Genomic DNA, 57,671 nt, shown 5'->3' on the forward strand with positions numbered 1-57,671 from the left:
CGACGACCTCGACGGGTTCACCGTCCGCTTCGCCGCCCTCGCCGACGGCCTCGCCCTCCAGCGGCTGCGCCAGACGCCGCCGCTCAGCACCCAGGACGCCCGCCGGCATCTGAACCGGCTGGTGGAGACCGAACTCGCCGTCCGCCCGGACCGCGACTGACGTGCACGGGCACGCGCCCGGTCCCGGTCCCGGTCCCGGTTGAGGAGGCGTCCGGCACGGCAGCCGGGTCGTGCTCCGGGCCGCCCGGCGAGGCGCCGGTGCGGGACCGGGCGGACGGCGTCCGGGCACGGCCGGCCGGTCCGGAGGGCGCCGTTCAGGGCGAGCCCGTCGAAGACGACGGCCGGGTGCTCCGCGGCCACCCGGCCGTCCGCCCCGAGGCGGCAGCGGTCGGCCGGCGAGGTCCCCGGGGCCCGTAGTGAAGCTCGACGGCCATCGGGGCCCCTGATCCGTTACGCGCGGCGACCGCCCCTCCACCGGCGAGGGGGATCGTCCACGGAGACCGCTGTCCCGGCCGCACCCGTGACTCCCCTGGAACCGCCGGCCCTTTTTTTGGCATGTGTGGGCTGAAAGGCTGGAGAGCCTCGGCCGGTCACTCTGCGCATCCCTGCCGAGCGCGCCCCGTGAGCCGGCGACTCGGCGAGTGTCCGGTACGCCCGGGAGGTGCGACGCTGGGACGACAGGCATCCGCCGAGGGGACCCGGGAGGGCCCGATGGGACGTGATGTGCCGGCCCGGGTGTTCACGCGGGAGGACCGGCGCCGGTACCGCGAGAAGATGCACACCTGTCTCGACGTGCTGGCGCAGATGCTGCGCGGATCGGGCTTCGAGAGCGAGCGCCCGCAGGTCGGCATGGAGATCGAGCTCAACCTGGTGGACGACGACGGGCTGCCGGCGATGCGGAACACCGAGGTGCTGCGGGCGATCGCCGACCCCGCCTGGTCGAGCGAGCTGGGCCGCTTCAACCTGGAGATCGACATTCCGCCCCGGGAGCTGACCTCCGGCGGCCCCGGCGCCTGGGAGCAGACGATCCGCGACGCGCTCAACCACGCCGAGGACCGCGCCGCGACGGTCGGCGCCCACCTGATCATGATCGGGATCCTGCCGACGCTGGCGGAGCCGCACGTGGGCGAGGCGTCCCTGTCCGGTGATCCGCGCTACCGGCTGCTGAACGAGCAGATCTTCGCGGCACGCGGCGAGGACCTGCGGATCGGCCTTGAGGGCGTGGAGCGCCTTTCGATGTACGCCGACGCGATCACCCCCGAGGCCGCCTGCACCAGCACCCAGTTCCATCTGCAGGTGGACCCCAAGGACTTCGCCGACTACTGGAACGCGGCCCAGGCGATCGCGGGCGTGCAGATCGCCCTCGCCGCCAACTCGCCGTTCCTCTTCGGCAGGGAACTGTGGCGCGAGACCCGCATCCCCTTGTTCGAGCAGGCCACCGACACCCGCCCCGAGGAGATCAAGGCCCAGGGGGTACGGCCGCGGGTGTGGTTCGGAGAGCGGTGGATCACCAGCGTCTTCGACCTGTTCGAGGAGAACGTGCGCTACTTCCCGGCGCTCCTGCCCCTGTGCGACGACGAGGACCCGCGGCAGGTCCTCGACGCCGGCGGAGTGCCGCAGCTCGGGGAACTCACGCTGCACAACGGCACGATCTACCGCTGGAACCGCCCCGTCTACGCCGTCACCGACAGCGGGCCGCACCTGCGCATCGAGAACCGCGTCCTGCCCGCCGGCCCCACCGTGGCCGACACCATCGCCAACGGGGCCCTCTACTACGGCCTGACGCGCGCCCTCGTGGACGAGGACCGTCCGGTGTGGTCGCGGATGTCCTTCGCGGTCGCCGAGGAGAACCTGCACGCGGCGGCCCGTGACGGCATCGACGCCCGTCTGTACTGGCCGGGGGTGGGCGAGGTACCGGTCACGGAACTGGTGCTGAGACGCCTGCTGCCGCTGGCGCACCGGGGCCTGGAGCTGGCCGGCCTGGACACCTCCTGGCGCGAGCCCATGCTGGGCATCATCGAGCAGCGGTGCGTGAACGCCCGCAACGGAGCCCTGTGGCAGGCGGAGACGGTCCACCACCTGGAGCGGACCGGCACCTCCGACCGCCGGGAGGCGCTGCGGCGGATGACCACCACGTACATGGACTACATGCACCTGAACGCGGCGGCCCACACGTGGCCCGTGGAGTGAGCGCCGCAACGCGCTGAGAGGGCGGCCCGGGGTTCCGCGCGCCCGCCCGCGCCTCGATCGCGGCCCCCTGTTCCGGTGGCAGGGCCCCACCGTCGACCCGGCCCCGGGGAACGGTCACCGCCGTGTCAGGATGCCGGGTGACCGCTCTGTTCCCGGAGGCTTCCTGACGTGAGTGAGACCGAGGTGGCCCTCGCGCCGCACCCCCTGCTGCTGGCCGACGGCGCCCCCGCCGCCGACGCGTGGTCGCTGGACCCGGCGCTGACACATCTGAACCACGGCTCGTTCGGTGCCGTTCCGCTGGTGGCGCAGGAGCGGCAGGCGCGGCTGCGCGCCGAGATGGAGCGCGCGCCGGTGGTGTGGTTCCCGGAGCTGCCCGGGCGGCTCGCCGCCACCCGCGTCGAACTCGCCGGGTTCCTGCGCGTAGACGCCGGTGACCTCGCCCTGGTGCCCAACGCCAGCGCCGGCGCCAGCGTGGTCTACAACGCCCTCGCCCGCCGCCGCGGCGGGGAGATCGTCGTCACCGACCACGGCTACGGGGCCGTCACCATGGGAGCCGACAGACTCGCACGCCGCTGGGGCGGCCGGGTGCGCACGGCGCGGATACCGCTCGGCGCGGACGAGGACGAGGCGTACGAGGCCGTGACCGCCGAGATCGGCGAGGCCACCGACCTCGTCGTGGTCGACCAGATCACGTCGGCGACCGCACGTCGGCTGCCGGTCGAGCGGATCGGCGCGGCGGCACGCCGGCAGGGCATACCGGTGCTCGTGGACGGCGCCCACGCACCGGGTCTGCTCGGCACACCGCTCGCCGACGCGACGTACGACTTCTGGACCGGAAACCTCCACAAATGGGGCTGTGCCCCGCGCGGCACCGCGGCCCTGGTCGCCCGCGGGCCCCTGCGCGACCTGCTCCACCCGCTGATCGACTCGTGGGGCGCCCAGGACCCGTACCCCGACCGCTTCGACCAGCAGGGCACGCTCGACGCCACCTCCTACCTCGCCGCGCCCACGTCCCTCGACTTCGTCGAGCGCACCTGGGGCTGGTCCGCCGCCCGCCGGTACATGGACCGGCTGGCGGACTACGCCGCCCACGTCATCGGCGCCGCTTTCACCCGGCTCACCGGCGCGGACAGCCGGGCCGACGTCGGGATGCCCGTCCCCGGCATGCGCCTGGTGCGGCTGCCGGACGGCCTCGGGCGCAGCCGGATCGAGGCCGACGCGCTGCGTGATCGAGTGGCCCGTGAACTCGCCGTCGAGGCGGCCTTCACCAGTTTCGGCGGTATCGGCTACCTGCGCGTGTCCGCCCACGTCTACAACACCCCGGCCGACTACGAGCACTTCGCCGAGAAGTACGTCCCCGTACTCGGTAACTGGGCCCGGGAGCAGCACTGTTGAGTGATCAGGTCAAGCGTTCCGGCCCCTTGACTCGGTAGGCGCACAACCGGATCCTCGTCCCAGGTATTGCGCGGGTCATGACAACCCCAAGGGTTGGCCAACCGCGCCTTCGCGCCGACCGAGGGACATGGGCCGTGACGCAGACTCGACGCTCGTACCGCAGACGCAGGAACGTCACTGTTCTGTCGTTGCTGCTCCTGGTACTGACCGTGGTCCTCGGGCCCACCCCGAGTTCGGCGGCCGGCAACGACTGGTGGACCCCGACCGCACGACCCGCCCCGGACGTCCAGATCGACGTCACCGGCGAGCCGTTCACCGGCACCACCGCCACGGGCGAGGTGCGCGGCTTCGTCGACGCGCACAACCACCTGTTCGGCAACGAGGCCTTCGGCGGCCGGCTGATCTGCGGCAAGGTCTTCTCCGAGGCCGGTGTCGCCGACGCCCTGAAGGACTGCCCCGAGCACTACCCCGACGGCTCGCTCGCGCTCTTCGACTACATCACCCACGGCGGCGACGGCAAGCACGACCCGGCCGGCTGGCCGACGTTCGAGGACTGGCCCGCGTACGACTCGATGACCCATCAGGCCGACTACTACGCCTGGGTGGAGCGGGCCTGGCGTGGCGGACAGCGGGTGCTCGTCAACGACCTGGTCACCAACGGCATGATCTGTTCGATCTACCCGTTCAAGGACCGTGGCTGCGACGAGATGACGTCGATCCGGCTGCAGGCGAAGATGACATACGACCTTCAGGCGTACATCGACAGGATGTACGGCGGCACCGGTAAGGGCTGGTTCCGGATCGTCACCGACAGCGCGCAGGCGCGTGCGGTCATCGAGCAGGGCAAGCTGGCCGTCGTCCTGGGTGTCGAGACCTCCGAGCCCTTCGGCTGCAAGCAGATCCTCGACGTCCCGCAGTGCGGCAAGGCGGACATCGACAAGGGGCTGGACGAGCTGTACGCGCTCGGCGTCCGCTCCATGTTCCTGTGCCACAAGTTCGACAACGCGCTGTGCGGCGTCCGCTTCGACTCGGGCGGCCTCGGAACGGCCATCAACGTCGGGCAGTTCCTGTCGACCGGTACCTTCTGGGGGACCGAGAAGTGCACCGGCCCGCAGCACGACAACCCCATCGGGAGCGCGTCGGCGGCGGCGGAGTCGGACCTGCCGGCGGGCGTGGACGTCCCCGCGTACGACGCGGACGCCCAGTGCAACAAACGCGGTCTCACCGAACTCGGCGAGTACGCGGTGCGCGGCATGATGAAACGCAAGATGATGCTGGAGATCGACCACATGGGCGTCAAGGCCGTCGGCCAGGCGCTGGACATCCTCGAATCGGAGTCCTACCCGGGCGTGATCTCCTCGCACAGCTGGATGGACCTGGACTGGACCGAGCGCGTCTACTCCCTCGGCGGCTTCGTCGCCCAGTACATGCACGGCTCCGAGGGGTTCGTCGCGGAGGCGGCGCGGACCAAGGCGCTGCGCGACGAGTACGGCGTGGGCTACGGCTACGGCACGGACTTCAACGGCATCGGCGACCACCCCGCCCCGCGCGGCGCGGACGCCGCCGACAAGGTGACGTACCCCTTCAGAAGCGTCGACGGGGGCTCGGTCATCGACCGGCAGACCTCCGGTGAGCGCACCTTCGACATCAACACCGACGGCGCCGCCCACGCGGGCATGATCCCCGACTGGATCGAGGACATCCGGCAGGTCGGCGGCGAGGACGTGGTGGACGACCTGTTCCGGGGCGCCGAGTCCTACCTCGGCACCTGGCGGGCCACGGAACAGCACCAGGCCTCGGTGAACCTCGCCGAGGGGCATCCGGCGAGCGCCAGTTCGTCCGAGTGGAACCCGTTCACCAGCTACCAGCCGGACCGTGCCGCCGACGGCGACGACTCCACGCGCTGGGCCGCCGACTGGAGCGACGACCAGTGGTGGCAGGTCGACCTGGGCTCCACCCACCTGGTCTCCCAGGTGACGCTGGACTGGGAGCGCGCCTACGGCAGGTCGTACCGCGTCGAGCTCTCCACCGACGGCACGAACTGGGCGACCGCCTGGTCCACGACCTCGGGCGACGGCGGCCTGGACACGGCCCGGTTCACCGGGACCCCGGCCCGCTACGTCCGTGTCCACGGCCTCGCGCGCGGCACCGAGTGGGGATACTCGCTGTACGAGGTCGGGGTCCACAGCGCCTGAGGCGAGGGCTGCCGGGCGGCACGCATGCCGCCGGTGCTCCGGCACCGGCGGCTGACGGAAGCGGCCGCCAGGACGGCACCCCGGGGCCGCACGGCCGTGCCATGGCACGACTTGACGTGTACTCGGCGAAGTGGGTCTATGGGAGCGCTCCCATATCACCCGTCCGATGCCTGAGTTTCTTGGCGCTCACTCCCTGGAGCCGCAGTGAGAAGAACAAGAAGCACGACCCGAGAGCACCCCTTACCCCGCCTGCTGGCCGCCCTGGCGTCCCTGCTGGCGCTGGTCCTCACAGGCGCCGCGTTCCCCGTCGCCGCCCGTGCCCAGTCACCCGGGGTGCAGGCCACCGGTCTGCACATCAGTGCCGGCCGGCTGGTCGAGGGCAACGGCAGCGACTTCGTCATGCGGGGCGTCAATGCCGCGCACACCTGGTACCCGGGCCGCACCGGGCAGTCCCTCGCCGACATCAAGGCGCTGGGCGCCAACACCGTCCGCGTGGTGCTCGCCGACGGCCACCGCTGGGCGGCGAACAGCGCCTCCGACGTGGCGAACGTCGTCGCACAGTGCAAGGCGAACCGGCTCATCTGCGTCCTGGAGGTGCATGACACCACCGGCTACGGCGAGGACAGCGCCGCCGGCACGCTCGACGAGGCCGCCGACTACTGGATCGGCCTGAAGGACGTGCTCGCCGGCCAGGAGGACTACGTCGTCCTCAACATCGGCAACGAGCCCTGGGGCAACACCGCCCCCGACGGCTGGACCGCCCCGACCATCGCGGCCGTCCAGAAGCTCCGCAACGCCGGACTCGCACACACCCTCATGGTCGACGCGCCCAACTGGGGCCAGGACTGGCAGGGCGTCATGCGCGCCAACGCCCGGTCCGTCTACGCCGCCGACCCCACCGGCAACCTGATCTTCTCCATCCACATGTACAGCGTCTTCGACACCGCGCAGGAGATCACCGACTATCTCAACGCCTTCGTCGACGCCGGACTGCCCCTCCTGATCGGTGAGTTCGGCGGGCCGGCCGACCAGTACGGCGACCCCGACGAGGACACCATGATGGCCGCGGCCCAGCAGCTGAAGCTCGGGTACCTGGCCTGGTCCTGGAGCGGCAACACCGACCCGATCCTCGACCTCGCCCTCAACTTCGACCGGAACCAGCTCAGTTCGTGGGGCCAACGGGTCTTCAACGGAGTCAACGGCATCGCCCAGACGGCAAAGGAGGCGACCGTCTTCGGGGGCGGCAGCCCGGACACCCAGGCCCCGACGGCCCCCGGTACCCCGGGCGCCTCCGCGGTCACGGCCACCTCCGCCACCCTCACCTGGACCGCAGCCACCGACAACGTGGGCGTCACCGGCTACGACGTCGTCCGCGTCAGCGGCGCCACCGAGACCACGGTGGCCGCCTCCACCACCAGCACCGTCACCGTGACGGGCCTGACCGCCGAGACCGCGTACACCTTCGCCGTCTACGCCCGTGACGCCGCCGGCAACCGCTCGGCCCGCTCGGCCACGGTGAACGTCACCACCGCCAAGGCCGCCGACCTGTCCTGCTCGGTCGGTTACCGCGTCGTGGGGGAGTGGCCCGGCGGATTCCAGGGCGAGTTGACCATCGGCAACGGCGGCACCACCGCGATCAACGGCTGGCGGCTCGGTTTCGCCTTCGCCGACGGCCAGACCGTCACCACCATGTGGGGCGGCACGCCCCAGCAGACCGGTGGCGCGGTGACCGTCACGCCCGCCTCCTACACCACCACCATCCCCGTCGGCGGCTCGGTGACCGTCGGGTTCCTGGCGAACAAGGGCGCCACCAACACCGCCCCGACCGCCTTCACCCTCAACGGCTCCGGGTGCGCGGCGAGGTGAACACGCCGGCCGGCGAGGTGGTGGGACGCACACCTCGCCGGCCGGCCCTCCTGCCGCGAGGTCCGACGGCCGGGTGACGGTCGGCTACGCCGGGGTGACACGCCACTGGTCGCACCACGACCGCACCGCGGCCCTGGCCACGGTGAACGGAACCGTGGCCGCCCGCCGGGACCGACCCGGCGGGCGGCCCCCCGGGTGCGTCGCCAGGAATGCAAGATCACGCAGGAGCCCATACCGTCGAAAGCAACGACCAGCAGGCCCCCACAGGCCGCCGGGCGGTCGACGGAGGCCCGTTCGATGCGGGAAGAGCCCCTGCGAGACTGCCAGGCCACTCAGGGAGACACGCATGAGTCGCGCCAAGCGCAGGACCCGCAGCACCTCCCGCAAACGGGCCACACCCGGGCTCGACGGCACGGCCCCCACCACGAGGAACACCCGGTCCGGCGACGAGCAGCGGCCCGCGGTACACGGCGAGGACGCCGACGAAGGGCCTGTCCCCGCGGTCGCGGCCCACCGGGACGGGCGAGTGCCGCCGGCGGAGCACGCCGGCGCCCCCGGTCGTGGCGGGGCCGCGGCGACAACCGCCGCTCAGGATCCGCCGGCGCCGGGCCGCCCCGCCGCGGACAGGCCCGCGCCACAGCCCGACCCGGCACTCCGCTCCCGCCCCGACATGTCATTGCCCGACACGTCGTTGCCCGCTGCGGCAGGCCCCCCGCCCCCGCCGACCGCGTGCGACACGCCCCCGAGCCGCCACTCCGGACGGGGACCTTCGCCTCGGCCGCGGACGATGCGCATGCGCATATCGGAGGCAGAACCCTGGTCCGTGACGGTGATGAGCTTCCTGCTCCTCGGTGGTCTGGGCGTCCTCACCGTCGTCACCTCGGTTGCCGCCTGGGGCCTGGCCGCGATCCTCGCGCCGGACGCCCTGCCCCGGCTGAGCACGTTCCTGACCATCGCGTTCACCGTCATCACCCTCGAAGTCGTCCTGGGCTCGTGTCTGGCAGCCCTGACCACCTTCCTGTACAACCTGACCGCCCCGTACAACGGTGGCCTCGAAATCTCCCTCACCGACGACCTCGGCCCCACCGAGGCGGGCGCCAACGCCCAGTCGGCCATGGACCGCGCCGGCATCCGCGCCCGCCGCTACCTGCGCACCCACACCCCGGCCTGGGTCACCGGCGCGATGCGGCACCTCTCGGCCAGGTACGGCTCCCTGCGGGGCAGGAAGGCGACGGCGCCGAGCGAGCATGCGGCCCCCGTCCGGCCGGACGCCGGCCAAGGGGATTGACGCACACGGTGTGTTCAGGTGCGCGGCGGGTCCGTGAGCATCTGTGCTCAGGACCGTCCGCTTCGGAGACGGGGCCCCGGCCCCGGGTTAGGAGCCGCCCAGCGACACCACGGTGGCGTCCGCGGTTCCCTGGGGTGTCTCGAAGCTGACGGTGTCGCCGACCCGGTGTCCCAGCAGCGCGCGCCCGAGCGGGCTGTCCTGCGTCACCAGGTTCTCGTCCGCCGCGGAGGCGATCTCGCCGATCTCGACGCTCTGTACCGCGCCGTCCGTGAACCGCACGGTGACGTTGCTGCCGACGCCGACCACTCCCGCGGGGGCCGGTCCGGCGACCGCCGCCTGGTGCAGCCGCAGCGTGATGTCCTCGATGCGGGCGTCCAGGCGCCGGAGGTCGTCGGCCCGCTGCAACTCGTCGGCCTCGTCCGCGTGGTCGCCCGGGGAATCGTCGCCGCGCAGCGTCACGGCGACGTCCTGCCGCTCGGTGTGGAGATCGGCAAGCTGCTGCTCCAGCGCGCGACGACCCTCGGCGCTGATCGGTTCGGGCCCACCCATGTCCGCTCCTTCGGTGCCGGATCCTTCGGTGACGGAACGACCGAAGTCGGAGTGCGGATTACGTGCTGTACCAATATTACCGATATGTCCGTCTCCGTGGCGCCGTGGCGCCGTGGCACCGTCGAGCCGCCGGCCCCCGGTGCCCGGGTCAGCGGAGGAAGCCCTCGTAGTTCCGCTGCTGGAGCTGGCTCTCGATCTGCTTCACGGTCTCCAGGCCGACACCCACGATGATCAGGATGCTGGTGCCGCCGAACGGGAAGTTCTGGCTCGCCCCGAACCCGACCAGGGCGATGGTGGGGACGAGAGCGATCACCCCCAGATACAGCGAACCCGGCCAGGTGATCCGGTTGAGCACGTACGACAGATACGTCGCGGTCGGCCGCCCGGCCCGGATGCCCGGGATGAAGCCGCCGTACTGCTTCATGTTGTCCGCGACATCCTCCGGGTTGAAGGAGATGGAGACGTAGAAGAACGCGAAGAACACGATGAGCAGGAAGTACAGGACGATGTAGACCGGGTGGTCGCCCTTGGTCAGGTTCTGGGTGATCCACCGCTTCCAGACGGAGTCCCCGCCCGAGAACTGTGCGACCAGGGCCGGGATGGACAGCAGCGAGGAGGCGAAGATGACCGGGATCACACCGGCCTGGTTCACCTTGAGCGGGATGTACGTGGACGTGCCGCCGTAGGACCGGCGGCCGATCATGCGCTTGGCGTACTGCACCGGGATCCGCCGCTGGGCCTGCTCGACGAAGACGACCAGGCCGACCATGGCGAGGCCGACGACGATGACGGCGCCGAACTCGATCCAGCCGCCTGCCAGAGTGCCCTGCTTCTTGATGGCCCACAGCGCGGACGGGAAGGAGGCGGCGATCGAGATGAACATCAGGATCGACATCCCGTTGCCGATGCCGCGGTCGGTGATCAGCTCTCCGAGCCACATGACGAGGGCGGTGCCGGAGGTCATGCAGATCACCATCGTGGCGGTGGTGAAGACCGACTGGTCCGGAATGATGGCGGAGGCGACCGAGCAGCCGGAGAAGAGCGCGCCGCTGCGGGCGGTGGCGACCAGGCCGGTGCCCTGCAGGACGGCGAGGGCCACCGTCAGGTAACGGGTGTACTGGGTGATCTTCGTCGTGCCCGCCTGGCCCTCCTTCTTCATGGCTTCCAGACGCGGGATGACCACGGTCAGCAGCTGAAGGATGATGCTGGCCGTGATGTACGGCAGGATGCCCAGCGCGAAGATCGTGATCTGCAGCAGCGCGCCCCCGCTGAAGAGGTTGACCAGTCCGAACAGCCCCTGGTTGCCGGACGCCTCACTCACACACCTCTGGACGGCTCGGTAGTTGACGCCGGGGATCGGGACATGGGTCCCGACCCGGTAGAGCACGATCATTGCCAGTGTGAAGAGCAGCTTCTTACGCAGGTCAGGCGTCTTGAAGGCATTGATGAACGCGATGAGCACGGTGCCTCCTGCACCCCTTCGCGCATGGGCCGTCGGGGTCGGCGAACGGTTCGGGCCACACATGAATGACTCCCCACGCGTCGCCCGACACCTGTTCAACGGAATTTGCAACTTATGGGCTCACACCACACCTCCCGTACTCGGGTGCTCACCTCTCGAAGGAGGCGTAGGCAGCCTCCTGCCGCCACTGGACGGCGGCCTTCGGGCTGCCGGCGACGAGCCGGCGGCACTCCGCGCCCGGGGTACGGCCGCTGCCGGGCAGCCGGCCGGTGCAGGCGGCCGCGGGGTGGTAGCCGTCCCGGGTGGGGTTGCCCTGCCACAGGCTCCGGCCGGGGAGGAACGCGTACTCGAGGGAGGCGCGGGCCAGGTCCTTCAGCTCGGGGTAGGTCAGGCCGTAGGTCTGGGCGGCGTACTGGTACTCGTGGGTGACGTCGATGTGGGAGACCCCGGGGTCGTCGGTCGCCAGGACGACCGGTACGCCGTAGGAACGGTAGGTGTTGAAGGGGTGTTCGGCGCCGCGCACCCCGAGGATCTGGGCGTTGCTGGTGAACGGCACCTCGACGGCGATCCGGCGGGCGGCCATCGTACGGGCCGTCTGCTGCCAGTCGTCCTCGTGGACCAGGTCGACGCCGTGGCCGACCCGCTCCGTGCCGGCCACGTTCACGGCCTCCTCGATGTGGAACCTCAGGGCCTCGGGCTTGACCAGCCCGGGCCACAACTCGCCCGCGTGCAGGGTGACATGGGCCTTGGGGTAGACGGTGCGCAGGTAGTTGAGCATGCGCATCTGCAGGCTGTAGTTCGCCAGCGAGCTGTCCCAGTCCTCGGGCTGGACGAGGTTGACGGCGACGAACCGGGAGTCGCGCTCGGCGAGCCGCATACCGAGGGCCAACTCCGTGAAGACGCGCTCCGGCGAACTGCCGCGGCCGACCTGGGAGATCCAGCGCACGGTCAGCGCACAGCCGGGGCGGGGACGGCTGGTCCCGCAGCGGGCGGCCGTACGGAACTCGGCGTCACCTTCGTCGGCCTCGTTGCGTGCGTCGGCCACGACCTTGTCGAGCCTGCCGCCGGCCACGAGCTTGGCGTGCAGCGCGGCCAGGTCGGGGTCCCAGCCGACCTCGGCGGCCAGCTGCCTGGCGCCGTCGGAGGCCGGGATGATCATGGTTTCCAGGTAGAACTGGGTCTGCGCCACGTCCGTGTCGGCGACCTGGGCGAGCATCTTTCCACGATGGCGCCAGGACACCTCACCGAACTTGTTGAACGTGTCGAAGAAATGGTCGTGACCGTTCTGGTCCGGCGGGAAGTCCTGCATCGACCAGGCACGCACGATCGCGTCGTGGAAGTCGCGGTCGGTGCGGGCATCGGCGGCCGGGCGGGTGCCGGGGCCGCAGGGAGGTACGACGGCGGTCAGCGTGGCCGTGTCGATACACAGCCCGTCCTCGGCGGCGAGCTCGATCAGGTACTCGGTCCTGACCGCCCCGGCCAGGTGGTTGTGCAGGTCGCCACCCTTGGGCAGGTGCCGGACGAAGCCGTACAGCAGCCTCGGGTCGTTGCGGATCGACTCCAGGTACGCGGCCGTGCGCGCCTCCGCGGCCGTCATCGGCCGGGGCACGCCTGGGACCGCCCCGGTGTGCGCGGCCGCGGGCGGCGCCGCCGACAGGGACGCGAGGCAGAGCAGGGACAGGGCGCCGAGTCCGGCGGAGAGCACCGTGCGGTGATAGGGGTGCACGGCGCGGGGGCCGTCAGGGGTCGTCACGCCAGGATGATCATCGCATCGTCCCGGCCGGTCCCGGCTGCCGCGCGGTGAGCTCGACGGAGTCACCCGCGCGGGCGCAGCCACGACCGGACCGCCCGCACGGGCCGACCACGCCGTACGGGTGCGCACAGGCCGCTCAGTCCGCCGCCGGCTTCGGCCGGCTGACGCCCGCGTGCTCCGCCAGCGCCCGCTGCCGGGCGTAGTCGACGGCCGCCGCCAGCGTCTGGATGTCGTAGGCACCGTGGTGACGCCTGCCGTTGATGAAGAAGCTGGGCGTACCGGAGACGCTGCTGAGGTCCGCGGAGTCCACGTCCTCCGCCACCCGGGGGGCGCCACGGTGCCGCTCCAGGTCCTGCCGGAACCGCTCCATGTCCAGCCCGAGTTCTTGTGCGTAGCGCACCAGGTCCCGAACGTGGAGAGCGTCCTGCCGCTCCAGCAGGAGGTCGTGCATCTCCCAGAACCGCCCCTGGCGAGCGGCGGCTTCCGATGCTTCCGCCGCCAGTTGCGCGTTCGGGTGCACGTCGGTCAGCGGAAGGTGCCTCCACACGTAGCGGACGTCTGCGTCGCTGCCCAGCAACTCCCGCACCACCGGCTCGGCCTGGCCGCAGTACGGGCACTCGAAGTCGCCGTACTCCACCAGTGTGACCGCTGCCCGTTCGGGTCCGCGGATACGGTCATGGCGCGCGTCGACGGCCACCGCGAGGTCGGTCAGCGGATCGGCGTTGCCCAGCAGTGCCCGGGCCCGGCGGGCGGGCGGCAGCAGGTTCATCACCCCGGTGACCGCCCAGCTCACCGCGAAGGCACCGACCAGGGTGGCGAGGATGCCGATGCGCGCCTGGTCCAGTTCCTCGCCCTCGAAGGCCAGTGAGGCGATCAGCAGGGAGACCGTGAAGGCCGCCCCGGCGATCGCTCCGCCGGCGGTGACCGAGCCCCAGCCGACGCCGGGCCGCAGCCTTCCGCCCGACAGCAGCCGTGCGGCTGCCATGGACCCGACGAGCCCGATCATCTTGCCCACCACACAGCCGCACACGATGCCCAGCGTGATCGGCGAGGTGAACGCCTCGGCGAGTTTCCCGCCGCTCAGTTCGATACCGGCGTTGGCCAGCGCGAACAGCGGCACGATGCCGAAGCTCACCCACGGCAGGAACTTCTGTTCCAGCCGCTCGTTGGGGGAGATCGCCGCGGTCAGACCCAGTACGGCCGAGCGCTGCAACTCGGGTGTGGGCTGTTCCCGGAACAGGCGGAAGAGACGACTGGCCTGCTCCAGATCCTCACGCGGCGCCGGATACGCGACGACCAGCGCGCCGACGGCGAGTCCGGTGACGACCGGGTCCACCCCGGCCTCGTGCAGTGCCACCCAGACGACCACCGACAGGACGGCGCAGTACCGCCCCTTGCGGACCCGTGCCAGCCGCAGCAACGTGATGACCAGCAGCGTGCCCACGGCCACCAGCAGCGCGGGCAGGTGGATGTCGTCGCTGTAGAAGACCGCGATCACCAGGAGCGCGACCAGGTCGTCGACGACCGAGATGGACAGGATGAACGCCCGCAGGGAAGCCGGCAGACGCGACCCGAGTACGGCCAGGATGCCCAGCGCGAAGGCGGTGTCCGTCGACATCGCCGTACCCCAGCCGTGCACCGAGTCCCGGCCCGCGTTGAACGCCAGGTAGATCAGCGCCGGAACGATCATGCTGCCCAGGCCGGCCACCGCACTCAGCAGCACCCAGCGCCGGTCGCGCAGTTCCCCCATGTCGAACTCATGCCGGGCCTCAAGGCCGACGACGAAGAAGAACAGGCTCATCAGCCCGGCGTTGATCCACTCGTGCAGGGTCAGCGACAGACGCTTCGTGTCGAAGCCGATCGTGAAGTGCGCCTGCCACACGGCCGCGTACGAGTGCATGTCGATGTTGGCCCACAACAGCGCGGCGGCCACCGCGCCGAGGAGCAGGACGGCACTGCCGGTCTCGGTCTGCACGAAGGAACGCCAGCGCGTCCTGCTCTGCGTGGCCAGTCCTTGGGACGCCTCGGTGGACTCATAGCCGCTCACGTGCCGATTATCACCGCCGGCCAGGTGATGGGCGGCCGGGACTCGACACCGGTGACAGCGACCTGGGGCTCCTTGCTGACGGCGCGACATGTAAGGCGCCTGGAACCGGCCTGAGAGTCCTGGTCCGAGAGGTGTGTGCGTTGTCACGCCCATCAAGGGTGGTCTGAGTTGTTTGCATCACAGCGGAAATGTCCATTTGGTGACCATGCTCGAAGCGGCGCGATCGGCTCCCGAACTGGAGTCTGCCGTCGATGTCTTGAGCGTGCGGTTTCTGAAGTGACCCATGGCACAGTGCCCGCGACAACCCTCCCTAATCCTTCCGGAAGGACACGTTATGTCCGCTTTCCTTTGTCCTCCTGCCGTGATCCACGGCGAGCACGCTGTGGAAACCAGCCAGATCGTGGCGGAGGTGCGCGACCGGCATCCGCACGCTGCGTGGACACCGCGGATCGACGGCATCGCGGCCAGCACGGGCATCGAGACCCGCGGCTGGATGCTGCCGCTGGAGGCCGCCGTCGCGCCCGGCAAGGGGGGCGGCCTGGGGGCTGTCGGAAGTGCGCCGGCCCAAGAGGCTCTGGCGCGCGAAGGGTTCATTCAGGAGGACGTGGATCGCGTGATCGCCGCACTTGAGGCGATACCCGCGCCGCAGACCGTCCAGGAGCGCACCGCGCCGGCCTGGGAGGCGGTGCAGTCCTACGGGGAGCATGCGGCGCGCGGAGCCCTGCAGATCGCCGGGCTGGACGCAGCGGACATCGATTGCCTGATCACCAGTCACTCCACCACCCCCGCGCTGCCGGGGCTGGACGTCGCCCTGGCCAACAGGCTTTCGCTCCGCGACGACGTGATGCTGCTGCCGGCCACGCAGTGGGCCTGCATCGCGGGAACCCGCTCCCTGGCGCTGGCGGCGGATCTCGTGGCCGCGGATCCCGACCGGGTGGTCCTGGTCGTGATCTCGGAGGCGCTGAGCACCACCTACCAGCCCGCGGACGACACTCTCGAGTCCCTGATCGTCCGGCTGCTGTTCGCGGACACCGCGGTCGCCGCCGTGGTCACGGGCCGTCCGAGGAGCGAATCGGTGCTACGGCTGGACGCCGCCTGGCACCACACCCTGCCGGGCACCCAGGACCTGCACCGCCTGGACACGCGGGCGGACGGCACCCACTTCGTGATGGACCGGCGCGGGCCGCGCGCCGTGCAGGAGACGGTCACCGCGATGTGGGAGTGGCTGCGTGTCCGCTACCAGGACGCCCCCGACTCCTGGCACCCGGACGTGCTGCTGGCGCACCCCGGGGGGACCCGGGTGCTGGAGTACATGGAGCAGACGATGCCCGACACGTGGCCGTCCGGGCTGCTGGACTACAGCCGGGACAGCTACACCAGCGGCAACCGCGGAGGCGCCGCCGTCTTCGACATCATGCGCCGGGCCTACGACGCCGGGCAGAAGTCGGGCAGCCGCGCCGTCCTGTACGCGGCGGCACCGGGACTCACCGCCACCGCCCTGGAAGGGGAGTGGCTGTAGCGGGAAGGCGGGAAGGAGGGGGTGGCGGTGGTGCGAGTCCGCGCCGCCCGTGCGGCGCTCGGCCGTCCCCGCGTCACCTCGCGACCTCCGCCCAGACCACCTTGCCGGTGCCGGTCCACCGCACGCCCCACCGGGTGGTGAGCCTGTGCACGACGTACAGTCCGCGACCCCCGTCGTCGTAGAGGCCGCCCCGCCTCAGACGCGGCCTGCCGTTGCCGGTGTCGCCCACCTCGCACAGCAGGCTCGGGCCGGCCCTGATCAGCCGTACCGTGACGGGGCCGGTGGCGAAGCGCACCGCGTTGGTGACCAGCTCGCTTGCCAGGAGCAGTACGTTGTCCCGGGTGTCGTCCCGGGTGTGCCACCGCCGCATCAGCGCGGAGAGCAGTACGCGGGCACGGGCGGGCGCGTCGTCGCGGGCGGGCAGCCGCCAGGTCGCGGTGTCCCCCTTGCGGTAGCCGATCATCCGCGCCAGCAACAGGGTCACGTCGTCGCGCTGGTGCGTGGGTGCCAGTGCGGAGACCACGTGCCGTGCGGCCTGCTGGAGGGCGTCCCAGGGGTGCACCGCGGACACGACGTCCGCCAGCCTGCCGATGCCGTCGTCGATCGCCACGGTCGGATCCTCCACCAGGCCGTCCGTGTAGAGGGCGAGCAGAGAACCAGGGGGGACGTCGAACGTGTGTACGTCGAACGGCTCTCGCAGTGCGAACTCGGCCCCCAGACCCGGATGCGGACGGATCGCGAGCGGGCCCGCGCGCCCGTCCGGGGACACGAGGACCGGGGGGAGATGGCCGGCGCTGGACAGTGCCATGCTGTGGCTGACCGGGTCGTAGAGGGCGATGCAGCAGGTCGAACCGAGGGCGCTGTAGCCGGCCGCCAGCCCGGACTCCGTGTCGTCCAGCAGCGTCACGGTCTCGTCCAGATGCTCCAGTACCTCGTCGGGCGCGAGCCCCGCGGACAGCAGCGCGCGGGCCTCCATGCTCAGCTGGCCCATGGTCGCCGCGGCCCCCAGGCCATGCCCGACGACGTCACCCACCACCAGCGCGGTACGACCGTCCGGCAGCGGAAAGCTGTTCACCCAGTCACCGCCGACCCCCGCGCTGTCGGGCGTGGCGGGCTGGTAGACACTGGCGATCTCGATGGTGTGGCCGCCCGTGCGGGGCAGCAGCCGGCGCTGCAACGCCAGCACCTGCTTGTGCTCGCGCTGGTGCTGACGGGCCAGGTCGACGTGGTGGACGGTCCTGGCGACCAGTTCCTGCAGGTCGAACAGTTCGCTGTCGCGGAAAGGGCTGTCGGCCCGCCGCCAGATCTCCGCGAGGCCCAGCACGACGGGCGGCACGCCGTCCAGGACCAGAGGTATGCACGCCACCCCCGCCGACCGGTCGCCGGGCACCAGGGCACGTATCAGGCGCGGACTGCCGAGGACCCGCTCGACCGCCTTCCGGTCGGGTATGACGATGGCCTGCGGGGCGTCGTCCCGCCGCACCGCCTGCGCCAGCAGGCGACTCGCGTCGCCTGGGAGATCGTCGCCCGGAGTGACATAGCCCTCGGGCCACGCCCGGTTCGGCACCAGGGCCGCCCGCCGCAGCCGGATGCGTCCCTGCGTCTGAGCGGTGACTCCCTCGCCCGTCCACACGGCGAAGTCGAGGTCGACGGCGGCCACGTCTCCCCAGGCCAGCAGGGACTCCGCCAGTGACTGCGCGGTCTCGCCGATGTCCAGCGAGGTGCCGATCGCGGTCTCGGCGGCGTACAGGTGCAGCCTCTTGGCCATGGCGATGACGGAGACGGTCAGGCCCTCCTGAGGCACCGCGGCGGGCAGGATGCTCAGCGACACCACCAGCTCCGACCCGTCGAGGCGCCGCAGGCGCTGGATCCGCGCGACATGGGCCTCCCCGGTCTCCAGAACCTGCCGCAACCGACGTGTGACCGTCGGCACGTCACCGGGGGGCAGGAGATCGACGAAAGGACTTCCGGGCACGGCGTCCAGACCGGCGAACACCGGGGCGTCCAGATTGGAGCGGATCACCCTCAGGTCCCTGTCCAGGTTGATCACGCCGAGTATCTGATCCTGACGGCCGGCCGCCGGACCGTCGGGCGCGCGTAGACGCGTGCCGTGCCCGGCGGCCGGTTCCGCTTCTCCACGGGGGACGTAACGTCCCAGGGCGCTGCTGACCATGTCGAACGGCGAAGACGACGAGGAGGATGGTGTGGAGTCCATGTGGCTCACTCAGCAATCGCCGACGCAGCGCCGGAGCCGTGCTCGGACCCGGCGAGGGGGTCCCGAGATCCCTGACCGCACACTTCATTGAATATCACCGGGGCCCGCTTCGCCCACACCGGCGGATCACCCGGCGAACGCGGACAGTGAACGAACAGCGGCCCGGCCCGGGCACGCACCGGAGCCGACGGCCGGCCGTGTTCAGCCGGTCAGCAGCGGCAGGCCCAGGCGGTCGGCGAGTTCGGGTACGTCGATGCCGAAGGTCTGCCGCACCCGGACCCCGTCCGAGGTGATGTCGAAGACGGCCAGATCCGTGTAGACGCGGTCCACGCAGGCCAGGCCGGTGAGCGGGTAGCCGCACTCGGAGACCAGCTTGGGTGCTCCGTCCCGGGTGAAGAGGTTCATCATCACGAAGACCTTCTTCGCCCCGATGGCCAGGTCCATGGCTCCGCCGACCGCGGGAATGGCGTCGGGTGCGCCGGTGTGCCAGTTGGCCAGGTCGCCACGTGCGGAGACCTGGAAGGCGCCGAGGACGCAGATGTCCAGATGACCGCCGCGCATCATCGCGAAGGAGTCCGCGTGGTGGAAGTAGGCGGCGCCCGGCAGTTCGGTGACGGGAACCTTGCCCGCGTTGGTCAGGTCCGGATCGATCTGGTCCTCCGAGGCGGCGGGGCCCATGTTGAGCATGCCGTTCTCGGTGTGCAGAACGACGCCGGAACCGGGGGAGAGGTGGTCGGCCACGAGGGTCGGCTGGCCGATGCCGAGGTTGACGAAGGCTCCCTGCGGGATGTCACGGGCGATGAGGGCGGCGATGTCGTGCTTGCCCAGCGGGCCCTGACCGCCGGTCGTCGGGGAAGTCCGGGTCATGAGTGATCAGCCACCTGTACTATCCGGTCGACGAAGATACTGGGCGTCACGACGGTCTCGGGATCGATCTCGCCGGTCTCGACGACCTCGCGGACCTGGGCGACCACGGTGGTGGCCGCGGTGGCCATGACGGGACCGAAGTTCCGCGCGGTCTTGCGGTAGACGAGGTTGCCCATCCGGTCGGCACGATGAGCGCCGATCAGCGCGAGGTCTCCGCCGATGGGGTACTCCAGCACATGGAGTCGGCCGTTGATCTCGCGTACCTCCTTGCCCTCCGCGAGCAGCGTGCCGACACCGGTGGGGCAGAAGAAGGCGCCGATACCGGCTCCGGCCGCCCTCAGCCGTTCCGCCAGAGTGCCTTGGGGGACCACTTCGAGTTCGATCCGGCCCGCCCGGTAGAGGTCGTCGAACACCCAGGAGTCCGCCTGGCGGGGGAAGGAACAGATCACCTTGCGGACCCGTCCCGCGGCCAGCAGTGCGGCAAGACCGGTGTCGCCGTTCCCGGCATTGTTGGAGACGACCGTGAGGTCCGTGGCCCCCTGCCGTATCAGAGCGTCGATCAGTGCCACCGGCATGCCCGCCATGCCGAAGCCTCCGACGAGCACCGTCGAGCCGTCCCGGACGCCGGCGACCGCCTCGTCCGCATGAGCACACAGCCGCGTGGTCACCTGCTGCCCCCGGCGACGTTCTCCAGGACCACGGCGAGGGCCTGGCCGACACCGATGCAGATCGCCGCGACGCCCCACCGCTTGCCGGACTCCTGCAGACGGCGGCAGAGGGTGCCGAGCAGGCGGCCGCCGGACGCACCGAGGGGGTGGCCGAGCGCGATGGCCCCGCCCTTGGTGTTGACGATTTCCGGGTCGACATCCCAGGCGTCCACGCACGCCAGCGCCTGGACGGCGAACGCCTCGTTCAGTTCGACGGCGTCGACGTCGGCCCAGGAGATGCCCGCGCGCTTGAGCGCCCTGTTCACGGCCTCGACGGGGGCGTAGCCGAACATCTGCGGATCCACCGCGGCGCGGCCGCGGCCCGCGACGCGGGCGAGGGGATCCACGCCGATGCGGTCGGCGGCCGCGGCCGAACCGAGCAGCACCGCGGAGGCGCCGTCGTTCAGCGGCGAGGCGTTTCCGGCCGTGATGAGGCCGTCGGCGCGGTAGGCGGGCTTGAGCGTGGCGAGCTTCTCCATGGTGGACCCGGGGCGGATGCCCTCGTCGCGTTCCAGAACGGTGCGCTCGCCGTCCGAGACGGGGACGACCAGGTCGTCGTAGAAGCCCGCGTTCCAGGCGTCGTCGGCGAGACGGTGGGAGCGGAGGGCGAACGCGTCCTGGCGCTCGCGGGAGATGGCGAAGCGGTCCACGAGCTGTTCGTTCGCCTCGCCCAGGGAGACCGTCCACTCCTTGGGCATGCGCTCGTTGACCAGGCGCCAGCCGAGGGTGGTGGACACGGCGGTGACGTCCCCCGCGGGGAAGCCGCGCCCGGGCTTGGGCAGGACCCACGGGGCACGGGTCATCGACTCGACTCCGCCGGTGAGGACGATGTCCGCGTCGCCGCTCTCGATGTCGCGCGAGGCGATGAGGGCGGCGTCGAGGGACGATCCGCACAGGCGGTTGACGGTGGTCGCGGGCACCGAGGTGGGCAGCCCCGCCAGCAGGACGGCCATCCTGCCGACGTTGCGGTTGTCCTCGCCGGCGCCGTTGGCGTTGCCCCAGACGACGTCGTCGATGCGGCCGGGATCCAGTGCGGGGGTCTTGGCGAGGACCCCGCCGATGACCTGTGCCGCGAGGTCGTCGGGCCGGACCTCGGAGAGGGCGCCCCTGAAGCGGCCGAAGGGGGTTCGCACCGCCGAGTAGAGATAGCTGTCGGTCATACCCGTCACGGTAGGAGCGCGGACTGCAGCGCGTCCAAGACCCAATCTGCATGGATTAATAAGCCGATCTTATAGAATCGGGGTATGGAGCTGCGACAGATCCGGTACTTCCTGGCGCTGGCCGAGGAGTGCCACTTCGGACGGGCGGCCACCCGGCTGCACGTGGCTCAACCGGCCCTCTCCCAGCAGATCAAACAGCTGGAGAAGGAGCTCAGGACCACACTGTTCACCCGCTCGACCCGGCACGTCGCCCTGACCGAGGCCGGACACCACCTCCTGGAGCACGCCCGCACCCTGGTCGCGGAGGAGGAGCGCGCCCGCCGGCACATGACAGAGCTGGCCGACGGCCACGCCGGACGGGTCTCGACCGGCTTCATCGGCACCGCCACCTACGACCTTCTGCCGCAGGTCGCACGCACCGTACGGGCCCGGCTGCCCAGGATCACCATGGACCTGCGCGGTGAACTCCTCACCCCCGACCTGGTCGACGGACTGCTCGCCGGCACCTATGACCTGGCGGTCCTGCGCGGCCCCGCCGACCACGAGGACATCCGCACCACGCCCCTGCGCTCCGAATCCCTGGTGGCCGTGCTCCCCTCGCACCACCCCCTCGCGGCCCGGCGGCACATCTCGCTCAAGGCTCTGGCCGACGAGCCGTTCGTCGTCCACTCCTCGCGGTCCTCCATGTACGGCCGGGTCCTGGCCGCATGCCGGCGCGCCGGATTCCAGCCCACCTCACTGATGGAGGTCGGAGAGACGGCCACCCTGGTCGTCTTCGTGGCCGCCGGACACGGCGTCGCCCTCGTGCCCTCACCGGTACAGAGCCTCCGCCTCGCCAGCGTCGCCTACGTGCCCCTCACCCGGACGGAATCCGTCGATCTGGTCCTCGCGAGCCATGCCCGGCGTGCCACCCCCGCCACCGATCAGGTCGCCGCTGTGATCAAAGAGTGCGTGGAAGGCCTTGAACACAGGGAAGGCCCGCCCTCTACGCTGGAGGGATGACGAGCGGCACAACCGGTGCTCCGGTGCGCTTCAGTACGACCGGCCTTCCCGAGGCGGAACGCATCGCCCTGTGGGAAGAGCACAACGCCGAGGCCCTGATCGGGCTGCGCTGCCGTTCCCTGCACGACACGGCCCTCGATGCGACGGAGATCAACCTCCAGCTGCCCAGAGCACATCTCGCCCGGGTCCTCGGCAGCCCCCACGTCGTCGAACGACCCGACGCCGAGATCCGCCGCGTGCCCTCGGACGCCGTGGCCTGCTTCCTGACCCTGGCCGGTGACGCCTTCTTCTACTACGACGACGGCGTACGGCTGCTGCATCCGGGACAGCTGCTGGTCTGCGACGCCGACCAGCCCTTCATCCGGGGCTTCTCGCACGGCCTGGAGGAACTCGCGGTCAAGATCCCCCACACGGTGTGGCGCGACCTCGGCGGGCCGCCCTCCCTGCCGCAGCCGCTGGTCATCGACGCCGGCGCCGTCCACACCCGGACGCTCGCCACCCTCGTCGCCCGGGCACTGCCTCCGGAGTCCTCCGGCGCCGCGAGCGTGGACGAGGACGCGGTGCTGGACCTGCTCGTGTCCGCCGCGAGCGGCCGCGCCCCCTCCCTCTCCACCGTCCACCTGACCGTCGCGAAGACCTACATCGACGACCACCTGGCCGACCTGGGGCTCTCGGCGGCCCGCATCGCCCGCGGCATCGGGATCAGCGAGCGCCATCTGTCCCGGGTGTTCGCCGCGGGCGGCACGAGCGTCCCGCGGTACCTGCTGCACCGCCGCCTCGAGCGAGCCCGCACACTGCTGAACACCGGGGGAGAGGCGACCGTCGCCGAGGTGGCCGCGCGCTGCGGGTTCGCGTCGGCCGCCCACTTCTCCCACCGGTTCAGGGAACGCTACGGCCTGCGCGCCACCGACGTCCTGCGCGAGGCGCGCGCACGCTCGTAGCGGGGGTGCGGGATTAGGTGCCGTCGGGTGCCAGCACGATGTCGAAGCCGACCCGGGACCAGGACCGCTCGCCGAGGTCGCGGCCGTCCGGCGTGGGCGTACCCGCCGGCTGCGTCACGAAGTCCTTGACGAGCGACTCCTTCACCCCGAACACGGAGTCCCGGTCCAGCAGTTCGTCACCGCGGACGAAGATGTGCGTGACCAGCGTGCGCAACGCGGGGGCACTCACCATGAAGTGCAGGTGGGAGGCGCGCATGGGCGAACGCCCGGTCGCCGCCAGCAGCGCTCCCACCGGACCGTCGTGCGGAATCGGATACGGCGTCGGCGTGAGCCCCCAGAACCGGTAGCGGCCGTCGGCGTCGCTGAACAGGTGCGCCCGCGCCGCCAGCCGGTCGTCCCCGTACTGCGTGTCGTAGAAGCCGTCCTCGTCCGCCTCCCACACCTCGATCCGCGCCCCGGCCACGGGGTTTCCGGCGGAGTCGGTGACGGTGCCCTCCACCCAGCAGGGTTCTCCGGCGGCCCCGAAGGCGAGATCGCCGCCCTGGGCGATCTCGGGGCTGTTGTCGACGAAGAACGGGCCGAAGACGGTGGCCTCGGTGGCGTCGCCGTACGCCTCGTTGTTGACGGCGACCGTCTGCATGGAGGCTCCGAGCACGTCCGACAGCAGGATGAACTCCTGGCGGCGCTCGTCGGTGATGTGACCGGCGCGGGTGAGGAACTCGATCCCCTTGCTCCACTCGCCCTCGGTGAGCCGGACCTCTCGGACGAACGCGTGCAGGTGGTGGACCAGTGACCGCATGATCTCGCGCAGCCGTGGGTCGGCGCAGTCGTCGAAGGACGCCAGCACCTGGCGGGTGATCTGCTCCTCACGCTCCTGCTGCTCGGCCGGGAGGGGGGTGCGGGGGGTGGGGGTGTCGTTCATCGGGCTTCCCAGGCGTTCCGGACCAGATCGGTGATCGCGTCGAGTGTGACGGGCCGCGGGTTGCCCGCGGGTGCGGCGGCCACGACGGCCTCGGCCACCGCCGCCACACCGTCCCGGGGCATACCGAGGTCGCGCAGCGAGCGCGGCGCACCGAGCCGGTCACCGAGGCCGACGAGCCCCTCGACAGCGGACGGGGAACCGAAGGCCGCGGCCAGGCGCCGTTCGGCGTCAGGGGCGAAGGGCGCGTTGAAGGCGAGGACATGGGGGAGGACCACCGCGTGGGTCTGGGCGTGCGGAAGGTTGAACATGCCGCCCAGCACATGGCAGATCTTGTGGTGTAGTCCGGACCCGGCGGAGGCGAACGCCACGGCGGCCAAGTAGGCGCCGTACAACGCCTGTTCCCGGCCGTCCAGCGCCTGCGGGTCCTTCACGACCAGTGGCAGCCCCGCCCGCAGAGCCCGCACGCCCTCGGCGGCGAGCGCCTGGTCGATCGGATCGGTCCGCGGTGCCCACATGGAGTCCACGCAGTGGGCGAGCGCGTTGAGACCCGAAGCGACACTCATCTTGACCGGAAGGGAGAGCGTCAGCGAGGCGTCGTAGACGACGGCACGCGGCAGGACCTTCGCATCCGTACCGGTGGTCTTCACGGAGTCCTCGGTCAGCCCCCAGACGGCGGTGGCCTCCGAGCCGGCGTACGTGGTCGGGACGGCGACGATCGGCAGCCCGGTGGTCAGCGCGACCGCCTTGGCCAGGCCCGTGGTGGAGCCGCCGCCGATACTGATCAGGGCGTCGACCTCCCGTTCGGCGGCCGCCGCACGAGCTCGCAGGGCGACCTCGACGGGCACGTGCATGACGACGTCGTCGTGCCGGTGGACGACGGGCAGGCCGGCGGTGACGCGATCGGCGAGCTCCCGCTCGGCCGCTCCCGCGATGACCATCACCCGCCGGGAGCCGAGCGCGGCGACCTCCGCGGCCAGGCTCTCCTCGGCGGCGCCGGAGGCGAACCGCACCCGCTGCGGCAGCGTGTCGTGGACGAACCGCACGGTCTAGTCCCTTCCCAGGATGGCGAGCAGAGCAGCACGCAGCTGATCTTCAGGGTTGTCGGGCAGCTCCATGGCCCGCCACGCGATGTGCTTGTCGGGCCGCACCAGCAGTACGCCGCTCTCATCGACCTCGCGCAGCTTCGCCCAGTCGTAGTAGAGGTCGGTCACCTCCCGGCCCGGGCCGATGACGACCGTCTTGAGCGGGACGCCCAACTCCTCGCCGACCTTTTCGGCCGCCTGCTCCCACGCCTCGCCCGCGATGCCGGTCAGCAGCGTCCAACGGTCGTAGGGCGCGAGGTCCATCAGCGCGTGACGGTGTGCACTGTCGCCGACCCAGACGTGCGGCAGGTGCGCGCCGGGGACGGTCGACATCTCGTAGTACAGATCGGCATCGCGTGCGGGCGTGGGCAGTTCGCTGCCGTCGGAGACGACGGCCGTCGAGGTGTAGTGCTGGCCGAGCTCCACACCGTGCGCGTTGAACTCGTAGTTCTTCAGCTCCATCGCGCGCACCAGCGCGGCCCTCTTGGCGGCCCCTGCGGGGGTGTTGGCCTTGCGTTCCTCGATGGCGGCCGTCATCGCGGCCTCGTCCGGTGCTCCGAGAACGCCCAGTGCCTCGAAGATGTCGATGAACTCGCGGCTGGACTTGTTGGCGCGCTTGACGATGCGCTCGGCGACGGGGGCCCGCTCTGCCGTGTACGTCTCCAACAGGCTCGGTCCCGCATGCCCCTTGAGCACGGCCGCGATCTTCCACGCGAGGTTGTAGGCGTCCTGGACGGAGGTGTTGGAGCCCAGACCGTTGCTCGGCGGGTGCCGGTGCACGGCGTCGCCCGCACAGAACACGCGGCCCTGGTGCAGTCGTGTCGCGTACATCTCGTTGTTGCCCCACAGGCTGGTGCCGGTGATCTCCACCTCCAGGTCGGGTGCTCCGAGGAGGTTGCGGACGATCTGCACGGCAGCGGCCTCGTCGACGACCGGGGGTTCCCCGGCGATGTCGTAGCCCCACACGATCAGCCACTCGTTCCACGGGCGCACCATGCGCACGAGCCCGGCGCCGATGCCGCCGACGTTCGAGCCGGGCTGGACGACCCAGTAGAGGACGGACGGCCGGTGGGCGACGTAGCGGCTGATGTCGGCCTTGAACGTGATGTTCATCGAGCCGGCGATGTCCATCGCGCCCTCGTAGGGCAGACCGATGTCCGCGGCGACCTTGGAGCGGGCGCCGTCCGCGCCGATCAGGTACTTCGCGCGGATGCTGTACTCGTACCCGGTGAGCCGGTCCAGCACCCGCACGGTGACTCCGTCGGCGTCCTGGGTGTGGGACAGGTACTCGCTGGAGAACCGGGTTTGCGCGCCGCGCTGCGTCGCGTTGCGGACCAGGATCGGCTCGAGATACGTCTGCGGGATGTCCACGGTGAGGCAGGGGGAGGCCAGCCGGTAGTCCGCCTCGCGGTCCGGCCGGGTGCCCCACGTGTGGATACGGCCGATCTCCTCACCGGTGATGCTGGTGCAGAACACCGTGTCGCCGACGAGGGAGTGGTCCGTGGCGTCGGCCTGCACCTGCGCTTCGATGCCCAGATCGCGGAAGACCTCCATCGCGCGCTGGTTGGTGATGTGCGCGCGGGGGGTGTTCGCCGTCCACCGGTACTTCGTGATCATGATGGTGTCGACGCCCAGCGTCGCCAGCAGCAGCGCCGCGGAGGCGCCCGCAGGGCCGGAACCGACGACCACGACGTCGGTCGTGACGGCCGAGTCGGCCGGCAGCTCGGTCTCGGACATCCCGTCGTTGAACATGGGCATCGTGCTGACCTTTCATCGATCCGGCGGCGTTGCCGGCTGCGCCAGTGTGAGACGGACTCGGACGGGACGGAACAGGGCGGCTGCGAGGTCGGCGGATACACCAAGAGATGGCGGATCCACGAAAGACCGCTCACACCGCGGGGTCCGAACGCGCGGCTGTCGCGGAGCATGCCGCGCGAGGCCGGGTGTCTCCCGGCCGGCGCAAACCCGGCCGGGCAGGTCGCAGGCCTCACGCTGCTGGTTTACGCGTCGGCCCTCTACGCGCGTACCCCTGCACAACTCCTCTGTGCCGCCAGGTAATTGACGTGGCGGTCGGGGGCTGCTTCACTGAGGCGGTGGCTGAGCCACTGGACCAATAAGTCGCTGAACCAGTGGGCCACTAGACCAGTGAGCCGCTGAACCACTGACCGAAGCCTGGGAGATCCTCCGTGGCCGTCGAAAGCATTCCGCGCCGAACCGTGGTCGACCTGCTTGAAGCACGGCTGCGTGACGACATCCTGAGCGGCACGCACGAACCCGGATCCCTGCTGCCCCCCGAGCGGGAGCTGGCCGCCGGGTACGGGGTCACCCGAACGACGTTGAAGCACGCGCTGACCCGGTTGGAGCAGGCGGGGCTGCTGAGCACCCGGCACGGCATCGGCACGCGCATCCTGGACTACCTGCGGGTCGGCGGTGCCGACCTGCTTCCGATGCTGGCCGCACAGGATCCCACGTGGCTGCGGGAGGTCTTCGAGGTGCGGCGGCAGATCGGCACCGTGATCGCCGGCCGCGCGGCCGACCGGCGCACGGAACGACAGGCCCGGCGGCTGGAACACCTGCTGCGTCAAGTCGCCGACGGCCCGGACGCCGACGCCGTCCAGCTCGCCGACGTGGAAGTGCATCGCGAGCTGGCGCGGGCCACGGGGAACCGGGTCTATCTGCTTCTCACGAACACGCTGTTCAACGCCTATCTTCCGGTGCGGGCCTCGCTGCGGGCGCCGTTCGAGGACGCGGCGCGGGCGACGGACCGGCTGGCGCCGGTGGTGCGGGCCGTGGTCGACCGGGACGGTGAGGAGGCGCGGCGCGCGGCGGAGGCGTATCTGGCCGGCACCGAGAAGATCATGCTTGGCGCGTTGGGCAGTCCTCGCGGGCGGCCGTCCGCCGACAGCCCCCGGTAGCCGCGCTTCCCGGCCGCGACTGCGGGCCCACCGCCTCCCGTCGCGGCGAGGCGTGTGCGACGAACCGGGCCGGCCTCGGCGTGGCCCCGATCATTCATGCGCGGCACCCGTTCATCCCACGCACCTGTTCATGTCATGTCCCGGACAAGTTCGAGCGGGTCCGGGCCCATCACCCCCATGACGGCCGCCCGTTCACCGTGGGCGCGGCGGCGACCGACAACACAAGGAGCATGGTGAGCAGATCAAGCAAGAGACGTGGCGTCCTCATCGGCGTGATGCTGTCCGCGGTCATCGGCGGCACCGTCCAGCCGGCGATCGCCGCGCCGGTACGGGACGCGGGGGACCAGGCCACACCGTTCCGGAAGTCTCCGGTGCGGTCGACCGAGCAGGAGATCGCGCGGGCGCTGTCCGCCTCGCTCCGCGACCCGCAGTGGCGTGCGCAGGTCCGTGCGGCCGCGCTCGGCACCGAGGACGTGGATCTCCAGGCGCTGGCAGGCAGGACCGCTGCTCCGGAGGGCAGGAACCTGCTCGCTTCCGTCGTTGCCGCGGACCGTCGCATCGCGGGCGTGAAGGGCCTGCCCGCGTCGACCGGGTCGCTGCTGCGCGTTCGGCTGGGCGCGCCGTCCATGCGGTCGCACCTGAACGCCGAAGCCACCCCCTGGATCGCCGTCGCCGCGGCCGACGACGACGCCAAGACCATCACGGCGTACGACAGTCAGGGCCACGCCCACGCCGTCGGCACCGCGCATGTCCCCGACCGCCCGCTGTACGTCCTGGACATCGACGTCACCAAGGCCCACCGGGCCGGCCTGAAGGTGCTGCAGAACGCCTTCGCCGACAAGGGGCTGACCTCCCTCCCGTCGAAGGCGGCGAACAGCGCCGACGCCGCGAGCGCGGCGGGCTGGTGGGCGACCAAGGTCACGGCCGTCGAGGTGAACGACGACCAGGAGCCCTGGTTCAAGGGCGCCGCCGAGATGTTCTCGCTGGTGACCGGCTTCGGCCAGGACGGCACGGCGCGTGTCGACTCGGTGGACATGCCCTACCTGGACTACGACGCCACCGTCTACTACCCGAACCAGATCCTGGTCAACTGGTCGAACTACAAGTACAACCTGGCCGACGTCGTCATGATGGAGGACGACGACGGCACCAACTACCGTGCGCTGGCCGAGGCGATCACCACGGCGCTGCTCACCGTGACCGACCAGGGCACCTACATCCCGTTGGTGAACGCGGTCCTGAGCGCGATCCCCGACAGCTGGTTCACCGACGACCCCGACTACGTGGAGTCCTGGTACACCCTCGCCCAGAACTCCTCGGGCCGGCTGAACGGCGCTTCCGGCAACGGCTGGATGACCGTCGAGCCCTACTTCGTCGAGGAGTTCTAGACCTGGCACGCCGGCGCGGACCGGCCACCACACGGCGACGAACGCGCCGGTCCGCGCGAGGGCACGGCCGTCCAGGCGCACGCCTGGACGGCGTAGGCGACCTCACGGGGTGTCTTCCTCCCGGCCGGTGTTCTGGTCGCGGGCCAGGGCGTGGGTGACCGCGGTGGTGCTCTCGTACAGGATGCGGTACTGGGTGAACCGGCGGTCGTAGGCACCCGCGGTGGCGGGGTCGGGCCGGACCGTCGATTCCGCCGGATTCCAGGCCGCGATGTCCGGTCGGCCGATCAGCCCGGCGGCGAGGAAGGCCGCACCGTAGCTGGCACCGATGGTCGTGCGGGCGACGATCTGTTCGAGACCGGTGACGTCGCTGACGATCTGAGGCCACAGGCCGCCCCGGGTGCCGCCGCCGACCGCGACGACCCGCCGGATGTCGGCGCCGGCCGCGAGCATCGTCTCGACGTTGTGCCGGACAGCGTAGGCGGTGGCCTCCAGCGCCGCCCGCATCAGGTCGCCCCGGGTGTGCCCCAGCGTCAGGCCCGCGATCACGCCCCGGGCGTCGGGGTCCATGAGGGGTGTGCGTTCCCCGGCGAAGTACGGCAGCATCACCAGGCCGTTCGCACCCGGGGGCGAGGCGGCCGCCTCGTCGAACAGCACACCGAGGCCGACGTCGCCGAAGAGGTGCCCGAGCCAGTCGGTGACGGCTCCGGAGGTGGCCATACCGCCGGCCAGGCAACGGGTGCCGGGCAGGGCTCCGACCGTGGACCACATCGACGGGCTGGTCACGAGCCGGTCGACGGTGTTCACCAGGAACATCGTGGTGCCGTACATCAGCATCAGGTCGCCGACGCCGTGGCCGCCGACGCTGACGGCCTCGCTCCAGGCGTCGATCGTCCCCACGATCACCGGCGTCCCGGCCGGGATACCCGCGACGGGCGTGCTCACCCGGCCGGCCTCCTCGCCCGGCCAGCGCAGCGGGGGGAGTTCGATGCCGGGAGCGATGTGCTCGGCCCACTCCGGGATCCAGCGCTGCTCGTGGATGTCGAACAGCGGGGTGCACTGGCTGGCGGAATGCAGGTCCAGCACGTAGGCGCCGGTCAGCCGGTGGGCGAGCCACGAGGCGGGCATGAGGAGGCGGCGGGCGCGTGCCCACACCTCGGGCTCCCGCTCGCGGATCCAGGCGAGTTTCGGCCCGACGGCCTGCGACGACAGCGCCGAACCGCACCTGCGGAAGACGGTGTCCGACCCCAACTCCCGGTTCAGCCGGGTGATCTGTTCCTCGGCGCGGGTGTCCACCCCGTACAGCACCGCCGGACGCAGCGGCTCTCCCGCGTCGTCGACCAGGAGGGTGCACGGGCCCATGCCGCTGACTCCGACGGCGCGGACGACGACGTCGTCGCGATCGAGCAACTCGGCCGCGAGCGAGACGAACTCGTCCCACCACACATGCGCGTCCATCTCGACGTGCCCCGGCCGGGGACGGTCGACCACGTGACCGCGTACGGCCTCGCCCAGGACCCGGCCGGCGGTGTCGACCACCACGCCCTTGGTGCTGGAGGTCCCGACATCCACTCCGAAGACGACGTCGATCATGTACTGCCTCCCTTGGCGCCGGGTGCGCCACCGTAGTTGTCGCCCGGTCCGGCGGGCGGTCGCGGGTCAGCCGGACGGCTGCCGGAGATGTCGTCACATCCGTACCCGCTGACCTTGCGGCAGTCGTTGACATGCCCCTGCCTTGTGGCTAGCTTCCCCAGGAGTTCCCGCTGTGCTCCCCGGGCGCCCGCACCCCAGGGTCCCATCGAAGCGTTCGTATCTCAGGCACCTCGTCTCCACGGTTCGACAACGTTGTCAACCTGAAGTGATCAAGACATCTCGGTGCGTCGTTCATTCACCCGGGGTCGCGTTCCCGTCGCGAAGACAACGTTGTCCGACCTCCACTCCCGAGTAGAGGAGCAAACCCCGTGATCACACGACTGTCGAGACCTCCCGGAACCATGGCGATCGGTCTCCTCGCCGCCGCGGCGCTTGCCGCGGCCGGGCTGTGCACGCCCGCGTGGTCGGCCGGGAAGGCCGCGCTCGTCACCTCGCCGGCGACTCTGGTCAATCCGTTCATCGGAACGTCGAACCAGGCCGACGACTTCCCGGGTGCCGACGTCCCGTTCGGCATGGTGCAGTGGAGCCCCGACACTCCCTCGCGTCCCGACGGCGGGGGCTACGAGTACAACGACACGTCGATCACGGGTTTCAGCCTGACCCACATCGCCGGGCCCGGTTGCGGCGCGGCGGGTGACATACCGGTGCTGCCGACGACAGGCGCCGTGAACACCGGTGCGACGGACGCGTTCTCCCACGCCAACGAGTCGGCGTCCGCAGGATCGTACAAGGTCGCGCTCAACAACCAGGTGACCACCGAGCTGACCACCACGACACGCAGCGGTATGGCGCGCTTCACCTTCCCCTCGACCAGCCAGGCCAACCTGATCCTCAAGTTGACGGACAGTCAGAACGGTGCCACCTCCACGCAGTTCACCAAGGTGTCGAGCACCGAGGTGAGCGGGCAGGTGACCAGCGGCCACTTCTGCGGTGCGGGAAACACGTACACCGTGTACTTCGACATGGTCTTCGACCGGCCTTTCGCCTCGCAGGGCAGCTCGCTCGCCAAGGCGTCGACCGCCACCTCCAGCGCGCCGGCCAAGGCGTCGAAGAACGCCGCCGAGAAGCCCAACGAGCCGGTACTGCACGGCAAGAACCCCAGAACCGTGGACTCGAAGGCCCCGAAGACCACCAAGGGCAGCGCTGCCCCCGACGCCGCCGCATCGAACGGCTACGTCACCTTCGACACCACGTCCAACCCGGTGGTGCAGGCCAAGGTCGGCATCTCCTATGTGTCGGTCGCCAACGCGGTCGCCAACCGGACCGCGGAGAACACCGGTTGGGACTTCGACGCGACCCGCACCGCGGCGCAGAACGCGTGGAACAGCACGCTCGGCAAGGTGCAGATCGCCGGCGGGACGGCCGCGCAGCAGCAGAGCTTCTACACCGCGCTCTACCACTCGCTGCTGCACCCGAACGTGATCAGTGACGCCAACGGCCAGTACTACGGCTTCGACGGGAAGACGCACACCGTCGACGCCGGGCACGGCGCGGTGTACGCGAACTACTCCGGCTGGGACATCTACCGCTCGCAGGCCCAGCTCGAAGCCCTGGTCGCTCCCCAGGTCGCCTCGGACACCGCGCAGTCGATGGTCGACGACTACACGCAGACCGGGATCTTCCCCAAGTGGTCGGAGAACAACGGCGAGTCGTACGTCATGGTCGGCGACCCGGCGGACGCCATCATCGCCGACTACTACGCCTTCGGCGCCCGGAACTTCGACACCACGACGGCCCTGGCCGACATGGTCAAGCAGGCCGGCACCACCAACAACGACCGGCCCGGCCTGGGGTACTTGAACTCGCCGGGATACATGCCGCACGACGGCAGCTACGGCTGCTGCAACTTCTACGGCCCGGTGGCCACCACCCTGGAGTACGACACGGCCGATTTCGCGATCTCCGCGATGGCCGGAGCGCTCGGCGACACCGCGAACCAGAAGACGTACGCCAACCGCGCGCAGGACTGGCGCAACGTGCTCAACCCCGCCTCCGGTTTCGTGGAACCCCGGAACGCCAACGGGTCATGGACCGGCGGGTTCGACCCCACCAGCGGCACCGACATGGTCGAGGCCGACTCGTGGATCTACACCGGAATGGTTCCCTTCAACATCGGCGGCCTGGCGCGTGCCAAGGGCGGCAACACGGCGATGAACCACTACCTGGACACCGTGCTGCGCAGCTACACCGGCGCCAACGGCTACGCGTGGGTCGGCAACGAGCCGAGCATCGAGCTCCCGTGGGAGTACGACTACACGGGGCAGCCCTACAAGACGCAGGGCACGGTCCGGGCGATCCAGGACCAGATCTGGTCGAACACCCCGGGCGGCCTGGCCGACGGCAACGACGATCTCGGCGCGATGAGTGCCTGGTACGTGTGGTCGGCGCTCGGCATGTTCCCCGAGACGCCCGGAACCGCCGATCTCGCCCTGGGATCACCGCTGTTCACACAAGCCGTGGTCACCCTTCCCTCGGGCAGGACGCTGACGGTCAACGGCAACGGCGCAGCCGACAACGCCCCCTACGTCCAGTCCGCGGCGTGGAACGGCACGGCGTGGAACAACGCCTACGCTCCGACCGCGGCGATCACGGCCGGTGGCACGCTGGACTTCACGCTGGGGACCACCGCCAACACGTCGTGGGCGACCGCGGCCACCGCGGCTCCGCCCTCGTACGCGGGGGACACCACCGCGCCCACCTCGCCGCGGATCGGTCCGCTCACCTCGTCGGTCGCCTCGAACCTGTGTGTGGACGACGCGTCCTCCGGCACCTCCGACGGCACTCACGTCCAGATCTGGGGCTGCGACAACACGTACGCCCAGGACTGGATCATCGCCGGCGACGGAACGATCCGGGCCCTCGGCAAGTGTCTGGACGCCGATCACAGCGGGACCACCAACGGCACGCTGATCCAGCTGTGGACCTGCAACGGCAGCGGCGCCCAGCAGTGGACCGCCGGCACGAACGGGTCGCTGGTCAACCCCGAGTCCAAGCTGTGCCTGGACGACCCCAACTCCTCGACGACGAACGGCACCCAGCTTCAGCTGTACACCTGCAACGGCACGGCGGCCCAGAACTGGAAACTGCCGAGCTGAGGTGTGGCGCGTTCCCGTGGGTCCAAGGCGATCGGCCGGGACACATGGGAACGCGTTCGGCAAGCACGAAGGACTGCGCCGGTCAGGCCCTCCCCACCGCGAACGGCGTACGTTGGGAGAAAATCCGACGCCGGGGCTCCTGGGGCGAGACGCCGCCGAACTGGACATCCCAGGAGCCGCCTCGCCAGGTGAGGAAGACCGCGCACAGGGGTGGTACGGCGAGATGCCAGAAAGCCCTTGCCGGGACGGCCAGGGCATCGATGAGCACGGCCCGGATGACGGCTGCTTCAGTGATGGCCACCGCCTGGCCCGTGTGCGGCGCCATGCTGCTCAGCCAGTCCGCCGACCGGCGGCAGAGCTGTCGTACGGACTCGCCGTCGTGCGGCGTGGCATCCGGATCCGTGAGCCAGGCGGTGAACCCGTCGGGGTCGGTCGCGGCGACCTCGCCGACAGTGCGACCGCACCACCTGCCCACATTGAGATCGCGCAGCATGGGTTCGGACGATGCCACGAGACCGATGGCGTCAGCCGTCTCCGAGCAACGGATCGAAGGCGCCCGGACGGCCGGCTCGCGGGGAGAGAGCACTGCTCTCGCGGCGCCTGCCATATGCATGCTGTCCTCGCTCAGATGGGCGTCGCCGAGGAGCGGGTCCAGAGTGGGGTCACCGCCGGGCGCGCACAGAAGTGTCAGGTGGATCGACATGGGACCTACCTCTTTCCTGGCCGGGCGTGGCTTCGGACGGTGCGGAGGCTGCCGGTACGCCGTGCCTCACGTGCTCCACGGTCGGTCCAGGCCCCCCTGCGGCACCATCCGCCAGGTGTCCGAAACCACCCCGCCGACCGGCCGGCCTGCCCCTGCGGCCCGACCTGGCCGGAACCGGGCACCGGTCACCGGTTGCGCTTCGCCCGGCGATGGTGTTCACCGGTCGGGCTCAAGGGGCAGCTCCAGCCGGAGCTCGTAGCCACCCTGGTCCGTAGGGCCGGACGTGACGGTTCCGCCGAGGAGCTCCGCCCGCTGGGCCAGACCCGCCAGGCCGTGATGGGCGCTGGGCAGGGCGAGCGGGCTTCGGGTGGGGGCGGTGTTGGTGACCGTGGCGCACAGGACACCCTCCCTGAGCCCGATGCGGACGGTCACGGCGGCGCCGGGGGCGTGTTTGCGGACGTTGGTCAGCGCCTCCTGGACGGTCCGGTAGACGGCCCGCTGCACCGTGGGCGGCAGCTCCTCGGGCACGTCGGTCTCCAGCTTCGCCTCGATGCCGCCGGCCTCCAGCAGGTGCTCCAGGTCGGCGAGCGAAGGCTGCGGGGTGAGCTCCGTGGGCCTGCTGCCGGAGGCCCGCAGCACGCCGACCATGTGCCGCAGCTCTTCCAGGGTCTGCACGCTCAGGCGGCGGATCGTGGCCGCGGCCTGTCTCGTCTCGGCATCCCGGCCGCCCACCTGGAGCGCTCCGGCCTGTACGGCGATGAGACTGACCTGGTGGGAGACCACGTCGTGCATCTCCCGCGCAAGCTGGGCACGCTCCTTCGCCAGCACGCTCTGAGCGGTCAGCAGCCGTTCCTGCCTGCGGGCCTCGGAGATGTCGGCGAGCCGCAGCGAGAGCTCGCGTCGGGCCTGGACGAGCTGGCCCAGGAAGACGGGAGCGGCAGCGGTGGCCAGCGTGTAGCTGAGGTGGAACAGGCTGTTCGTCTGGGACAGCTCGGTGGCGTCGAGGGACGACCACGGCCAGGGCAGGAAGTCGATGATCGCGTAGAGCAGCGCGCAGCCGCCCAACAGGAAACGGTGGCGATTCAGGGAGGACAACGTGTACAGCGCGACCGTGGGGGCGACCACCGCGTCGGTGACCAGGCCGGTGGGGAGCGTGAGGACGAAGGTCGTCAGAGGCAGCCGGTGACGCAGCACCAGGGCGAGGGCGCCGAGCAACGCGCAGGCAGTGGTGGCCCGGTCCTCGATGTCGACGTGAACCCATGCGTCAGCCAGCGCCATCCCGACGAGACAGATGTCCATGAGCGCGGTCCGCGGCTGGCGGGGGCTCATCGGGCGCCCTCGTCCTGTGCGTGGGTGAGCAGGCCCGCACGCTCGGCGATCAGAGCCGCCTGGACACGGCTGCTGACCCGCAGTTTGCCGAGCACGCCGGTGACATGGCCCTTGATGGTGCCGGTGCTCAGATGCAGCCGTTCGCCGATCTCGTTGTTGGCGAGTCCTTCGGCCATCAGGACCAGCACGGCCCGCTCACGCTCGGTGAGGCGAGCGGTCAGACGGACGGCGGTGGGTTCACGGACGCTGTTGTCGAGGTAGCCGCCCACCACCAGCCGGGTGACCTTGGACGACAGCACGGTCCCTTCCTCGGCCAGGGTACGCACCAGGTAGGGAAGCTGCTCGGGATCGGTGTCCTTGAGCAGGAATCCGGCGGCGCCCGAACGCAGGGCGGTCGCCACGTACTCGTCGGTGTCGAACGTGGTGAGCATGGCGACGACCGGGGCCTTCGGCATACGGCGGAGTTCGGCCAGGATCGTCAGCCCGTCCACGTCCGGCATCCGGATGTCGAGCAGGACCACGTCGGGGCACAGCTCCCGCACGGCCTGCACGGCCTGGCCTCCGGGTACCGCCGCGACGACTTCGATGTCGTCCGCCGCTTCGAGGATGTGCGTGAAACCCGTACGGATCAACGCTTCGTCGTCGACCACCAGCACCCGGATCATGTGCGCTCCGCTCGTCGCATGCCCGGGTCGATGCCTACCCCCGCGGGAGCAGGCCTCCGGGCGACCGGCACGCAGAACCCGCCGGTTGGCGGCGCGACCTCAGCCGGTCGGCGGGCGGTGCCCGCGACAAGGTCTACCCGGGTGCCGTCTGGGCCGTGGGCGACCGCTCCGGAAACATGACCCTCGGCACCCCGGGGGTCATGGATCCCGACCGGCCCGACGAACCGATGCGGCACGACACCGTCTTCGACGTCGAAGGACGCACGGAGATCCTCGCGGTGTGGACGTCCATCGGATCCCTCGTCGAAGTCGGCAAGCTGCACCTCGACGAGCAACGTGGGTGAGTTCTGGTCCGAGGTGCGCGGCCATCCGCTGGGCCGCGACGGCATCCTCCACGACACCGTGCACCGTCCGCCGGGGGAGGCCGTGGAGTACACCGACCGCGCCGCCCTCGTCCTCGGCTACCTCGCCGAAGAGCTCTCCGGCCGGCGCCTCGACGTCCTCGCGGCCACCGAGGTGTGGCAGCCCCTCGGCATGACACGCACCTGCTACGGCCCTCTGCCCGACGAAGCGACCGCCCGGTGCGCGCCGACCGAACTCGACGACATCACCGGGGCTCGCCTGCGGGGCACCGCCCACGGACTGCCGGCGCGGCTGCTCGGCGGAGTCTGCGGCACCTCGGACTGTTCAGGCGCCCGGCCCCGGGAACGGTCCCCGGGACCGACGACATCTGGGAGCCCTACGGCTCCGGCGCGGCAGGCGCATGGCTGTCCCCCGATCAGGGCCGCTGGGCCATCCTGCTGACCAACACGCGTTACAGCACCAGGGACTACGGATCCCTCATCCAGGTCCGCAACACGTTCCGCTCGCTCGCCTTCGCCTGACCGTGCGCCGACGAGGCCGCCGGAGCTGAGGCCGCACAGGCCGCCGGCCGATGTACGGCCTCAGTTCATCTTTCCGGTCCGGGCGTCGTGCCACAGGTCGACGCCGCCGTCGACCGCGTACGTGTCGATTTCGGCCAGCTCCTCCGCCGTGAACTCCAGGTTCTCCAGCGCGGCGACGTTCTGCTCGAGCTGTTCGGTACGCGACGCGCCGATGACCAGCGAGGTGACCCGCTTGTCACGCAGTGCCCAGGCGAGCGCCATCTGCGCGAGGGTCTGCCCACGGCGCTGGGCGACGGCGTTGAGGGCGCGGAGCCTGTTCACCATGTCGTCCGACAGCCAGTCCGTGTCGAACGACGTGCCGGCCGCGGCCCGCGAGTCCTCCGGGATGCCGTCAAGGTAGCGTCCGGTGAGCAGGCCCTGCGCCAGCGCCGTGAACCCGATGACGCCGAAGCCCTCTTCCTGCGCCGCGTCGAGCAGCCCGTCCGTCTCGATCCAGCGGTTCACCATGCTGTACGACGGCTGGTGGATGAGCAGGGGCGTCCCCAGTTCCCGCAGGATCGCGGCGGCCTGCCGGGTGCGCTCGGCGTCGTAGGAGGAAATCCCGACATACAGGGCCTTGCCCTGGCGGACGGCGGTGTCCAGCGCGCCCATCGTCTCCTCCAGGGGCGTGCTCGCGTCGAGACGGTGGGAGTAGAAGATGTCGACGTAGTCGAGGCCAGTGCGCCGCAGGGACTGGTCGAGGGAGGCCAGCAGGTACTTGCGGGAGCCACCGCCCTGCCCGTAGGGGCCGGGCCACATGTCCCAGCCGGCCTTCGTGGAGACGACCAGCTCGTCCCGGTAGGGCGCGAGGTCCTGCTTCAGCAGCCGCCCGAAGTTGAGTTCCGCGGAGCCGTAGGGCGGCCCGTAGTTGTTGGCCAGGTCGTGGTGGGTGATTCCCAGGTCGAAGGCGCGGAGCGCGATGTCCCGCTGGCTCTCGAACGACCGGTCGTCGCCGAAGTTGTGCCAGTAGCCCAGGGACAGGACGGGCAGGTCGAGGCCCGAGCGCCCGGTGCGCCGGTAGCGCATCGTGCCGTTGTACCGCTCGGGGTCCGCGACGTGGTTCATGGGGGTCTCCGCAGGTGACAGTGGGTTTCATGCCGTTCGGGGGCGAACGTGCCTACTGTGCCCTGGCTCGATTCCCGAGTCCAACAGCTCACGCACATCGGATTTATCTTTGTCACTTCTCAAAGCGAGCTGCGTGGCTCGGTGGATGGTCCCTCAGCCGTGGGAGCTGGTCAGGGTTCGATGACGAGGTTCTCGATGAGGCCGTCGCTGAGGGTGAAGCGGTAGTGCAGGTCCACCATGCCGCCCGGGAAGTCGCCTTCGAGGTGGTGGGTGGCGACGTAGTGGTCGGTGCCGACCTTCTGCACGCCGGTGAGTTCGGTCGTGTACGTGTACTCGCCGGCGGCACGGGTCAGCCAGGTCTCGATCGCGGGGGAGCCTCGGTGGGTCTTGCCGTCGTCGGTCACGCTGGCGCCTGGATGGAAGGCGCTGCGCGCGGTGGCCGTGTCGCGGACGCGGTGGGCATCGAGGTAACGGGTGATCACTTCGGGGAGGGCGTCGGGGTCGATGTTCTGGGGCCGGTCGGTGTGCATGGTGGTTTCCTGGGGGAGGGGTCACACGGTGGGGATGGTGCCGCCGTCGATGACGTGCTCGGCGCCGACGATGGCGGAGGCGCGGTCGGAGGCGAGGAAGGCGACGAGTTCGGCGACTTCCTCGGGGAGGTTGGGGCGGCCCAGGGGGATACCTCCGAGGGAGTTCATGAGTTGTTTCAGGGCCGCCTCCTGGGTGGTGCCCGCGTTCTCGGCGATACGGGCGACCAGGTGGTCGGCGGCGGTGGTCCGGACGAAGCCGGGGGCGACCGTGTTGACGCGGACACCGTGCGGGGCGACCTCGTTGGCCAGCCCCTTGCTGTAGGTGGTCAGGGCGGCCTTGGCGGCCGCGTAGGCGAGGGTGCCGTTCCACAGCGGCATGCGGCGCTGGATCGAGGAGACGTGGATGATGACGCCACGCCCGGACTCGATCATGCGGGGCAGCAGGCCGCGATCCAGGCGGACGGCGGCCAGGAGGTTCACGTTCAGCTCCCTGGTCCAGTCGTCCTCGTCGAGCGCCGCGTATCCGCCCGAGGGCGCGTCCGAGCCGCCCAGGTTGTTGATCAGGATGTCGATGCCGCCGAGGCGGCGGAGGGCTTCCTCGACCACGGTGGCGGCCCCCTCGGGGGCGGCCAGGTCTGCGGCGATCATCTCCGGGGCCGCGATGTCGTCCGGTCGGCTGCGCGCGGTCACCAGCACGGTGGCGCCGGCCTGGGCCAGGCGTCGTGCGACGGCTGCGCCGACTCCTTTCGTGCCGCCGGTGACCAGGGCGCGTCGGCCCTGCAGCGATTCGCTGACTGCTGGGGTGGGGGTGGCCATGATGGGTCCCGTTCCCGGGCGTGGGCAGGCAGGAGCCTCACGCCCGTCGTTACTGCTAAAATAGAAGCTAGTAACTTCGACTTTAGCAGTAACTCTCTGGGGATGGTCAACCTTGACAAGCCGCATCAGGGCAGAAGACCTCGAATGCCCGCTGTCCACGACCGCGCAGCACGTCGGCGAATGGTGGACGCTCCTGCTCCTCCACGACGCCTTCGACGGGTACACCCGCTTCGACCAGTTCCAGGAGAACCTCGGCATCTCCACCAGCATGCTCACCGCACGTCTGAAGAGGCTCGTCGCCGACGGCCTGCTGGAACGCCGCCCGTACCAGACCAACCCGGTCCGCCACGAGTACGTCCTGACCGACCTGGGCCGCTCCCTGCGCCCGGTGATCATCACACTCGCCGCATGGGGAAACTCCCGCCTCGCCCCCGAGCAGCGCAGCATGGTCCTGGTCGATGCCGACAGCGGCGAAGAAGTCGAACCCGTGGTCGTCGATGCCAAGACCGGCCGCCGCCTCGACGACAGCCAGACCTACGTGTTCACGGCCGGCCCCGCCGCCGGCCACGCCATGCGGGCCCGCTACACGCCCGGCACGCCGGACGGTGCAGTCACTGCCTGAAGACCGTCGCCGACAGGCGCAGGCCGTGCCCTCGCGGTCGGGCCGTGCGGCCCGACCGCGAGGAGACTGACAGCGTGCCCGAACTCTGCGACGGCCGCGGCGACCGTGGCAGCGGTGCGGGACGGCGCGTGCGCCCCGTCCCCGCGAACTCTCCTGGTGGTCAGACGACCGCCGTGAAGGTGTAGTGCCCGGCCGGCAGATGGTAGTTCGCCGGGCCCGCGGGGACGGCCTGCGCCGGGGCGACCACCGATTCCGGCCGTGAGGTGGGCACGGTGACGGCGGCGAAGGTGTTGACGGGCACGGTGACGTGCAGCCTCAACCGGCCGCCGGAGACGGCCCAGCTGCTCGCCGCGCTGCCGTACGGGGTGTCGTACGTGCTGACGGCGGACGTCACGCCGCCGCCGGGCCGCGGCGCGATGCGCAGGGAGGCGTAACCAGGGCTCGCGGGGCCGAGGCCGCCGACCTGGCGGTAGAGGAAGTCGCCGACCGAGCCGAGGCCGTAGTGGTTGAAGGAGTTCATGCCCGGGTCGTTGAACGAACCGTCGGTGCGGATGCCGTCCCAGCGCTCCCAGATCGTGGTGGCCCCGTGGTCGATCATGTAGCCCCAGCCGGGGAAGCCGCGTTGCAGCAGGATCCGGTACGCCGTCTCGACATGACCGTGGTCCGCCAGCACGGGCAGGAGGTTCTCCACGCCGAGGAAGCCGACGCTGAGGTGTCCGTCCGTGGCCGCGACCTTCGCGGCGAGCTTGTCCGCGGCGGCCCGGACCAGGGACGCGGGCAGCAGCTCGAAGGCCAGGGCCAGCACATAGCCGGTCTGGGTGTTGCCGCGGACCGTGCCGTCGTCGGAGACGAAGCGGGCGCGGAAGGCGGCCGCGACCTGGTCGGCGAGCTGCCCGTAGGACGTGGCCTCGGCGCTGCGGCCGGTGGCCGCCGCCATACGCGACACCAGGCGGGCCGACCAGGCGAAGTAGGCCGTGCAGACGAGGTCCTGGGCCGTGTTGTCGTTGACGTTGAGCCAGTCGCCGTAGGTCTGCTGATCGCGTATCAGGTCGCTGCCGGAGGTGTCGCGCAGATAGTCCACCCACTGGGCCATCGCCGTGAAGTGCCGGTCCGCGACGCCGAGGTCGCCGAAGCGCTGCCACAACGTGTACGGAATGACCGTTCCGGCGTCTCCCCATCCGGCCGTGCCGGAGCCGCCGATCACCGCGGGCGCGACATCAGTGAAGGCGCCGTTCGCCTGCTGGGCGTCCGCCAGGTCGTCGACGAACTTGGCGAGGAGGGCGTGCGTGTCCAGGTTGAAGGTGGAGGTCGCGCAGAAGGCGGCGATGTCACCCGTCCAGCCCAGCCGCTCGTCCCGTTGGGGGCAGTCGGTCGGGATCGAGAGCATGTTGCTGCGCTCGCCCCACACGATGTTGTGCTGGAGCTTGTTGAGCAGCGCGTCCGACGCGCCGAACGAGCCCGGCCGCCGGGCGTCCGTCCACACCGCGCGACCGGTGACGGTGGTGGCGTCCGGCCGGAAACCGGACGGCAGGCCGCTGAGTTCGACGTAACGGTAGCCGTGGACGGTGAACCGGGGCTCGTACGTCTCCACGCTCCCGGTACCGGCGAGGGTGAAGGAGTCGGTGGCCTGGGCGGCGCGCAGGTTGGTGGTGTAGAGCGTCCCGTCGGGGTTGAGGACCTCGCCGTGCCGGACGGTGACCGTGGTGCCGGCGTCGCCGCGGACCGCGATGCGGTTCCAGCCGGCGAAGTTCTGCCCCAAGTCGAAGATCCACACCCCCGGCTGCGGCTCGGCCACCGACACCGGACGGAATTCCTGCTGCACGGTGACACCGTTGTCGACCTGTGCCACCAGCCGCGGGACAGCCCCGTCGTGGACGGCGACGGCGGCCCAGCCGCTGTCGTCGAAGCCCGGCGAGTCCCAGCCCTCGACGTGCAGGCGCGCGTCGTAGGACTCGCCCTGGTACAGATCGTCCGCGGTGATCGCGCCGGTGGCCGTCTTCCAGCTGCGGTCCGTCGTCACCAGCTGGGTGGATCCGTCGGTGTAGGTGATGAGCAGTTGTGCGCCGTAGAACGGCTGGGTGCCGTAGTGCCGGCTGCCGGCGAAGCCGATGTTCCCGGAGTACCAGCCGTTGCCGAGCCACGCACCGAGCACGTTGGCGCCCCGCCGGATGTGCGCGGTGACGTCGAACACCTTGTACTGAAGGCGCTTCGCGTAGTCGGTCCACCCGGGGGCCAGCACGTCCTCGCCGACCTTCCTGCCGTTGAGCCGCGTCTCGTGAAGACCCAGCGCGGTGGTCAGCAGCCGTGCCGAGGCGACCCGCCCCCGCACGCTGAAGCTCTTGCGCAGCATCGGCGCCGGCCCAACGACCTGGACGTTCGATCCCCACGGGCCGCTGCCGTACGGGGCGAGCGCGCGTGAGGCGGGCCAGGCGCTGTCGTCGTATCCGGGGCTCTGCCAGTCCGCGGGCGGGTCCTGGTGCGACTTCCACGCATCGTCGGTGACCACTGTCGGGCCGCCCGTCACCGTGAGCTTGGCGATCAGCCCGGCCGGGGAGAGGGTCGTGTTCCGGCTCGCGACCGCGAGGGTGTTGGCGCCGCTCCTGAGATGCGCGGTGACATCGACCGTCGCGGCGCTCTTCCACGAGTCGGTCACGCGTCGTGAGGTGCTCACCTGGGTTCCGTTGACCCAGACGTCCGCGGTGTCGTCCCCGGTCACGATCAGGCTCGCGGCGGCGGGAGCGTCCGCCAGCGTGAAGGTGCGCCGGAAAGAGCGGGTCGCGACGGGTGCCTGGGACGCGGGGTCGCCCTCCGGGTACCAGATCCAGGTGGCGCCCGAGAGATCCGGGCCCGGCGGCCGCCCGATGAACGCGGCGGACCACTCCTGTGCGGGCGCCAGCAGCCCGGTCTCGAACCACTTCGGCCTGCTCCAGGCGGCCGCCCGGCCCTGTGTGTCCCAGACGCGCACCCGCCAGAAGTAGCGGGTCAGGCTCTTCAGCGGCTCGCCGGCGTAGGCGATGTCGATCTGCCGGTCGGACGCGACACGCCCGCTGTCCCACAGTTCACCGGAGCCCTCGGCGGTGGCCGAGACCTGGATCCGATAGCCGCCCTGACGCTGCTGCCGCTCCGCAGAGTCGAGGACCCAGCCGAAGCGCGGATGTGCCGCGTCCACGCCCAGGGGAAGGGCGCGATGCTCCACGGTGCCGGCGGCCACGCTCAGCGGCGACGGGGACGAGAGGTCGGGAGCGGCGACCCCGGTGTACCAGGGGGCCGTACCGTAGGCGCCGAGATCCCGGGCGGCCGGCCAGCCGTCGTCGGTGAAGCCGGGCTGTTCCCATCCCGCGGGCACGTCCTTGCCCGCCGACCAGCGGCCGTCGGTGACGACATCGGTCGTGCCACCGGTGGTCTGCACGCGGATCCGTCCTAGGACGCCGGCCGCGCCGCCCTCGTTCCGGCTCGCCAGTGCGATGGTGTTGGTCCCCGCGGTCACGGCGGGCCGCAGGTCCACGTACAGGGCGTCGCGCCAGGACCGGGCGACTCTGGGGGAGCCGGCGAGGGGTCTCCCGTTGAGCCATACGTCGACGGAGTCGTCGCCGGTGACGACGAGCTGCGCGTCGGTCACCTCGCCCTCGGCGACGGTGAAGCTCGTGCGGAAGTAGCGGTGTCCGGCGGGGGCGTCGGAGCCCGGATGCCCCTCCGGGTACCAGATCCAGTGGGCCGGGGACAGCCCGACGGGCCCGACCGCGGATGTTCCGGTGGCCGCCTGCGCGCGGCCGGCGAACGTGCCGACGGCTCCCGCGGCGAGAGCACCCGCCGCCAGCGCCGACGCCGTGCCGAGGAAGCCACGTCGGCTGACCGGGGATTCCTCGTGTGGCGTGCGCGAGCCGGAGTCGGACGAACCGGGTGAGTCGGGTGAGCCAGGGGCGGGGGGTGTGGTCTGACTGGCCAACGGAGTACTCCTTCACGCGCGTCGGGCGAAGCAGAACGGCTCGGTGAGCTGCGGACGGGGCCGGGAGCTCCCGGCCGGTCGCGGTGGCAGGCGAGTGATTGAATCGTTTCAAACCGTTAATGCGGTGGAAATGTATGAAAGTTGATGAGCGGCGTCAATAGGATGGCGCATCGTTTCATCGATACTCGTACGCCGCCGTGCGAGTCGACCGTGCACGCGTGAGGTGCCGGTCGGGGGGAGTTCGCGCCGTCGTCGGCGCGCCCATGTCTCGTATGCAATAAGGTCGTTCGCCGAAGAACGCGCAGCGCTCGGTCAGCCCACGCCGAGAGCTCCGAGATCAAAGACGAGGGCGAGCGCCGGAGCGGCCGCGGCTGCTCCGGGCGATGTCCATGGGGCCGCTCTGCGGTACCTGAGCACGGGCGCCGTACAGGCGATGAGCCGGTTGTGGCACCGCGCTCGACATCCGCCACCTTCCCCGGCAGCGGGCCGCCCCGGCTTCACCTTGGGGCGCAGATGCCGTCGTGGTGAGTGCCTGCCCAGTCGATGAGCAACCGTGACGGCGTCGAGCAGGGTGACGCCCGGATCGGTCAGTGGAAGCACATGGTGTCTCGGACGGCTGGGGCTTGGGTTCGACGTTCGCCCAAGCGGGCCTCGGTACGGAGTGGCTCGAGCAGGTGACACACACTGCGTCCGGCCGGAACGTGGGTGGACCGGCGTCGGCGGGAAGCTGGTATCCGGCCACTCCCCACCCCAGAACCCACCCGTCCGGCACGCAGCCGTCCGGCACCAGGCGGTCGGTATCCGGCCTGCCCGCGCTGGTCGGGCAACGGTCGTCCCAGGGTGGGCACCGGCTGCGGATACCCACCGCAAGAACCGGCCGCGGGAGCACCGGCGGACCGGTGGGGGATTCCACCGGTCCGCCGTGCGGGGAGGCTCCGACGTGATCAGCAGTACAGGTTGCTGCCGGGGCTGACCCCGAGGATGGAGGTGATGCGGTTGTAGGCGTCGACGCGGCTCTGGACCTGGGCCGGGTTGCGGCCGTCGCACTCGAGGGAGCCGTTGATCGAGCGGATCGTCTGGCCGAAGCCGGCGCCGTTGACCATGGCGTTGTGCGGGGTCATCGTCCCGGGGCCGCTCTGGGTGTTCCAGTACCACAGGCCGGTCTTCCAGGCCACGGCCGAGTCGTTCTGCACCAGCCAGGGGTTGTTGAGGAGATCGATGCCGAGCGCGTCGCCGGCTGCCTTGTAGTTGAAGTTCCAGGACAGCTGGATGGGGCCGCGCCCGTAGTAGGCGGCCTGTCCGGCCGGGCAGCCGTAGGACTGGCTCCAGTCGCAGTACGTCGGGTAGTTGGCGGTGTTCTGCTCGACCACGTACACCAGCCCGCCGGTCTCATGACTGACGTTGGCGAGGAAGGCGGCGGCCTCCTGCTTCTTGACGGTGTCGGAGCCGGTGTTCGCGAAGCCCGGGTAGGCCGACAGGGCAGCGGTCAGGCCGCTGTAGCTGTAGAACGAGTTCCGGCTCGGGAAGATCTGGTTGAACTGGGCCTCACTCACCACGAAGCCCGAGGGAGTGCCGCCGCCACCGCCGCTCGCGGGGGCGCTCCACTTCTGGTTCGCGCCGCCCGAGCAGGTCCAGATCTGCAGCCGGGTGGCGTTGGCCGAGTTGTTGCCGGTCACGTCCAGGCACTTGTTGGCCTGTGGGTTGACGATGTCGTTGGCCGAGCTGACGGCCCACTGCTGGGCGGCGGAGCCGTTGCAGTCGTAGAGCTGGACCGTCGTGCCGTCCGCGGTGCCGCCACTGGTCACGTCCAGACACTTGCCGAGCGCGCGCAGAGTGCCGTCGCCGCTGTTGGACCAGCTCTGGGCACCGGTGCCGTTGCAGTCGTAGAGCTGGACGGCGGTGCCGTTGGCGCTGCTCGCGCCGGCCACGTCGACGCACTTGCCGGCCAGCCCGGTGATCTGGCCGGTCGCCGCCTGGGCCGGGGCGACGGTGAACAGGGCGGACAGGACGGCGGCGAGGACGACGCCCAGCGTCAGCCGGAAGAGGGCGGTGCGCCCGCGAAGGCGGGACATGAGGAGAGGAAGGCGCATGGAGAGCTGCTCCTGACGTGGAACGAGGGGGGTGGGAGTGCGTGACCGGCCTGCGAGGGCAGACGTCTCAGCCGAGGACCTGCTGGGTCACGACGATGTGTCCGGCATCGGGGTCGAGGACGCCGCCGAGCCGGCTGAACGCGCCGTCGGTCAGATCAAGGCACTTGGGCTCCTGCGGAGTCTGGGCGAACGTGCCGCGGTCGTTGACCCGAACGGTCAGGGACCGGCCGTTGGCGACGTTGGTGACCTGGACGCGCGTACCGAAGGGCAGTTGAGGCTGGCGGGAAAGTGAGGTGGCGGCCGTGTCGGCGTTGTTGTCGAAGACCTCGCCGCTGGCGGTCAGGGCACCGGGCGGTTGGGGGCCGTAATGCGTGGCCCAGCATTGTTCGCCGCCCTGGTCCGCGGGCGCGTTCCACTTCTGGTTGTCGGCGCCGGTACAGGTCCAGATCTGTATCCGCGCACCGTTCGCGGAGGAGCGGTCGGTGACGTCGAGGCACTTGTTCGCGGCGGGGTTGACGATGTCGTGGGCGGCGGTGACGGTCCATTGCTGGTTGGCGGCGCCGGTGCAGGACCACAGCTGGACCTTGGCGCCGTCAGCGGTGGAGTTGCCGGTGACGTCGAGGCATTTGCCCAGGGCGCGCAGGGTGTTGTCGGCGCCTGGGGTCCACTGCTGGGCGCTGGTGCCGTTGCAGTCGTAGAGCTGCACCGGGGTGCCGTCGGCAGTGCCGGCGCCCGCGACGTCGAGGCACTTGCCGGCCAGGCCCGTGACCGTGCCGGTCGCCGCGGCCGCCGGTGCCGCGGTCAACGGGCTGAGCGACAGGGCCAGCAGGGCTATGAGAGGAGTACCGCGTAACGCGGTGGCGAGGAAGGAAGAGCGAGCAGCCATGGGGGGTGGGGAAGCCTTTCCGAGGTGGCACGTAGGTGTGGCGGACACCGACAGGACGCACGTCGGGACGACCTGACATCGGGAAAGCTAAAGGTCTATACCAAGGCCGTCAAGGTGTGAACATGACAGATGTGGCCGGTGTCCCCGCTGCCGCTCGTTCGGCGTTCGTGGGTGACGGATCTGGCTCTCAAGTTCTGTGATCGGGATCGCTGGGATGCCCGGCTGGAGACCGAACAGCGGATCTCGTGAGGCCGGGGGTGAGGTGCGAGGGCGGCGCGCATACGGCTGCCGCACTACCACGGCGTCGGCGGTCTCGTCGGTCTGTGGGTCATTGACCGCGTGCGCCGTTGGGGGAGTGGCGCCTGCGGACAGCATCTCCTCGGCGTTGTGTGAGTTCGACCGCCTCGGCCAGGACGGCGACGGCTACCTCAGCCGCCCGGAATTCGCCGCCCTGCGGACCCGGTTCTGGACCAGCGACGACCCCCGCGAGCCCGGCAACCTGATGTGCGGTGAACTGCCCCGGGTTTGACAGGTGTCCTGGGCTTCCGTCGGTGCCGTGCGGCAGGTGGCTGTGGCCAACTCGACCTGAGAGCGCGACTTTCCGGGCCGCTGAGGCGTGACCATCTCTGTTGGCGTCACGTACAGGGCCGGCCCGTGACACCGTCCACCCCTCCGCGGCGGACCTCTCAACTCTCCAGGTATGGACGTCTGGTCGCGGGGCAGACGGAGGTTCACTCGGCGCGGTTCCGCGTCGAAGGGTGGCGCAGGACGCCGCCCGTGCGACCTGTGCCTCGCGGTGGCGTCGACGTGTCCGCGAGCCGAGCTTGGGGGAGTGGGAATCGTCATGATTCTTCCGGCGGAGAAGGAACTGCGTGCCGCACTGGCCCGGTTCGCCGACGCGCGCATCGAGCACGACGTACGCCCCACCGGCCGCACCAGCCGCCTGCTGGAGGACGCCACGTACACGCTGTGCGTGATGACCGGAGCGACCGACGTGGAGCAGGCCCTGCATGCGGCGGACAGCCTGTTGCAGGGTTACCGCTCCGGCCGCGGGGGCAGCGCCCGCGAGGACGAGACCCTGGCCGCGTAGGCACGGCCGCACGGCCCCTGCTGCTCCGCCGCCCGGCCGAAGGCCTACCGCTTCGGGCGAGCAGGCCGCAGGAACGTGGCGATGAGCGTGCCGGCCAGCCACTCCTCGTAGGTGTCGGCCGACCAGCCCCGCCCCGCTGTGAGCTGCGTGTACAGCTGCGGTCCGGCCAGCGCCCAGAGGCCGTCCGCCAGGTGCGCCGGATCCGCTGCCGGATCCAGCGCACCGGTCTCGTCGAGGTGGGTGACGAACGAGGTGACGCCGGTGAGCCGTTCCCCTTCGGCCATCTCCAGCACCTCCCCGACGTCCGGCCCCGCCTGGGTCAGCAGGGTGAACAGCGCGGCGATCCGCTCATGGATACCGCGCACGTACGCAGCATAGAGCCGGAGCTTGGCGTCCGGCTCGCTCGTCCGCAGGATCGCCCGCACCTCGGGACGGTCCGCCATGGGCACCGGCTCGTCGTCGCCGGCCAGCGTGCTGTCCCACAGGGCCTTCACCAGGCCCGGCTTGCCGCCGAACGTCTTGTACACGGTCTCGGGTGAGACACCCGCCCCCTCGGCCACGGCGCGCACGGTCGTGGCGTGGTAGCCGTCCCGGAAGAGCAGCTCACCGCAGGCCGCCAACACCGCGGCGCGATTGCGGCGGGCGGCCTCCCGCCGGCGCTCGGAGTTGTAGGGGCGGCGTGGTGTCTCGCCTGGCATCGGTGCACCCTCCCAATTTGATACAGTCCGCTGTATTGAATTCTGGCAGGTTGCTGGAGGTCCTTATGTCCCGTCCCGCGCCCACACAGGTGGCACCCGGCGTCCACCGCCTCGGCGATCACGGCATCAACTTCTACCTGATCGAGGGCCCCGACGGTCTCACCTTGATCGACGCGGGTGTGCCCGCGCATCTGGATCAGCTGCGCGGGCTGCTGGCCGGCCTCGGCCGTTCCGTCGCCGACATCCGTGCCGTGCTCCTGACCCACGGCCACCTCGACCACACCGGCCTGGCCCACACCCTCCAGGAGGCCGGAGCCGACATCTGGATCCACGATCGGGACGCCGCGATCCTGCACGACGGCCCGCGCAGCGTGAATCGCCATGCCAAGCCCGAGCGTTCGATGCTCCCCTACCTCCTGCGCAGGCCGGCCGCACTGGCCATGCCTCTCCAGTTGGCCCGCGCGGGAGCCTTCACCGCTCCCGCCGTCCAGAACACGCGGGTCTTCTACGGCGACCAGGTGCTGGAGGACGTCCCCGGTGCCCCGCAGGCCGTCGTGCTGTCCGGTCACACCCCCGGCAGCGCCGCCTACCACTTCGCCGACCGCGGGCTGCTCTTCACCGGCGACGCCCTGGTCACCGCGGACGGGCTGTCGGGTCACACCGGACCCTCGATCGTGAGCCGCTGCTTCACCCACGACAGCAAGGCCGCGCTCGCCGCCCTCGACCGTCTCGACCAGCTGCCGGCGGACCTGCTGCTGCCCGGCCACGGCGAACCCTTCACCGACGGCGTCCGGGCAGCCACTCAGCAGGCACGCCACTTCGGAGTGCGCTGACCCGCGCCGTACCCCAAGTTCTCCAGGCGGCGACCCGCCTGGCACGACGACGTCCAACACCTCGAAGGAAACGACATGAGTTCCATACCGTTGACCGACGGCGCCGAGACGGCGGACTACTACCGTCCGCGCGTCCTGCACGTCCCCGCAGGGATGGGCGTGGTCAAGTGGATGTCCGGCGACGTCTACGAGACCATGGCGCCGGCCGAGTCCACCGACGGCGCAGTAGGCCTCACCGTCTGCTGGGTGCCCCCGGGCGGCGGACCGATCGCACATGTGCACCGGGCCGCCGACGAGTCCTTCTACGTCATCTCGGGTGCGCTGGAATTCCTGAACGGCGATCAGATCTTCGTGGCGAACGCCGGAGACTTCGTCTTCGTGCCGAGGGGCACGCGGCACCGGTTCCGCAACCGCACCGGCGAACAGGCGCACATGGTGTCCTTCTTCACGCCCGGCGGAGGCGAGGGGCTGTGGCTGGAAGGCGGGGACGATCCCGTACCCGGTGAGAAGCCCGAGTTCTGGCCGCCGGAGCGCGGCCTGGCCCTGGGTCCGCTCCTCGGCCGGAAGGAGATCGACATGGTGATCCTCCCCGAGGAAGCCGACCTCCAGGGTCCCGCCGACAAGCCCTGAGCGGCACAGCGCAGCTCACACGGGAGGCGGCGGCATTGTCCGCGCACAGCCCGCCACTGGCGCCCACGTAGCCGGCGATCAGCGCGGCCCACCGGGAGCCGCCGTCGAGCCGGGCCGTCAGCACCGGCCCGTCCGCCGTGGGCCCGAAGCTGCCGCCGATGGTCAGCGGCGGCGGCAGCCGGTCGGCCGGTGCGGTCGTGATCTGCGCGGTGACGAAGAGGTGCCCGTAAGTGGCAGGAAACGCAGGCCCGTTGCCGAGGGGCCGTAGCCGAGGGTGTTGGCGGCAAGGAGGTCCCCGGTTCCCGCACAACCACGTCGCCCCAGCCCGAAGCACGCCGCCTCGCCCGGCCCCACTCGGCGCTAGGCTGACCCCGGAGGTGCCAAGTGGCCCAGGGCGAGCGGAAGTTGGACGAGGTTTCGGAATCCACGACCGTCGTGGTGATCGGCGCGGGCCCGGCCGGGCTGACGGTCGCCAATCTGCTGCGCAGATCCGGCATCGACAGCATCGTCCTCGAGCGCCGCAGCCGCCACCACGTGGCACAGCGACAGCGGGCCGGCATCGTGGAGAGCCGCGCGGTGCGGATGTTCGTGTCCTGGGGGCTGGCCGACCTGGTGCTGGGCAGTCCGCCCCACGACGGCGTCCTGGAGTTCCGGGTGGACGGCAAGAGCCACCTCGTCGACGACAGCGACGGATCCGAGGGCCCCGGGGCGCGTCTGTGCCCCCAGCAGGTCCTGGTCCAAAACCTCACCGCCACCCACCTCGCCGACGGCGGCGAGGTGCGCTACGAGACGGCCGACATCACCCTGCACGACCTGACCGGCGACCGCCCCACCGTCCGCTACCGCTCCGCCGACGGCACCGTGCACACGATCACCTGTGCCTTCGTCGCCGGCTGCGACGGCGAGCACGGCGTCACCCGCACCGCCGTCCCCGACGACCACCTCACCGTCCACACCTTCGACCACGGCATCGGCTGGCTAACCGTCCATGCCGACGCCCCGCCCCCCACCCGCCCCCTGCTCGCGGTCAGCCCGCAGGGCTTCGCCGCGCACTTCCCCCGTGGACCGCACAGCGGCCGCTACTACCTCCAGTGTCCGCCCGACGACCACCCCGGCGCCTGGCCCGACACCCGCGTCTGGGACGCGCTGCGCACCCGGCTCGCCGACCCCGCCCTGACCGCGGGCCCGATCACCGACCGCGAGACCTTCCGGCTGCGCAGCCTCGTCCACGACCCCATGCAGTACGGCCGCCTGTACCTCGTCGGGGACGCCGCCCACATCGTGTCCCCCATGGGCGGAAAGGGCATGAACCTCGCCCTGTACGACGCCGATCTCCTCGCCCGCGCCATCCGCGACCACGTCCGCGACCACGACGACACCGGCCTGCGCACCTACTCCGAACGGTGCCTGCGGCGCGTCTGGAGCGACCAGGAGTTCTCGCACTGGCTGACCCGTACGGTCCACGACGCCGGCGACGACACCGGCTGCGGCCCCTTCCTGCGCAGGCTGGCCCGCGCCCGCCTCGACCGCCTCTTCACCTCCCCAACCGCCGCCCAGGCCTTCGCGGAACTCATGACCGGTCTCGACCCGGCCCAGAACCACCCCGCCGCCACGGGCCGCTGACCACGACGGGAACCCACGGACCGGCCAAGAGCCCGCGCGGCGGGAGACCCTCGCCTGCCTCAGCCACAACGGTGCGTGCCCAATCCGCCGCTGACACCGCCTGCACCTCAGGAGGCCAGCGCGTCCACGATCGAGGGAAAGCCGGTCAGCACGGCGGGCAGGATCTCGGTAACGGTGGTGGGCACGAAGTTCTCCAGTCTTGGGGCAGGACAGCACCAGGAGGGCGGCGCGAGGTTCTTGCCGCGTAGATGTGGTGACACAGGAGTTGTGTCGCAGTCAGGCACGCTTGTGACGCTCGGTCTCCTGACGTGCCTGGACTGGAGTGCAAGAGCCGCATGTTGAGAACGTAAGGGCTCCACTTGGTAAGCAATTTGAACGCGTGTCTCACGTTGAGGTATGGACCGCGTTGGCCTTCCCCACGAGCTGGTGGTGCCGCAAGCCGCCTGATGACGCACCTGTGACGCGCTCGCCGTGCCCCGCCCGGCCCGTACGACGGTGCTCGGACTGTGTCTCCACGTCCTGTCGGTCCGGCTGCGCCGGCACCCGTACTGCTCGCGGGCGGCCGTGGCGGTGCCGTACGCGCGGGCGGAGGTCCGCTGTCAGGACCGGGCCTGGCGGGCAGGGAACGGGAGGGCGGCGGGCGAGGGCTGCCGGGTCAAGAGCTCCGAGGACCTGTAGTTGGTACCGCTGGGCTGCTGCTCGCCTCGTTGGGGCTCCTCGCGGGCGGAAGGAGCGTCGTCTTTGATGTCACTGCGGGCGGAGCCCGTACTCGGCCAGCCACCCGAGCAGCTCTTGGCGAGAGGTCTCGACAAGTCGTCCCCCGGTGAAGCGGGCGTCGTCCGTCACCTCTGCCACGCACTCTGAAGGAGGGACGAAGGACTGGGCCCCCTCGTCGGTGGTGAATTCGGCCTCAGCCAGGACCAGACCCCGCAGGGGACCGTCGAAGACGTCGACGCCCAGGGGAGGCACGCTGAAACGCGTCTTGGACAGCACCGCGGCCGGCAGCGACGCGAGCAGGTCGTACTCCGTCGGGGACAAGTAGGTGTTAGTGATCAGGCCCTGAACACCGCCGGGACGAGAGACCGGCACTTTCTGAGTGAGTTTGCGTTCGCAGCGTCCGTCGGAGAAATCCGCACGTCGCAGCCGCAGACGTGTTCCCACCAGATACCGATCGGTGATCAGACGGGTGACCGTCATCGTCGACGGCGTCGGCGGTTCGGCCAGCAGGAACCGTCTCTCACGCTCAACGCGTGCGTACTTGCCCGGGTAAACCGACTGACCTTGAACCCCACCGGCCTTGTCCATCATGAGCACAGCTTCTCAGCTGCTTTTCCCTGCGTGGCCACATCAAGACCACAGACTCCGATCTCGCGCACTCCCAGATAGAAGCCGGTACCCGTCAGCAGCTGGTACGCGAGACGGTCGGACGACTGCGCGAGCCACCTCGAGGTCCTGGCCGCCTTCGGGCAGCAGGGCACGGGCTCCGTGCGAAGGAGGTCTGCGAGATGCTGGGCATCGGTGCCGAGCCGCGGTCCACCGAGAGCGTCCGCGCCAGCCGGAAGCACCTGGTTGACCGCACACACTTGCCGAACCCTAACCCGAACCCGGCCTGTTCACCCTCACCCACCCCGCACCGGCCACCGCAGACGCCAACTCGTCGCAAGTCCTGCGCACCATCACAAGAGGTCCGCTCGGGAACAGTTCCCGCCTCCGGCGACGGGCAGCGAGCCATGCGGATCACGATAGGGTCCGCGCATGTCAGACGCGATAGCGAGTGCGATCACCGCGGCGGCGGGCCTCGGCGGGGCTCTCCTCGGCGCGGTGCTCCCGCAACGCTTCAACGCCCGCGCCCGCGCCACCGAGGCCGAACTCGCCGACCGTAGGAGGTCGTTCGAGGAGCGCCGAGAGGCGTACACGGCCATGAACCGTGCCTCCGAGCAGTTCCACACGCTCCTCAAGGACGCCCTGCACCGCATTCGCGACGGCGTCTACATCGAGGAGGACCGCACCCGTCTCGAGGAGTCCCGCAGGGAGTACCGCGACCGCTACGCGGCAGCCCAGATGATCGTCCCGCTGCGGATCATGGAGGCGTCACGGGAACTCAACAAGGTCCTCGCGGGGGTGGACGCGGCGGCCAAGCGCATCGACCGCGGCCTCGCGCGTGACGGGGAGAACGTGGAGCGCCTACTCGTCGAGGTCAAGCGCGCGGAGCCTCGGCTGGTGACGATGCGGACGTTGATGCGAGAGGACCTGGGGATCAGGGACTAGGGGAGCGTGCCAGACGTTGGTGGCGTGCTCAGGGGGCCGGCTGTGCGGCGTAGATGGTCTGCAGAAACTCGTTCCGCGCCATCCCTGCCAGTGGTCCCTCGTACGGTTCTTCAATGGATCACCAGCGGTCGTTGCCTCGCCAAGAGGACAACTTCACAGTTCGGGTGCGCAGGGCCGGGTAACCGCGTGGCTTGAACGGTACGCCCCTGAAACTCTCGCTGCGCTCGGCGGCCCGGGGAGCCATGCGGCCATTGGCGAAGCCGAACCGCACATGGGTCTGAAGCTGCCGGGGAGATGTGGCGTCGGCTGCTGGCGAACGACATCGATGCCGGCAGGGAACCCGATAAGTCAACGTGTCTGGTGGCGCTGGGGTGCGAGATAGCCGTCCTCGGCGGCCATCTCCTTCTTGGCCTGCGCGACGATGTCGATTCTCACGGTGCGCCAACATCGGCTCCGCCTCCGAGCTCAATGCCTTCACCATTGCTGTGGCCGCGTGCTCCCTGTTGGCGCTGCTGTTGCCGCCGCAGCCGGGCTGCTCAACCGAGCTTTGAAACGGCATCGCCTCCAAGCTGCCACATTTCGTAGTTCCCGCATTCTGCCGTGATCTCGGCCGTCGCCTGAGCCGCGGTGAAGAAGTCATTGACCACCGGCGAGGTGCGCGATGCCGCCACCGCGAGGCACACCTGGTCGGGCGCCAGATCCGGGATGGGCACATAGACGACTTCCGGATGTGAGTAGAACACGGTCGCCGACCGGGCCAGGAACGAGATGCCCCGGCCGGCCGCGACATGCTCGAGCGTCTCGTCCACCCCGCGCACCAGGTACCCGGCGTTGGGGTGCGGGCGTCTGGTGGGCTGTGTGCTCGGGTCGGCATGCCAGACCAGCGGTTCACCGGCCAGGTCGGCCTCGGTGACCTCCTCCTTGCCGGCCAACCGGTGGCCGGCGGGCAGCACCACCACCCGCGGCTCGGTGTACAGCGGGGTGACGCGCAGGCCGGCCTCGTCGATGGGCAGCCGCACATAGCCGACGTCGATGCGGCCGTCGAGCAGCATCGGGGCCTGGTCGTCCCATTCGATCCGCTGCACGTCCACGACCACGTCAGGGTGCCGGGCCTCGAACGCCCGCGCTGCCGGGATGACCGGGATGCCGGCCCGGAAACCGACCATCAGCCGCCGGCTGCCGCGGGCGGCCACGGACACTCGGCGGCGGACCGCGTGCACGGAGGCGAGCAGCGGACCGGCGTCGGCCAGCAGTTGTCGGTCCGCGTCGGTCAGCGCTACGCCGTGGCGGTCCCTGGTGAACAGCGAGGCGCCGAGATCCTGCTCGAGCGCGCGGATCTGCCGGCTGAGCACCGGCTGCGCGATATGCAGCTCATCGGCGGCGCGGCCGAAGTGCAACCGGTCGGCCACGGCGACGAAGTAACGCAGTTTGCGCAGGTCCAGATCCATGGCGCCTCCTGGCACGGTGATGCCTTCAGGGTATCACCACAGCTTAAAGAAGTCTTGGACACCCACTCAGGCCAATGGCAACCTGAATAGGTACCCAATGGGGCCGAAGCGAATTCGGCATAAGAATTCGACATCGGAATTTGATAGCAGGGCCCAGGCCCGGAATGAGCACATCAGGAATTGAGCACGGTCCATCGCGTCATTCAACAGCGTCGACGACATAACCGTTGACAGCGACGGGGTGGGCATGGCAGCCCCTATCCAGCTCCAGAAAGCAGGCACACCAATGAGCAGCATCAGCATTATCGGCCTGGGAAACATGGCCGGCGCCCTGGCCGGCCGGGCGCTCGCCGGCGGCAACGCCGTCGAGATCATCGGCCGCGACCCGGCCAAGGCCAAGGAATTGGCCGCAGCGCTCGGCGGCGCCACTGTCGGGACGGCCGGCGCCGCCCCGGCCGGGGACATCGTTGTCCTCGCCGTGCCGTACGCCGGCGCGGCGGCGGTGGTGAGCGAGTACGGGGACGCACTGCAGGGCAAGGTCATCATCGACATCACCAACCCCGTCTCCCCCGATTTCCAGGGATTTGTCACCCCCGACGGCAGTTCCGGCGCGCAGGAGATCGCCAAAACCGCCCCCGCCGGCGCGCATGTCGTCAAGGCGTTCAACACCCTGTTCTCCCACGTTCTGGCGGCCGGTCCAGCCGAGGGTCGCCCATTGGACGTGTTCATCGCCGGTGACGACGCGCAGGCAAAGACACGCGTGTCGGCGTTCATCGAGAGCCTGGGACTGCGCCCGATGGACACCGGGCGGCTGGCAATGGCGCGGGCACTGGAGAACGTCGCCCTGTTGCAACTGGGCCTCGTCGCCCATTCCGTCAAGCACACCAACTTCTTCCTCGGCGTCAGCATTCTCGGCTGAGCGCACCCGCACCACCATTTCTCGCGCCACATCACGCCAGTCGATCTACGGCACGAGAAGAACAGCCCCTCCACCTCATCTCACAAGGACAGTCGCATGCGCGTTTTCGTCACTGGCGGGACCGGCCATTCCGGTTCGTACATCATCCCCGAGCTCATCACCGCCGGACATGAGGTCACCGGCCTGGCCCGGTCGGACACGGCCGCGGCGGCGGTGTCCGCGCTCGGCGCGAAGGTGCGTCGCGGCGACCTCGAGGATCTCGACGGGCTCAAGGAGGCGGCCGCGGACTCCGACGGCGTCATCCACGTCGCGCACAGGCAAGACCTGCTTCCCTCCGGCGGGATCGACGCCGTGGCCGCCGCGGAGCTCCCGATCATGC

At 70.5% G+C, this 57,671-nt stretch carries 47 protein-coding genes and 1 pseudogene (2 of these 48 cut by a window edge); 23 read left to right on the forward strand and 25 right to left on the reverse strand.

The window, feature by feature from the left end; all coding sequences use genetic code 11:
- The 6 genes from ACGFZQ_RS15080 to ACGFZQ_RS15105 form a co-directional block, all read left to right on the forward strand.
- On the forward strand, positions 1-160 hold the 3' end of the coding sequence (locus ACGFZQ_RS15080) for a TetR family transcriptional regulator C-terminal domain-containing protein (RefSeq protein ID WP_351736645.1). Its footprint begins 509 nt before the window's first position; the window shows 160 of its 669 coding nt (coding positions 510-669); its start codon lies beyond the left edge, outside the window; the stop codon is at positions 158-160.
- Between the two features lie 551 nt (positions 161-711).
- Positions 712-2,190 carry a glutamate-cysteine ligase family protein gene (locus ACGFZQ_RS15085; protein ID WP_393840729.1) on the forward strand — a complete coding sequence of 493 codons (1,479 nt, stop codon included), beginning with the start codon at positions 712-714 and terminating at the stop codon, positions 2,188-2,190.
- 168 nt (positions 2,191-2,358) lie between these two features.
- Positions 2,359-3,585, forward strand: coding sequence for an aminotransferase class V-fold PLP-dependent enzyme (locus ACGFZQ_RS15090; RefSeq protein ID WP_393840730.1), 1,227 nt, complete (start codon positions 2,359-2,361; stop codon positions 3,583-3,585).
- 134 nt (positions 3,586-3,719) lie between these two features.
- Positions 3,720-5,780, forward strand: coding sequence for a discoidin domain-containing protein (locus ACGFZQ_RS15095; protein WP_393840731.1), 2,061 nt, complete (start codon positions 3,720-3,722; stop codon positions 5,778-5,780).
- A 204-nt stretch (positions 5,781-5,984) separates the two neighbouring features.
- On the forward strand, positions 5,985-7,646 hold the full coding sequence (locus ACGFZQ_RS15100; RefSeq protein ID WP_393840732.1) for a cellulase family glycosylhydrolase: 1,662 nt from the start codon (positions 5,985-5,987) through the stop codon (positions 7,644-7,646).
- Positions 7,647-8,439: 793 nt separating this feature from the next.
- Complete coding sequence (locus ACGFZQ_RS15105) at positions 8,440-8,934, forward strand: DUF3566 domain-containing protein (RefSeq protein WP_393840733.1); 495 nt, start codon at positions 8,440-8,442, stop codon at positions 8,932-8,934.
- A gap of 87 nt (positions 8,935-9,021) precedes the next feature.
- Here the strand turns inward: ACGFZQ_RS15105 and ACGFZQ_RS15110 are convergent, their stop codons facing one another.
- The 4 genes from ACGFZQ_RS15110 to nhaA all read right to left on the reverse strand — a co-directional run bounded on the left by ACGFZQ_RS15110 (position 9,022) and on the right by nhaA (position 14,745).
- Positions 9,022-9,483: a GreA/GreB family elongation factor gene (locus tag ACGFZQ_RS15110; RefSeq protein WP_393840734.1), complete on the reverse strand. Its 462-nt coding sequence runs from the start codon at positions 9,481-9,483 to the stop codon at positions 9,022-9,024.
- Between the two features lie 148 nt (positions 9,484-9,631).
- Positions 9,632-10,945, reverse strand: a complete 1,314-nt coding sequence (gene secY / locus ACGFZQ_RS15115; protein ID WP_393840735.1) for a preprotein translocase subunit SecY — start codon at positions 10,943-10,945, stop codon at positions 9,632-9,634.
- 148 nt (positions 10,946-11,093) lie between these two features.
- Positions 11,094-12,650 (reverse strand): adenosine deaminase, encoded by a 1,557-nt coding sequence (locus ACGFZQ_RS15120; RefSeq protein WP_393840789.1) that lies wholly within the window; start codon positions 12,648-12,650, stop codon positions 11,094-11,096.
- A gap of 184 nt (positions 12,651-12,834) precedes the next feature.
- Positions 12,835-14,745, reverse strand: a complete 1,911-nt coding sequence (gene nhaA, locus ACGFZQ_RS15125) for a Na+/H+ antiporter NhaA (protein ID WP_393840736.1) — start codon at positions 14,743-14,745, stop codon at positions 12,835-12,837.
- Between the two features lie 334 nt (positions 14,746-15,079).
- On the opposite strand from nhaA, the gene ACGFZQ_RS15130 reads away from it, so the two are divergent.
- The gene (locus ACGFZQ_RS15130; RefSeq protein ID WP_393840737.1) at positions 15,080-16,264 is read left to right on the forward strand and encodes a type III polyketide synthase; all 1,185 of its coding nucleotides are present in this window, start codon (positions 15,080-15,082) and stop codon (positions 16,262-16,264) included.
- Between the two features lie 73 nt (positions 16,265-16,337).
- Here the strand turns inward: ACGFZQ_RS15130 and ACGFZQ_RS15135 are convergent, their stop codons facing one another.
- The 4 genes from ACGFZQ_RS15135 to ACGFZQ_RS15150 form a co-directional block, all read right to left on the reverse strand.
- Positions 16,338-18,479 (reverse strand): SpoIIE family protein phosphatase, encoded by a 2,142-nt coding sequence (locus ACGFZQ_RS15135; RefSeq protein ID WP_393840738.1) that lies wholly within the window; start codon positions 18,477-18,479, stop codon positions 16,338-16,340.
- A gap of 201 nt (positions 18,480-18,680) precedes the next feature.
- Positions 18,681-19,346, reverse strand: coding sequence for a 3-oxoacid CoA-transferase subunit B (locus ACGFZQ_RS15140; protein WP_382537936.1), 666 nt, complete (start codon positions 19,344-19,346; stop codon positions 18,681-18,683).
- Positions 19,343-20,014 (reverse strand): 3-oxoacid CoA-transferase subunit A, encoded by a 672-nt coding sequence (locus ACGFZQ_RS15145; RefSeq protein ID WP_393840739.1) that lies wholly within the window; start codon positions 20,012-20,014, stop codon positions 19,343-19,345. The genes ACGFZQ_RS15140 and ACGFZQ_RS15145 overlap by 4 nt, the downstream gene beginning before the upstream one ends.
- Entirely contained in the window at positions 20,011-21,213 is a 1,203-nt protein-coding gene (locus tag ACGFZQ_RS15150) for a thiolase family protein (RefSeq protein ID WP_393840740.1), read from the reverse strand. Before ACGFZQ_RS15150 ends, ACGFZQ_RS15145 begins: the two co-directional genes overlap by 4 nt.
- 84 nt (positions 21,214-21,297) lie before the next feature.
- Here ACGFZQ_RS15150 and ACGFZQ_RS15155 point away from each other — a divergent pair, with 84 nt between their 5' ends.
- Both ACGFZQ_RS15155 and ACGFZQ_RS15160 read left to right on the forward strand, forming a co-directional pair.
- A complete protein-coding gene (locus ACGFZQ_RS15155; protein ID WP_351736617.1) occupies positions 21,298-22,215 on the forward strand; it encodes a LysR substrate-binding domain-containing protein in 918 nt (305 codons plus the stop codon).
- Positions 22,212-23,156, forward strand: coding sequence for an AraC family transcriptional regulator (locus tag ACGFZQ_RS15160; RefSeq protein ID WP_393840741.1), 945 nt, complete (start codon positions 22,212-22,214; stop codon positions 23,154-23,156). Before ACGFZQ_RS15155 ends, ACGFZQ_RS15160 begins: the two co-directional genes overlap by 4 nt.
- A 13-nt stretch (positions 23,157-23,169) precedes the next feature.
- Here ACGFZQ_RS15160 and ACGFZQ_RS15165 read toward each other — a convergent pair whose 3' ends face one another.
- Genes ACGFZQ_RS15165 through ACGFZQ_RS15175 form a run of 3 tightly spaced genes read right to left on the reverse strand, consistent with a single transcriptional unit; the run spans position 23,170 to position 26,918 of the window.
- Entirely contained in the window at positions 23,170-24,078 is a 909-nt protein-coding gene (locus tag ACGFZQ_RS15165) for an intradiol ring-cleavage dioxygenase (RefSeq protein WP_393840742.1), read from the reverse strand.
- Positions 24,075-25,121, reverse strand: a complete 1,047-nt coding sequence (locus ACGFZQ_RS15170; protein WP_393840743.1) for a maleylacetate reductase — start codon at positions 25,119-25,121, stop codon at positions 24,075-24,077. Before ACGFZQ_RS15170 ends, ACGFZQ_RS15165 begins: the two co-directional genes overlap by 4 nt.
- A gap of 3 nt (positions 25,122-25,124) precedes the next feature.
- The gene (locus ACGFZQ_RS15175; RefSeq protein WP_393840744.1) at positions 25,125-26,918 is read right to left on the reverse strand and encodes an FAD-dependent oxidoreductase; all 1,794 of its coding nucleotides are present in this window, start codon (positions 26,916-26,918) and stop codon (positions 25,125-25,127) included.
- 428 nt (positions 26,919-27,346) lie between these two features.
- On the opposite strand from ACGFZQ_RS15175, the gene ACGFZQ_RS15180 reads away from it, so the two are divergent.
- Both ACGFZQ_RS15180 and ACGFZQ_RS15185 read left to right on the forward strand, forming a co-directional pair.
- Positions 27,347-28,075, forward strand: a complete 729-nt coding sequence (locus tag ACGFZQ_RS15180; RefSeq protein ID WP_393840745.1) for a FadR/GntR family transcriptional regulator — start codon at positions 27,347-27,349, stop codon at positions 28,073-28,075.
- Between the two features lie 230 nt (positions 28,076-28,305).
- Positions 28,306-29,463 carry a DUF3103 family protein gene (locus tag ACGFZQ_RS15185; protein ID WP_393840746.1) on the forward strand — a complete coding sequence of 386 codons (1,158 nt, stop codon included), beginning with the start codon at positions 28,306-28,308 and terminating at the stop codon, positions 29,461-29,463.
- Positions 29,464-29,565: 102 nt separating this feature from the next.
- Here the strand turns inward: ACGFZQ_RS15185 and ACGFZQ_RS15190 are convergent, their stop codons facing one another.
- Positions 29,566-31,053, reverse strand: coding sequence for an FGGY-family carbohydrate kinase (locus ACGFZQ_RS15190; RefSeq protein WP_393840747.1), 1,488 nt, complete (start codon positions 31,051-31,053; stop codon positions 29,566-29,568).
- 368 nt (positions 31,054-31,421) lie between these two features.
- Here ACGFZQ_RS15190 and ACGFZQ_RS15195 point away from each other — a divergent pair, with 368 nt between their 5' ends.
- On the forward strand, positions 31,422-34,208 hold the full coding sequence (locus ACGFZQ_RS15195; RefSeq protein ID WP_393840748.1) for a lectin: 2,787 nt from the start codon (positions 31,422-31,424) through the stop codon (positions 34,206-34,208).
- An 82-nt stretch (positions 34,209-34,290) separates the two neighbouring features.
- Here ACGFZQ_RS15195 and ACGFZQ_RS15200 read toward each other — a convergent pair whose 3' ends face one another.
- From ACGFZQ_RS15200 to ACGFZQ_RS15210, 3 genes are all read right to left on the reverse strand, one after another.
- The gene (locus ACGFZQ_RS15200; RefSeq protein ID WP_393840749.1) at positions 34,291-34,911 is read right to left on the reverse strand and encodes a histidine phosphatase family protein; all 621 of its coding nucleotides are present in this window, start codon (positions 34,909-34,911) and stop codon (positions 34,291-34,293) included.
- Between the two features lie 216 nt (positions 34,912-35,127).
- On the reverse strand, positions 35,128-36,240 hold the full coding sequence (locus tag ACGFZQ_RS15205) for a histidine kinase (RefSeq protein ID WP_351736597.1): 1,113 nt from the start codon (positions 36,238-36,240) through the stop codon (positions 35,128-35,130).
- Positions 36,237-36,905 (reverse strand): response regulator, encoded by a 669-nt coding sequence (locus ACGFZQ_RS15210; protein ID WP_393840750.1) that lies wholly within the window; start codon positions 36,903-36,905, stop codon positions 36,237-36,239. The genes ACGFZQ_RS15205 and ACGFZQ_RS15210 overlap by 4 nt, the downstream gene beginning before the upstream one ends.
- A gap of 116 nt (positions 36,906-37,021) precedes the next feature.
- On the opposite strand from ACGFZQ_RS15210, the pseudogene ACGFZQ_RS15215 reads away from it, so the two are divergent.
- Positions 37,022-37,789 (forward strand): annotated as a pseudogene (locus ACGFZQ_RS15215) (serine hydrolase); the annotation flags it as partial.
- A 60-nt stretch (positions 37,790-37,849) separates the two neighbouring features.
- On the opposite strand, the gene mgrA reads toward ACGFZQ_RS15215, so the two are convergent.
- The 3 genes from mgrA to ACGFZQ_RS15230 form a co-directional block, all read right to left on the reverse strand.
- Positions 37,850-38,893 (reverse strand): L-glyceraldehyde 3-phosphate reductase, encoded by a 1,044-nt coding sequence (gene mgrA, locus ACGFZQ_RS15220; protein WP_393840751.1) that lies wholly within the window; start codon positions 38,891-38,893, stop codon positions 37,850-37,852.
- 170 nt (positions 38,894-39,063) lie between these two features.
- Positions 39,064-39,423, reverse strand: a complete 360-nt coding sequence (locus tag ACGFZQ_RS15225; protein ID WP_393840752.1) for a nuclear transport factor 2 family protein — start codon at positions 39,421-39,423, stop codon at positions 39,064-39,066.
- A gap of 21 nt (positions 39,424-39,444) precedes the next feature.
- Entirely contained in the window at positions 39,445-40,239 is a 795-nt protein-coding gene (locus tag ACGFZQ_RS15230; protein WP_351736591.1) for an SDR family oxidoreductase, read from the reverse strand.
- A gap of 112 nt (positions 40,240-40,351) precedes the next feature.
- Between ACGFZQ_RS15230 and ACGFZQ_RS15235 the strand changes: the two genes are divergently transcribed.
- Positions 40,352-40,861, forward strand: coding sequence for a helix-turn-helix domain-containing protein (locus ACGFZQ_RS15235; protein WP_351736589.1), 510 nt, complete (start codon positions 40,352-40,354; stop codon positions 40,859-40,861).
- A gap of 160 nt (positions 40,862-41,021) precedes the next feature.
- Here ACGFZQ_RS15235 and ACGFZQ_RS15240 read toward each other — a convergent pair whose 3' ends face one another.
- From ACGFZQ_RS15240 to ACGFZQ_RS15250, 3 genes are all read right to left on the reverse strand, one after another.
- Complete coding sequence (locus ACGFZQ_RS15240) at positions 41,022-44,807, reverse strand: family 78 glycoside hydrolase catalytic domain (RefSeq protein WP_393840753.1); 3,786 nt, start codon at positions 44,805-44,807, stop codon at positions 41,022-41,024.
- 944 nt (positions 44,808-45,751) lie between these two features.
- Entirely contained in the window at positions 45,752-46,879 is a 1,128-nt protein-coding gene (locus ACGFZQ_RS15245) for a glycoside hydrolase family 19 protein (protein ID WP_393840790.1), read from the reverse strand.
- An 85-nt stretch (positions 46,880-46,964) separates the two neighbouring features.
- Positions 46,965-47,783: a lectin gene (locus ACGFZQ_RS15250; RefSeq protein ID WP_393840754.1), complete on the reverse strand. Its 819-nt coding sequence runs from the start codon at positions 47,781-47,783 to the stop codon at positions 46,965-46,967.
- 355 nt (positions 47,784-48,138) lie between these two features.
- On the opposite strand from ACGFZQ_RS15250, the gene ACGFZQ_RS15255 reads away from it, so the two are divergent.
- Both ACGFZQ_RS15255 and ACGFZQ_RS15260 read left to right on the forward strand, forming a co-directional pair.
- Positions 48,139-48,312 carry a hypothetical protein gene (locus ACGFZQ_RS15255; protein WP_393840755.1) on the forward strand — a complete coding sequence of 58 codons (174 nt, stop codon included), beginning with the start codon at positions 48,139-48,141 and terminating at the stop codon, positions 48,310-48,312.
- A gap of 315 nt (positions 48,313-48,627) precedes the next feature.
- On the forward strand, positions 48,628-48,873 hold the full coding sequence (locus ACGFZQ_RS15260) for a DUF5133 domain-containing protein (protein ID WP_393840756.1): 246 nt from the start codon (positions 48,628-48,630) through the stop codon (positions 48,871-48,873).
- A gap of 44 nt (positions 48,874-48,917) precedes the next feature.
- Here the strand turns inward: ACGFZQ_RS15260 and ACGFZQ_RS15265 are convergent, their stop codons facing one another.
- Positions 48,918-49,571 carry a TetR/AcrR family transcriptional regulator gene (locus tag ACGFZQ_RS15265; protein WP_393840757.1) on the reverse strand — a complete coding sequence of 218 codons (654 nt, stop codon included), beginning with the start codon at positions 49,569-49,571 and terminating at the stop codon, positions 48,918-48,920.
- 65 nt (positions 49,572-49,636) lie between these two features.
- On the opposite strand from ACGFZQ_RS15265, the gene ACGFZQ_RS15270 reads away from it, so the two are divergent.
- The 3 genes from ACGFZQ_RS15270 to ACGFZQ_RS15280 all read left to right on the forward strand — a co-directional run bounded on the left by ACGFZQ_RS15270 (position 49,637) and on the right by ACGFZQ_RS15280 (position 52,657).
- Complete coding sequence (locus tag ACGFZQ_RS15270) at positions 49,637-50,404, forward strand: MBL fold metallo-hydrolase (RefSeq protein ID WP_393840758.1); 768 nt, start codon at positions 49,637-49,639, stop codon at positions 50,402-50,404.
- A 75-nt stretch (positions 50,405-50,479) separates the two neighbouring features.
- Positions 50,480-51,034 carry a cupin domain-containing protein gene (locus ACGFZQ_RS15275; RefSeq protein ID WP_393840759.1) on the forward strand — a complete coding sequence of 185 codons (555 nt, stop codon included), beginning with the start codon at positions 50,480-50,482 and terminating at the stop codon, positions 51,032-51,034.
- 405 nt (positions 51,035-51,439) lie between these two features.
- Positions 51,440-52,657, forward strand: a complete 1,218-nt coding sequence (locus ACGFZQ_RS15280) for a 4-hydroxybenzoate 3-monooxygenase (RefSeq protein WP_393840760.1) — start codon at positions 51,440-51,442, stop codon at positions 52,655-52,657.
- A gap of 107 nt (positions 52,658-52,764) precedes the next feature.
- On the opposite strand, the gene ACGFZQ_RS15285 is transcribed toward ACGFZQ_RS15280, so the two are convergent.
- Positions 52,765-52,917: a hypothetical protein gene (locus tag ACGFZQ_RS15285; RefSeq protein WP_393840761.1), complete on the reverse strand. Its 153-nt coding sequence runs from the start codon at positions 52,915-52,917 to the stop codon at positions 52,765-52,767.
- Positions 52,918-53,128: 211 nt separating this feature from the next.
- On the opposite strand from ACGFZQ_RS15285, the gene ACGFZQ_RS15290 reads away from it, so the two are divergent.
- Positions 53,129-53,335 (forward strand): hypothetical protein, encoded by a 207-nt coding sequence (locus ACGFZQ_RS15290; RefSeq protein WP_393840762.1) that lies wholly within the window; start codon positions 53,129-53,131, stop codon positions 53,333-53,335.
- Positions 53,336-53,404: 69 nt separating this feature from the next.
- Here the strand turns inward: ACGFZQ_RS15290 and ACGFZQ_RS15295 are convergent, their stop codons facing one another.
- Positions 53,405-53,965, reverse strand: a complete 561-nt coding sequence (locus ACGFZQ_RS15295; RefSeq protein ID WP_393840763.1) for a hypothetical protein — start codon at positions 53,963-53,965, stop codon at positions 53,405-53,407.
- Between the two features lie 447 nt (positions 53,966-54,412).
- Here ACGFZQ_RS15295 and ACGFZQ_RS15300 point away from each other — a divergent pair, with 447 nt between their 5' ends.
- A complete protein-coding gene (locus ACGFZQ_RS15300) occupies positions 54,413-54,925 on the forward strand; it encodes a hypothetical protein (protein WP_393840764.1) in 513 nt (170 codons plus the stop codon).
- A 536-nt stretch (positions 54,926-55,461) separates the two neighbouring features.
- Here ACGFZQ_RS15300 and ACGFZQ_RS15305 read toward each other — a convergent pair.
- Positions 55,462-56,373, reverse strand: coding sequence for a LysR family transcriptional regulator (locus ACGFZQ_RS15305; RefSeq protein WP_393840765.1), 912 nt, complete (start codon positions 56,371-56,373; stop codon positions 55,462-55,464).
- A gap of 286 nt (positions 56,374-56,659) precedes the next feature.
- Here ACGFZQ_RS15305 and ACGFZQ_RS15310 point away from each other — a divergent pair, with 286 nt between their 5' ends.
- The gene (locus tag ACGFZQ_RS15310) at positions 56,660-57,292 is read left to right on the forward strand and encodes an NADPH-dependent F420 reductase (RefSeq protein ID WP_393840766.1); all 633 of its coding nucleotides are present in this window, start codon (positions 56,660-56,662) and stop codon (positions 57,290-57,292) included.
- 96 nt (positions 57,293-57,388) lie between these two features.
- On the forward strand, positions 57,389-57,671 hold the 5' portion of the coding sequence (locus ACGFZQ_RS15315; RefSeq protein ID WP_393840767.1) for an SDR family oxidoreductase. Its footprint extends 653 nt past the window's final position; the window shows 283 of its 936 coding nt (coding positions 1-283); its start codon is at positions 57,389-57,391; its stop codon lies beyond the right edge, outside the window.

It is taken from the genome of Streptomyces sp. NPDC048254, assembly GCF_043201895.1.
GTDB lineage: Bacteria > Actinomycetota > Actinomycetes > Streptomycetales > Streptomycetaceae > Streptomyces.

Bases quoted from the DNA above. Each gene is read 5' to 3' on its own strand.
- ACGFZQ_RS15085 (WP_393840729.1), top strand. From the start codon at position 712: ATGGGACGTGATGTGCCGGCCCGGGTGTTCACGCGGGAGGACCGGCGC.
- ACGFZQ_RS15105 (WP_393840733.1), top strand. From the start codon at position 8,440: ATGCGCATATCGGAGGCAGAACCCTGGTCCGTGACGGTGATGAGCTTC.
- ACGFZQ_RS15110 (WP_393840734.1), bottom strand. From the start codon at position 9,483: ATGGGTGGGCCCGAACCGATCAGCGCCGAGGGTCGTCGCGCGCTGGAG.
- ACGFZQ_RS15130 (WP_393840737.1), top strand. From the start codon at position 15,080: ATGTCCGCTTTCCTTTGTCCTCCTGCCGTGATCCACGGCGAGCACGCT.
- ACGFZQ_RS15135 (WP_393840738.1), bottom strand. From the start codon at position 18,479: ATGGACTCCACACCATCCTCCTCGTCGTCTTCGCCGTTCGACATGGTC.
- ACGFZQ_RS15140 (WP_382537936.1), bottom strand. From the start codon at position 19,346: ATGACCCGGACTTCCCCGACGACCGGCGGTCAGGGCCCGCTGGGCAAG.
- ACGFZQ_RS15150 (WP_393840740.1), bottom strand. From the start codon at position 21,213: ATGACCGACAGCTATCTCTACTCGGCGGTGCGAACCCCCTTCGGCCGC.
- ACGFZQ_RS15155 (WP_351736617.1), top strand. From the start codon at position 21,298: ATGGAGCTGCGACAGATCCGGTACTTCCTGGCGCTGGCCGAGGAGTGC.
- ACGFZQ_RS15160 (WP_393840741.1), top strand. From the start codon at position 22,212: ATGACGAGCGGCACAACCGGTGCTCCGGTGCGCTTCAGTACGACCGGC.
- ACGFZQ_RS15165 (WP_393840742.1), bottom strand. From the start codon at position 24,078: ATGAACGACACCCCCACCCCCCGCACCCCCCTCCCGGCCGAGCAGCAG.
- ACGFZQ_RS15175 (WP_393840744.1), bottom strand. From the start codon at position 26,918: ATGCCCATGTTCAACGACGGGATGTCCGAGACCGAGCTGCCGGCCGAC.
- ACGFZQ_RS15185 (WP_393840746.1), top strand. From the start codon at position 28,306: ATGGTGAGCAGATCAAGCAAGAGACGTGGCGTCCTCATCGGCGTGATG.
- ACGFZQ_RS15190 (WP_393840747.1), bottom strand. From the start codon at position 31,053: ATGATCGACGTCGTCTTCGGAGTGGATGTCGGGACCTCCAGCACCAAG.
- ACGFZQ_RS15200 (WP_393840749.1), bottom strand. From the start codon at position 34,911: ATGTCGATCCACCTGACACTTCTGTGCGCGCCCGGCGGTGACCCCACT.
- ACGFZQ_RS15205 (WP_351736597.1), bottom strand. From the start codon at position 36,240: ATGAGCCCCCGCCAGCCGCGGACCGCGCTCATGGACATCTGTCTCGTC.
- ACGFZQ_RS15210 (WP_393840750.1), bottom strand. From the start codon at position 36,905: ATGATCCGGGTGCTGGTGGTCGACGACGAAGCGTTGATCCGTACGGGT.
- mgrA (WP_393840751.1), bottom strand. From the start codon at position 38,893: ATGAACCACGTCGCGGACCCCGAGCGGTACAACGGCACGATGCGCTAC.
- ACGFZQ_RS15225 (WP_393840752.1), bottom strand. From the start codon at position 39,423: ATGCACACCGACCGGCCCCAGAACATCGACCCCGACGCCCTCCCCGAA.
- ACGFZQ_RS15230 (WP_351736591.1), bottom strand. From the start codon at position 40,239: ATGGCCACCCCCACCCCAGCAGTCAGCGAATCGCTGCAGGGCCGACGC.
- ACGFZQ_RS15245 (WP_393840790.1), bottom strand. From the start codon at position 46,879: ATGTCCCGCCTTCGCGGGCGCACCGCCCTCTTCCGGCTGACGCTGGGC.
- ACGFZQ_RS15250 (WP_393840754.1), bottom strand. From the start codon at position 47,783: ATGGCTGCTCGCTCTTCCTTCCTCGCCACCGCGTTACGCGGTACTCCT.
- ACGFZQ_RS15260 (WP_393840756.1), top strand. From the start codon at position 48,628: ATGATTCTTCCGGCGGAGAAGGAACTGCGTGCCGCACTGGCCCGGTTC.
- ACGFZQ_RS15265 (WP_393840757.1), bottom strand. From the start codon at position 49,571: ATGCCAGGCGAGACACCACGCCGCCCCTACAACTCCGAGCGCCGGCGG.
- ACGFZQ_RS15270 (WP_393840758.1), top strand. From the start codon at position 49,637: ATGTCCCGTCCCGCGCCCACACAGGTGGCACCCGGCGTCCACCGCCTC.
- ACGFZQ_RS15275 (WP_393840759.1), top strand. From the start codon at position 50,480: ATGAGTTCCATACCGTTGACCGACGGCGCCGAGACGGCGGACTACTAC.
- ACGFZQ_RS15295 (WP_393840763.1), bottom strand. From the start codon at position 53,965: ATGATGGACAAGGCCGGTGGGGTTCAAGGTCAGTCGGTTTACCCGGGC.
- ACGFZQ_RS15300 (WP_393840764.1), top strand. From the start codon at position 54,413: ATGTCAGACGCGATAGCGAGTGCGATCACCGCGGCGGCGGGCCTCGGC.
- ACGFZQ_RS15305 (WP_393840765.1), bottom strand. From the start codon at position 56,373: ATGGATCTGGACCTGCGCAAACTGCGTTACTTCGTCGCCGTGGCCGAC.
- ACGFZQ_RS15310 (WP_393840766.1), top strand. From the start codon at position 56,660: ATGAGCAGCATCAGCATTATCGGCCTGGGAAACATGGCCGGCGCCCTG.